This window comes from Bacillus sp. LQ16, assembly GCF_057784645.1.
Genome location: NZ_CM173491.1, coordinates 4,851,319 through 4,907,450, shown reverse-complemented (window position 1 = coordinate 4,907,450; position 56,132 = coordinate 4,851,319). Strand labels below are relative to the sequence as shown.

At 35.3% G+C, this 56,132-nt stretch carries 62 protein-coding genes and 2 other annotated features (1 of these 64 running past the window's edge); of the genes, 43 read left to right on the top strand and 19 right to left on the bottom strand.

Annotated elements, in window-relative coordinates; genetic code table 11:
* Window positions 1-111 precede the first annotated feature (111 nt).
* Complete coding sequence (locus AC3EMB_RS24995) at window positions 112-1,545, bottom strand: alanine/glycine:cation symporter family protein (RefSeq protein ID WP_000227591.1); 1,434 nt, start codon at window positions 1,543-1,545, stop codon at window positions 112-114.
* Between the two features lie 409 nt (window positions 1,546-1,954).
* On the opposite strand from AC3EMB_RS24995, the gene AC3EMB_RS24990 reads away from it, so the two are divergent.
* From AC3EMB_RS24990 to AC3EMB_RS24960, 7 genes are all read left to right on the top strand, one after another.
* Window positions 1,955-2,449, top strand: a complete 495-nt coding sequence (locus tag AC3EMB_RS24990; protein WP_001026075.1) for a cation:proton antiporter regulatory subunit — start codon at window positions 1,955-1,957, stop codon at window positions 2,447-2,449.
* 4 nt (window positions 2,450-2,453) lie between these two features.
* Complete coding sequence (locus tag AC3EMB_RS24985) at window positions 2,454-3,653, top strand: cation:proton antiporter (RefSeq protein ID WP_000380223.1); 1,200 nt, start codon at window positions 2,454-2,456, stop codon at window positions 3,651-3,653.
* Window positions 3,654-3,732: 79 nt separating this feature from the next.
* Window positions 3,733-4,326, top strand: coding sequence for an undecaprenyl phosphate transporter UptA (uptA, locus tag AC3EMB_RS24980; protein WP_000900214.1), 594 nt, complete (start codon window positions 3,733-3,735; stop codon window positions 4,324-4,326).
* 136 nt (window positions 4,327-4,462) lie between these two features.
* Window positions 4,463-4,897, top strand: coding sequence for a DUF3920 family protein (locus AC3EMB_RS24975; protein WP_000422799.1), 435 nt, complete (start codon window positions 4,463-4,465; stop codon window positions 4,895-4,897).
* 111 nt (window positions 4,898-5,008) lie between these two features.
* The gene (locus AC3EMB_RS24970; protein ID WP_000845486.1) at window positions 5,009-5,419 is read left to right on the top strand and encodes a MarR family winged helix-turn-helix transcriptional regulator; all 411 of its coding nucleotides are present in this window, start codon (window positions 5,009-5,011) and stop codon (window positions 5,417-5,419) included.
* A gap of 51 nt (window positions 5,420-5,470) precedes the next feature.
* A complete protein-coding gene (locus AC3EMB_RS24965; RefSeq protein WP_017657013.1) occupies window positions 5,471-6,169 on the top strand; it encodes a pirin family protein in 699 nt (232 codons plus the stop codon).
* Between the two features lie 157 nt (window positions 6,170-6,326).
* On the top strand, window positions 6,327-7,976 hold the full coding sequence (locus AC3EMB_RS24960) for a M4 family metallopeptidase (protein WP_488517325.1): 1,650 nt from the start codon (window positions 6,327-6,329) through the stop codon (window positions 7,974-7,976).
* Window positions 7,977-8,025: 49 nt separating this feature from the next.
* Here the strand turns inward: AC3EMB_RS24960 and AC3EMB_RS24955 are convergent, their stop codons facing one another.
* From AC3EMB_RS24955 to AC3EMB_RS24940, 4 genes are all read right to left on the bottom strand, one after another.
* The gene (locus AC3EMB_RS24955; protein WP_000076418.1) at window positions 8,026-8,343 is read right to left on the bottom strand and encodes a metal-sulfur cluster assembly factor; all 318 of its coding nucleotides are present in this window, start codon (window positions 8,341-8,343) and stop codon (window positions 8,026-8,028) included.
* Between the two features lie 120 nt (window positions 8,344-8,463).
* Entirely contained in the window at window positions 8,464-10,155 is a 1,692-nt protein-coding gene (locus AC3EMB_RS24950) for a methyl-accepting chemotaxis protein (RefSeq protein ID WP_001012193.1), read from the bottom strand.
* Between the two features lie 213 nt (window positions 10,156-10,368).
* Entirely contained in the window at window positions 10,369-12,063 is a 1,695-nt protein-coding gene (locus tag AC3EMB_RS24945; protein WP_377893140.1) for a methyl-accepting chemotaxis protein, read from the bottom strand.
* A gap of 414 nt (window positions 12,064-12,477) precedes the next feature.
* On the bottom strand, window positions 12,478-13,296 hold the full coding sequence (locus tag AC3EMB_RS24940; protein WP_488517324.1) for a class I SAM-dependent methyltransferase: 819 nt from the start codon (window positions 13,294-13,296) through the stop codon (window positions 12,478-12,480).
* 114 nt (window positions 13,297-13,410) lie between these two features.
* Window positions 13,411-13,681 (top strand) — a binding site (T-box leader).
* A 50-nt stretch (window positions 13,682-13,731) separates the two neighbouring features.
* Here AC3EMB_RS24940 and metG point away from each other — a divergent pair.
* A complete protein-coding gene (gene metG, locus AC3EMB_RS24935; protein WP_168410389.1) occupies window positions 13,732-15,366 on the top strand; it encodes a methionine--tRNA ligase in 1,635 nt (544 codons plus the stop codon).
* Window positions 15,367-15,407: 41 nt separating this feature from the next.
* Here metG and AC3EMB_RS24930 read toward each other — a convergent pair whose 3' ends face one another.
* The 6 genes from AC3EMB_RS24930 to AC3EMB_RS24905 form a co-directional block, all read right to left on the bottom strand.
* Window positions 15,408-15,662 (bottom strand): hypothetical protein, encoded by a 255-nt coding sequence (locus AC3EMB_RS24930; protein WP_000154123.1) that lies wholly within the window; start codon window positions 15,660-15,662, stop codon window positions 15,408-15,410.
* A 67-nt stretch (window positions 15,663-15,729) separates the two neighbouring features.
* Window positions 15,730-16,632 (bottom strand): EamA family transporter, encoded by a 903-nt coding sequence (locus tag AC3EMB_RS24925; RefSeq protein WP_000357148.1) that lies wholly within the window; start codon window positions 16,630-16,632, stop codon window positions 15,730-15,732.
* Window positions 16,633-16,773: 141 nt separating this feature from the next.
* Window positions 16,774-18,216, bottom strand: a complete 1,443-nt coding sequence (locus AC3EMB_RS24920) for a sensor histidine kinase (protein ID WP_088023116.1) — start codon at window positions 18,214-18,216, stop codon at window positions 16,774-16,776.
* On the bottom strand, window positions 18,194-18,859 hold the full coding sequence (locus tag AC3EMB_RS24915; protein ID WP_000148834.1) for a response regulator transcription factor: 666 nt from the start codon (window positions 18,857-18,859) through the stop codon (window positions 18,194-18,196). Before AC3EMB_RS24915 ends, AC3EMB_RS24920 begins: the two co-directional genes overlap by 23 nt.
* 364 nt (window positions 18,860-19,223) lie before the next feature.
* Entirely contained in the window at window positions 19,224-19,685 is a 462-nt protein-coding gene (locus AC3EMB_RS24910; protein WP_000735058.1) for a L,D-transpeptidase, read from the bottom strand.
* Window positions 19,686-19,715: 30 nt separating this feature from the next.
* The gene (locus tag AC3EMB_RS24905; RefSeq protein WP_000388762.1) at window positions 19,716-20,159 is read right to left on the bottom strand and encodes a DUF3978 family protein; all 444 of its coding nucleotides are present in this window, start codon (window positions 20,157-20,159) and stop codon (window positions 19,716-19,718) included.
* A 401-nt stretch (window positions 20,160-20,560) separates the two neighbouring features.
* On the opposite strand from AC3EMB_RS24905, the gene AC3EMB_RS24900 reads away from it, so the two are divergent.
* The 5 genes from AC3EMB_RS24900 to AC3EMB_RS24880 all read left to right on the top strand — a co-directional run bounded on the left by AC3EMB_RS24900 (window position 20,561) and on the right by AC3EMB_RS24880 (window position 23,657).
* Window positions 20,561-21,175 carry a DedA family protein gene (locus AC3EMB_RS24900; protein ID WP_000454754.1) on the top strand — a complete coding sequence of 205 codons (615 nt, stop codon included), beginning with the start codon at window positions 20,561-20,563 and terminating at the stop codon, window positions 21,173-21,175.
* A gap of 225 nt (window positions 21,176-21,400) precedes the next feature.
* The gene (locus AC3EMB_RS24895; protein WP_000776173.1) at window positions 21,401-21,622 is read left to right on the top strand and encodes a helix-turn-helix transcriptional regulator; all 222 of its coding nucleotides are present in this window, start codon (window positions 21,401-21,403) and stop codon (window positions 21,620-21,622) included.
* Complete coding sequence (locus AC3EMB_RS24890) at window positions 21,612-22,325, top strand: DUF3169 family protein (RefSeq protein ID WP_075719344.1); 714 nt, start codon at window positions 21,612-21,614, stop codon at window positions 22,323-22,325. Before AC3EMB_RS24895 ends, AC3EMB_RS24890 begins: the two co-directional genes overlap by 11 nt.
* 42 nt (window positions 22,326-22,367) lie before the next feature.
* Window positions 22,368-23,420, top strand: coding sequence for a zinc metalloprotease (locus AC3EMB_RS24885; protein ID WP_002083694.1), 1,053 nt, complete (start codon window positions 22,368-22,370; stop codon window positions 23,418-23,420).
* A 96-nt stretch (window positions 23,421-23,516) separates the two neighbouring features.
* Window positions 23,517-23,657 carry a DUF3985 family protein gene (locus AC3EMB_RS24880; protein WP_000404758.1) on the top strand — a complete coding sequence of 47 codons (141 nt, stop codon included), beginning with the start codon at window positions 23,517-23,519 and terminating at the stop codon, window positions 23,655-23,657.
* A 247-nt stretch (window positions 23,658-23,904) separates the two neighbouring features.
* On the opposite strand, the gene AC3EMB_RS24875 is transcribed toward AC3EMB_RS24880, so the two are convergent.
* Window positions 23,905-24,291, bottom strand: a complete 387-nt coding sequence (locus AC3EMB_RS24875; RefSeq protein WP_001077773.1) for a DUF3938 domain-containing protein — start codon at window positions 24,289-24,291, stop codon at window positions 23,905-23,907.
* A gap of 460 nt (window positions 24,292-24,751) precedes the next feature.
* Here AC3EMB_RS24875 and AC3EMB_RS24870 point away from each other — a divergent pair, with 460 nt between their 5' ends.
* Window positions 24,752-25,273: a GNAT family N-acetyltransferase gene (locus AC3EMB_RS24870; protein ID WP_089171946.1), complete on the top strand. Its 522-nt coding sequence runs from the start codon at window positions 24,752-24,754 to the stop codon at window positions 25,271-25,273.
* Between the two features lie 110 nt (window positions 25,274-25,383).
* Here the strand turns inward: AC3EMB_RS24870 and AC3EMB_RS24865 are convergent, their stop codons facing one another.
* Window positions 25,384-26,277, bottom strand: a complete 894-nt coding sequence (locus AC3EMB_RS24865; RefSeq protein ID WP_000530043.1) for a YitT family protein — start codon at window positions 26,275-26,277, stop codon at window positions 25,384-25,386.
* A 277-nt stretch (window positions 26,278-26,554) separates the two neighbouring features.
* Here AC3EMB_RS24865 and AC3EMB_RS24860 point away from each other — a divergent pair, with 277 nt between their 5' ends.
* The 3 genes from AC3EMB_RS24860 (at window position 26,555) to AC3EMB_RS24850 (ending at window position 28,595) form a co-directional block, all read left to right on the top strand.
* On the top strand, window positions 26,555-26,839 hold the full coding sequence (locus AC3EMB_RS24860; RefSeq protein ID WP_000394930.1) for a hypothetical protein: 285 nt from the start codon (window positions 26,555-26,557) through the stop codon (window positions 26,837-26,839).
* Between the two features lie 28 nt (window positions 26,840-26,867).
* Window positions 26,868-27,650, top strand: a complete 783-nt coding sequence (yidC, locus tag AC3EMB_RS24855) for a membrane protein insertase YidC (RefSeq protein WP_000920524.1) — start codon at window positions 26,868-26,870, stop codon at window positions 27,648-27,650.
* A 129-nt stretch (window positions 27,651-27,779) separates the two neighbouring features.
* Window positions 27,780-28,595: a hypothetical protein gene (locus tag AC3EMB_RS24850; RefSeq protein ID WP_088023100.1), complete on the top strand. Its 816-nt coding sequence runs from the start codon at window positions 27,780-27,782 to the stop codon at window positions 28,593-28,595.
* Window positions 28,596-28,676: 81 nt separating this feature from the next.
* On the opposite strand, the gene AC3EMB_RS24845 is transcribed toward AC3EMB_RS24850, so the two are convergent.
* Window positions 28,677-28,904: a hypothetical protein gene (locus AC3EMB_RS24845; RefSeq protein ID WP_098126729.1), complete on the bottom strand. Its 228-nt coding sequence runs from the start codon at window positions 28,902-28,904 to the stop codon at window positions 28,677-28,679.
* Window positions 28,905-29,070: 166 nt separating this feature from the next.
* Window positions 29,071-29,307, top strand: a binding site (T-box leader).
* Window positions 29,308-29,372: 65 nt separating this feature from the next.
* Here AC3EMB_RS24845 and AC3EMB_RS24840 point away from each other — a divergent pair.
* The 3 genes from AC3EMB_RS24840 (at window position 29,373) to AC3EMB_RS24830 (ending at window position 32,236) form a co-directional block, all read left to right on the top strand.
* Window positions 29,373-30,683 (top strand): APC family permease, encoded by a 1,311-nt coding sequence (locus AC3EMB_RS24840; protein WP_078401293.1) that lies wholly within the window; start codon window positions 29,373-29,375, stop codon window positions 30,681-30,683.
* Window positions 30,684-30,736: 53 nt separating this feature from the next.
* A complete protein-coding gene (locus AC3EMB_RS24835; protein ID WP_488517323.1) occupies window positions 30,737-31,975 on the top strand; it encodes an MFS transporter in 1,239 nt (412 codons plus the stop codon).
* Between the two features lie 78 nt (window positions 31,976-32,053).
* Window positions 32,054-32,236, top strand: a complete 183-nt coding sequence (locus AC3EMB_RS24830; RefSeq protein WP_488517322.1) for a hypothetical protein — start codon at window positions 32,054-32,056, stop codon at window positions 32,234-32,236.
* 27 nt (window positions 32,237-32,263) lie between these two features.
* Here the strand turns inward: AC3EMB_RS24830 and AC3EMB_RS24825 are convergent, their stop codons facing one another.
* Window positions 32,264-33,022, bottom strand: a complete 759-nt coding sequence (locus AC3EMB_RS24825) for a TrmB family transcriptional regulator (RefSeq protein ID WP_069356426.1) — start codon at window positions 33,020-33,022, stop codon at window positions 32,264-32,266.
* A 186-nt stretch (window positions 33,023-33,208) separates the two neighbouring features.
* On the opposite strand from AC3EMB_RS24825, the gene AC3EMB_RS24820 reads away from it, so the two are divergent.
* The 3 genes from AC3EMB_RS24820 to AC3EMB_RS24810 all read left to right on the top strand — a co-directional run bounded on the left by AC3EMB_RS24820 (window position 33,209) and on the right by AC3EMB_RS24810 (window position 35,883).
* Window positions 33,209-35,209, top strand: a complete 2,001-nt coding sequence (locus tag AC3EMB_RS24820; protein WP_071731081.1) for a methyl-accepting chemotaxis protein — start codon at window positions 33,209-33,211, stop codon at window positions 35,207-35,209.
* A gap of 77 nt (window positions 35,210-35,286) precedes the next feature.
* The gene (locus AC3EMB_RS24815) at window positions 35,287-35,589 is read left to right on the top strand and encodes an MTH1187 family thiamine-binding protein (RefSeq protein ID WP_420951728.1); all 303 of its coding nucleotides are present in this window, start codon (window positions 35,287-35,289) and stop codon (window positions 35,587-35,589) included.
* A gap of 48 nt (window positions 35,590-35,637) precedes the next feature.
* Window positions 35,638-35,883, top strand: a complete 246-nt coding sequence (locus tag AC3EMB_RS24810; RefSeq protein WP_001290593.1) for a YusU family protein — start codon at window positions 35,638-35,640, stop codon at window positions 35,881-35,883.
* 154 nt (window positions 35,884-36,037) lie between these two features.
* Here AC3EMB_RS24810 and AC3EMB_RS24805 read toward each other — a convergent pair whose 3' ends face one another.
* Entirely contained in the window at window positions 36,038-36,409 is a 372-nt protein-coding gene (locus tag AC3EMB_RS24805; RefSeq protein WP_000728342.1) for a DUF1433 domain-containing protein, read from the bottom strand.
* Between the two features lie 58 nt (window positions 36,410-36,467).
* Here AC3EMB_RS24805 and AC3EMB_RS24800 point away from each other — a divergent pair, with 58 nt between their 5' ends.
* The 3 genes from AC3EMB_RS24800 to AC3EMB_RS24790 all read left to right on the top strand — a co-directional run bounded on the left by AC3EMB_RS24800 (window position 36,468) and on the right by AC3EMB_RS24790 (window position 39,230).
* A complete protein-coding gene (locus tag AC3EMB_RS24800; RefSeq protein ID WP_053563420.1) occupies window positions 36,468-37,550 on the top strand; it encodes a cytoplasmic protein in 1,083 nt (360 codons plus the stop codon).
* Window positions 37,551-37,565: 15 nt separating this feature from the next.
* The gene (locus tag AC3EMB_RS24795) at window positions 37,566-37,865 is read left to right on the top strand and encodes a hypothetical protein (protein WP_053563421.1); all 300 of its coding nucleotides are present in this window, start codon (window positions 37,566-37,568) and stop codon (window positions 37,863-37,865) included.
* A 447-nt stretch (window positions 37,866-38,312) separates the two neighbouring features.
* Window positions 38,313-39,230: a proline dehydrogenase family protein gene (locus AC3EMB_RS24790; protein WP_000436780.1), complete on the top strand. Its 918-nt coding sequence runs from the start codon at window positions 38,313-38,315 to the stop codon at window positions 39,228-39,230.
* 22 nt (window positions 39,231-39,252) lie between these two features.
* Here AC3EMB_RS24790 and AC3EMB_RS24785 read toward each other — a convergent pair whose 3' ends face one another.
* Both AC3EMB_RS24785 and AC3EMB_RS24780 read right to left on the bottom strand, forming a co-directional pair.
* Window positions 39,253-40,092 (bottom strand): D-alanyl-D-alanine carboxypeptidase family protein, encoded by an 840-nt coding sequence (locus tag AC3EMB_RS24785; RefSeq protein ID WP_023523353.1) that lies wholly within the window; start codon window positions 40,090-40,092, stop codon window positions 39,253-39,255.
* Window positions 40,093-40,189: 97 nt separating this feature from the next.
* A complete protein-coding gene (locus tag AC3EMB_RS24780; RefSeq protein WP_001096344.1) occupies window positions 40,190-40,336 on the bottom strand; it encodes a YuzL family protein in 147 nt (48 codons plus the stop codon).
* Window positions 40,337-40,573: 237 nt separating this feature from the next.
* Here AC3EMB_RS24780 and AC3EMB_RS24775 point away from each other — a divergent pair, with 237 nt between their 5' ends.
* From AC3EMB_RS24775 to AC3EMB_RS24730, 10 genes are all read left to right on the top strand, one after another.
* Complete coding sequence (locus tag AC3EMB_RS24775) at window positions 40,574-42,955, top strand: 3-hydroxyacyl-CoA dehydrogenase/enoyl-CoA hydratase family protein (RefSeq protein ID WP_000486359.1); 2,382 nt, start codon at window positions 40,574-40,576, stop codon at window positions 42,953-42,955.
* A 21-nt stretch (window positions 42,956-42,976) separates the two neighbouring features.
* The gene (locus AC3EMB_RS24770) at window positions 42,977-44,149 is read left to right on the top strand and encodes an acetyl-CoA C-acetyltransferase (RefSeq protein ID WP_001206331.1); all 1,173 of its coding nucleotides are present in this window, start codon (window positions 42,977-42,979) and stop codon (window positions 44,147-44,149) included.
* 265 nt (window positions 44,150-44,414) lie between these two features.
* Window positions 44,415-46,199, top strand: coding sequence for an acyl-CoA dehydrogenase family protein (locus AC3EMB_RS24765; protein WP_000416293.1), 1,785 nt, complete (start codon window positions 44,415-44,417; stop codon window positions 46,197-46,199).
* Between the two features lie 139 nt (window positions 46,200-46,338).
* Window positions 46,339-47,061 (top strand): MBL fold metallo-hydrolase, encoded by a 723-nt coding sequence (locus AC3EMB_RS24760; protein WP_098976067.1) that lies wholly within the window; start codon window positions 46,339-46,341, stop codon window positions 47,059-47,061.
* Window positions 47,062-47,064: 3 nt separating this feature from the next.
* Window positions 47,065-47,613, top strand: a complete 549-nt coding sequence (locus AC3EMB_RS24755; protein WP_029443535.1) for a TetR/AcrR family transcriptional regulator — start codon at window positions 47,065-47,067, stop codon at window positions 47,611-47,613.
* A 465-nt stretch (window positions 47,614-48,078) separates the two neighbouring features.
* Window positions 48,079-48,792, top strand: coding sequence for a CPBP family intramembrane glutamic endopeptidase (locus AC3EMB_RS24750; RefSeq protein ID WP_001232991.1), 714 nt, complete (start codon window positions 48,079-48,081; stop codon window positions 48,790-48,792).
* Window positions 48,793-48,935: 143 nt separating this feature from the next.
* A complete protein-coding gene (locus tag AC3EMB_RS24745; protein ID WP_001180555.1) occupies window positions 48,936-49,121 on the top strand; it encodes a hypothetical protein in 186 nt (61 codons plus the stop codon).
* Window positions 49,122-49,134: 13 nt separating this feature from the next.
* Window positions 49,135-49,386, top strand: a complete 252-nt coding sequence (locus AC3EMB_RS24740; RefSeq protein WP_001002982.1) for a spore coat protein — start codon at window positions 49,135-49,137, stop codon at window positions 49,384-49,386.
* 242 nt (window positions 49,387-49,628) lie between these two features.
* The gene (locus tag AC3EMB_RS24735; RefSeq protein ID WP_000820649.1) at window positions 49,629-50,579 is read left to right on the top strand and encodes an L-lactate dehydrogenase; all 951 of its coding nucleotides are present in this window, start codon (window positions 49,629-49,631) and stop codon (window positions 50,577-50,579) included.
* Between the two features lie 22 nt (window positions 50,580-50,601).
* Window positions 50,602-51,615 (top strand): PTS sugar transporter subunit IIC, encoded by a 1,014-nt coding sequence (locus tag AC3EMB_RS24730; RefSeq protein ID WP_000666168.1) that lies wholly within the window; start codon window positions 50,602-50,604, stop codon window positions 51,613-51,615.
* A gap of 65 nt (window positions 51,616-51,680) precedes the next feature.
* On the opposite strand, the gene AC3EMB_RS24725 is transcribed toward AC3EMB_RS24730, so the two are convergent.
* Window positions 51,681-52,328, bottom strand: coding sequence for a phosphatase PAP2 family protein (locus AC3EMB_RS24725; protein ID WP_000713773.1), 648 nt, complete (start codon window positions 52,326-52,328; stop codon window positions 51,681-51,683).
* 144 nt (window positions 52,329-52,472) lie between these two features.
* On the opposite strand from AC3EMB_RS24725, the gene AC3EMB_RS24720 reads away from it, so the two are divergent.
* The 7 genes from AC3EMB_RS24720 to AC3EMB_RS24690 form a co-directional block, all read left to right on the top strand.
* Window positions 52,473-53,000, top strand: coding sequence for a hypothetical protein (locus tag AC3EMB_RS24720; protein WP_000826910.1), 528 nt, complete (start codon window positions 52,473-52,475; stop codon window positions 52,998-53,000).
* Window positions 53,001-53,056: 56 nt separating this feature from the next.
* Window positions 53,057-53,209: a tail length tape measure protein gene (locus tag AC3EMB_RS24715; RefSeq protein ID WP_088020178.1), complete on the top strand. Its 153-nt coding sequence runs from the start codon at window positions 53,057-53,059 to the stop codon at window positions 53,207-53,209.
* A gap of 350 nt (window positions 53,210-53,559) precedes the next feature.
* Window positions 53,560-54,408 carry a WXG100 family type VII secretion target gene (locus AC3EMB_RS24710; RefSeq protein WP_088020157.1) on the top strand — a complete coding sequence of 283 codons (849 nt, stop codon included), beginning with the start codon at window positions 53,560-53,562 and terminating at the stop codon, window positions 54,406-54,408.
* Window positions 54,409-54,423: 15 nt separating this feature from the next.
* Window positions 54,424-54,615, top strand: coding sequence for a hypothetical protein (locus AC3EMB_RS24705; protein ID WP_106823635.1), 192 nt, complete (start codon window positions 54,424-54,426; stop codon window positions 54,613-54,615).
* A 14-nt stretch (window positions 54,616-54,629) separates the two neighbouring features.
* The gene (locus AC3EMB_RS24700) at window positions 54,630-54,893 is read left to right on the top strand and encodes a DUF4176 domain-containing protein (protein ID WP_088020159.1); all 264 of its coding nucleotides are present in this window, start codon (window positions 54,630-54,632) and stop codon (window positions 54,891-54,893) included.
* Window positions 54,894-55,008: 115 nt separating this feature from the next.
* Window positions 55,009-55,398, top strand: a complete 390-nt coding sequence (locus AC3EMB_RS24695; RefSeq protein WP_145959734.1) for a hypothetical protein — start codon at window positions 55,009-55,011, stop codon at window positions 55,396-55,398.
* Between the two features lie 719 nt (window positions 55,399-56,117).
* On the top strand, window positions 56,118-56,132 hold the beginning of the coding sequence (locus AC3EMB_RS24690; protein WP_000218968.1) for an arsenate reductase family protein. It continues 351 nt past the right edge of the window; 15 of the gene's 366 nt are visible here — the first part of the coding sequence; it begins with the start codon at window positions 56,118-56,120; its stop codon lies off the right edge, out of view.

The window sequence follows — 56,132 nt, the reverse complement described above, 5'->3', positions numbered from 1 at the left end:
TTGAACAAATTATGAACTGTTGTAAATAAAAGGCCCTATTACGGTGAAGTAATAGGGCCTTTGTTTGAGATATGGCTCTTGTTCTAAACGAGCCGCTTCCGCTTTTATTTGTTAAACAGCCTTTTGTTTTTCTTCTACATCCTGTCCATCCCAGCACTCTGTATTCTTTAAGCCAGGGATAGAGTTTGCAACGAAGACAGGATCTTTGCCTTGTTTCTTTTGCTTCAAATAGTCTACTAATGCAGCGTAAGCAAATTTGCTAAGGAATGAGATGGCAATTAAGTTTGTGAATACCATTAGTCCCATGAATAAATCAGCTAAACTCCAAACTGTTTTAAGAGCAGCGATTGATCCGAAGAATACCATTCCGACAACTGCAACACGATAAATCATTAACCATGTTTTGCTTTCTTTAATGAATGCGATATTTGTTTCACCATAATAGTAGTTTCCTAGAAGTGAACTGAAAGCGAATAGGAAAATAATAATCGCTAAGAAAGTGCTTGCCCACGGTCCAATTTGTGAACTTAATGCGTTTTGTGTTAATTCGATGCCTTCTAAATTTGATCCTTTGTAAAGTCCAGAACATAATACGATAAATGCTGTTGATGTACATACTAAGAATGTATCTACGAAAACGCCTAATGCTTGAACAAGCCCTTGTTTTACAGGGTGAGATACATCAGATGTTGCGGCTGCATTAGGAGAACTACCCATTCCTGCTTCTGTAGCGAATAAGCCGCGCTGAATACCGAACTTGATTGCTGCTCCAATACCACCAGCGATGGCTTGGTCTAAACCGAATGCACCGTTAAAGATTTCCATGAAAATGCTTGGTAACATACTGAAGTTGTTAATAACGACAAAAATAGCCACGCCGATATAAACGATTGCCATTGGCGGAACAATCATTTCTGTAATACGTGAAATGCTCTTAATACCACCAAAAATAATAACTGCAACTAATAAGGCTAATAGAGCTCCTACGATCGTTCGCTCTAGTCCAAAAGCATTTTCAAACGCTATTGTTACTGTATTCGCTTGAACTGAATTGAAAATTAATCCGTACGCAACTGTAATAAGAAGTGAAAACCAGACGCCCATCCAGCGTTTGTTTAACCCTTTTTCCATGTAATATGCTGGTCCACCACGGAACCTACTTCCATCTTTTACTTTATAAATTTGCGCAAGTGTACATTCTACGAAACTAGTAGCTGCTCCGATAATCGCGATAAACCACATCCAAAATATTGCGCCAGGTCCACCCATTGAAATTGCTAATGCTACGCCAGCTAAGTTCCCAATACCGATACGTGCTGCTGCACTTAAGCAAAATGCTTGGAATGGGGAGATGCTATCTTTCTTTTTTTCTTTTCGATTAAACCCTTTACTAATTAAGCTGACCATCTCACTGAAATGAGTAATTTGGACAAATTTTAATTTAAAAGAGAAGTAAAGACCGAAGCCGATTAGCATTGCAATAAGAATATATGACCATAAAATATTATTCGTTACCTCAAGGAATCTGCTAAAGATATCAACCATATAATACACTTCCTTTTTTTCGTAATAAGAAAATTATATGCAAAAAATATACGAGAATCAATTTTTCTAAAAAATTATGTTACTTAAGTCATTTTTGTGTTATGATTATGTTACATCGTAATATTTTTAGAATTATTTACATTTTAAAAAACTAAATTTAAAGCGAGAAGGTGGGGATAATTTGAAAGAAGATTCTTTATTGAAAGTAAGCCTTGAGAGTTTGAAAATGAGAAGTAATATATTTTTTATCATTACATCTTTAAGTATCTTTTTAGGGTCCACTTATTATTACAATAAAAGATTTCCAAATCACAAATATCCTGAGTGGTTAGAATTTCTAAAGCTGATTGGATGAATAAAAGACAGAAAAACAGAAAATTAAAATAAATAAGTTATGGAGGAGCTAAAAATGAATATTAGAGAAAGTGAACTTCCGGGTATTGGTTATAAGTTTCAAATCGTTACGAAAGGTAACGAAAAGATGGTAATTGTTATTCATGATGATGGACGTAGAGAAATGTATCATTTTGATTCAGACCATGAAGAAAGCATCTCAAGTATTTCACTACGTGACTCAGAGGCAAGACAAATTGCAGCAATATTAGGTGGAATGGTATATAAGCCTAGGGCGTTAGAAAATGTTGAGATGGTTTTTGAAGGTTTAGCGATTGAGTGGTTCAAAGTGGAGAATACAGCTCCAGCAATCGGAAAAACAATTGGGGATCTTGAAATAAGAAAAACATATAGCGTAACGATAATCGCAGTTATGAAGAAGAACATGAAGAAGCTATTTAATCCAGGACCAGAAACAGTAATTGAAGAAGGAGATATGCTTGTAGTTTCAGGTGAGAGAGAAGAAATTAAAAAAATCATTAATGAATTACTTTCAAATAGGGGGGACTGATTAGATGGATACGTTAATTTTTGAAGTTGGTACAGCTTTAGTTTTAGTGGCAATTGCAGCAGTAATTGCTGGAAAATTTAAATTCTCAGTAATTCCTTTTCTAATCGTTCTTGGAATGTTAGTAGGACCGCATGCACCGACGATAGGTGTTATCGATCTCAAATTTATTGAAAGTGCAAGTGTAATTTCCTTCCTTGGACGGATTGGGGTTCTATTCCTTCTATTCTATCTAGGATTAGAATTTTCAATGAAAAAACTTATTAAATCTGGACGCTCTATTGCGATTGGCGGAACGATTTATATTTTAATTAACTTTTCACTTGGTTTGTTATATGGATTTATAATGGGATTCCCATTACTAGAAATCTTAATTATTGCGGGTATTATTACGATTTCTTCTAGCGCTATCGTTGCTAAAGTGTTAGTGGACTTAAGAAGAACTGGTAATAATGAAACCGAATTAATTTTAGGAATTATTATGTTTGAAGATATATTCCTTGCTGTATATTTATCAGTTGTTTCTGGTTTAGTACTTGGGGATCACGCTTCCTTCTTAGGTGCCCTTACTTCAATTGGAATTGCTTTAGGATATATGCTTCTATTCTTTATAGTAGCTAGAAAGGCTACGCCGTTATTAAATAAATTGCTCAACATTAGCTCAGATGAAATCTTTATTATTGTAGTATTTGCTTCGTTATTCTTCATTGCTGGTTTTTCAGAAACAATTCACGTTGCAGAAGCAATTGGAGCACTTCTTCTAGGATTAGTTTTCTCTGAGACAGAGCATAGTGACCGAATTGAACATCTTGTTGTTCCATTTAGAGACTTTTTCGGAGCTATTTTCTTCTTCAGCTTCGGGTTAAGTATTGATCCGTTCTCATTAGGCGGAGCGATATGGTTAACGTTAGGCGCTGTCCTTCTTACGATAATCGGTAACTTTGTAGCAGGAATGATCGCAGGAAGACAAGCTGGATTATCTCATAAAGCATCAACAAATATCGGATTAACAATCGTTTCAAGAGGAGAGTTCTCCATCATTATGGCTAATATCGGTATCGCTGGTGGTTTAATGTCAGTACTGAAACCATTCTCAGCACTATACGTGCTTATACTATCCATTTTAGGCCCACTTTTGACAAAAGAGTCGAAGAATGTATATAAATTCTTAAATAAAATCTTTAAGTGGGATACGAAGACTAACTAAATTAAAAAAAATAAAAGTACAAGATATTTCCTGCTTGTACTTTTATTTTTGTAATGAAAACAGTAAAGAGAGGTAAATGATGTTAGGAGAGTTGATTCATTCGGTTTTAGTTTTTTTAGAAGGACTTGGTTATTGGGGAATTATGCTTGGATTAATGCTAGAGGTTATTCCAAGTGAAATCGTATTGTCTTATGCAGGTTATTTAGTATCAACAGGAAGCATTACATTTTGGGGCGCTGTCGCGTTCGGTACAATTGGTGGTGTAATTGCACAACTATTCATTTATTGGATTGGTCGATATGGAGGAAGACCTGTTCTTGAGCGATATGGAAAATATATTTTAATTCAGAAGAAACATATTGATTATGCTGAAGATTGGTTTAATCGTTATGGAACTGGCGTTATCTTTACCGCACGTTTTATTCCGGTTGTGCGTCATGCTATTTCGATACCAGCGGGTATTGCGAAAATGTCACATGCTAAGTTTATTACGCTAACTACATTAGCTGTTATTCCGTGGTCCATTGTGTTTGTATATTTAGGTTTTAAATTAGGAACAGAGTGGGAAAGTATTAATAAAGTTGCGGGGCCATATGTGAAATACTTTGCACTTGCTGCTATTGTTTGTGCAATTGGTTATTTTGTATTAAAAAAAATGATGAAAAAAAAGTGATTACAGAAAAGGAATCTATGTCGACGTAGATTCTTTTTTATTGGCATTTTTTCAAGGATGAAAGAATACGTTTAATATTTACCATATTGTGGCATACATATAGAAAAAGGGTGCTTGGAAAGGGGAATAAAGAGAAATGGAACTCCAGTTTCAAAATGTATATCAACAGGTAGAGAATTGGTATGTGTTGGATTCGGAGCTTCCTTGGGATGTCAAAAAGTTGAGAGAGGATTTGTTTTCTCTTATTGAAGTATGTAAAACGCCCGTTATTTTTTGTGATACGTGTGATGCAAACGATGTGCTTCTATCATTAGGAGAAGAAGAAGAAGAGTTCCTCTTCCCAGTAGGTGGTTTTTATCATAAAGAAAAGCAATTAATTTTCGTTTGTATATGGGAAGAGTATGAGCAAGTTCTCAAAACGCTACTGCATGAATTCCGCCATGCGATGCAGCATAAGAGAGATATATTGTATGTGGGAAGTGAACGGTACGAAGAGCGGTGGATTGAAAAAGATGCGAGGAAGTTCGCGGAGAGGAAATTGGATGAATATAAGAGTAGAAAGTTAATGTAAAGCATAGTGGAGAAATAGCGCTGTGCTTTCTTTGAACTTATTAAAGATAAGTATTTGACTTTTATAAAGTTTAGTTCTAAACTAATGGTATGAAACAAGCGAGGTGATGAAATGAAAACAGAAGATAGACTAGGGCTACTATTATGGTTTCGTTTATCACGTTTTTATAATAAGAGTATTCGTGAGACGAATCAGCATTTGAAGAACTGGAATGTATCTGCCGCCCAGTTTGATGTGTTAGCTCAAGTTGGAGGACATGATCGTTTAACGCAGCAAGAACTTGGAAATAAGCTATTTGTTACGAAAGGAAATGTAACGCAGCTTTTAAATAAAATGGAGCAGCTTGAGTGGATTTCGCGTGAACAAGAGGGTACTACGAAATATATTTCTTTAACAGAAAAGGGAAGAGCTTTATATGAGGAAATCGTTCCACCTCAAGAAACGTTCCAAGCAGAGAAGTTTCATAATTTAAATATAGAGGAACAAAAGCAATTATTAACACTACTAAAAAAGTTACAGTAAGAAAAAATTTTAAAATAAATCTTGAATTCGAGATAGTATGAGGTGAAGGCTATGTTTAGAAAAGTTGATCATAAAAATATGGGCAGAGCAAATCATGGCTGGTTAAATACACATTTTCATTTTTCTTTTGCTAATTACTATAACCCAAATAACATGAACTTCGGAGCGTTACGTGTTATTAATGATGATCTAGTAGCGGCACAAACTGGTTTTGATATGCATCCGCACCGTGATATGGAGATTATTTCTTACGTTGTAGATGGTGCTTTAACACATGAAGACAGCATGGGAAATCGCGGAACGATTGAGCGTGGACATGTTCAATATATGAGTGCTGGCACGGGTGTATTTCATAGCGAGCATAATTTAGGCGATGAAACGCTGCGTTTATTACAAATTTGGATTTTACCAGACCGTGCGGATCATAAACCAAACTATGGTGAGTTTAAATTTGATTGGAGCAAGCGCGAAAATGAATGGTTCCATATGGTATCTTCAGTAGAAGGAAATGCACCAATTCAAATTCACCAAGATGCGAATTTATACTCCTTATCATTAGAGGCTGGAAAAGAAATTCATTTTCCAGTGAAAGAAGGCCGTCAATTGTACCTTGTACAAATTGAAGGAAGCAGTGTAATCAATGGTGAAAATCTTGTTATGCGTGATGCAGCAGAAGCGGTAGAAGAAGATATTCACATTCAAGCGAAAGAGCAATCACACTATTTAGCAATTGAATTGAAAAAACAATAAAATGCGTAAAAAAAAGAGGACATCCGATAGGATGTCCTCTTTTTTTGATTGGAATTGTCTGAAAAATGTTTCTCAAATTTTGGGTAGAGGTATCAGCTGTAAAAATCAGAATTGTATAAAAGTGTCAAAAATCTTTATGGGAATGGGGAATGTTATAGTGAAAAAGCAAGTCATTTCATCAGCATTAGCGTTAACTGTTATCGCCGGGGGATTTGGAGCGTTTGGGGCAACGACAACGAAAGCGGAAGAACAAAAAATTCAATATCATCAAGAATTTAAAACACCTGCATACATAGGTGAAGAATGGAAAGCACCGGAAGGGCTAGATAAAAAAGAGACGGTCTTTCAATACTTAGAGAGTAAGAAAGATATGTTTAAATTAGCAGGAAATATTGAAAAGCATTTTAATATCGTTGGGGAAGAAAAAGACGCTGAATCTGATACGACACATGTAAAGCTAGTTGAGAAACATAATAACATTCCTGTGTACGGTTCTGATCAAACTGTTACACTTGATAAAGAGAATAATGTAAAAGCATTCTTCGGACAAGTTATTCCGAATTTAGATGATAAAAATATTCCTGCAGCTGCGAGCATTACTGTGGAACAAGCAGAAACAATTGCTAAGGCAGATATTGAGAAAGAAATTGGTAAAGTAAAGAGTTATGACGGTGTGAAAAAAGATTTATTTGTATATGAAAAGGACGGTAATTACTACCTTGCATACTTAGTTAAGGCATCGATTTCAAAACCAGCTCCAGGATATTGGCATTATTTTGTTGATGCAACGAATGGAAATGTTATTGAGAAATATAACGCTGTAGATAACATTACTGGATTTGGTTACGGAGTATTAGGTGCTAGACAATCATTTGAAATTGCTCAAGATACGAAAACAGGACAATTCAACTTGTTTGATGGTAAACGAGGACAAGGTGTTCATACATTTGATGCAGAAAATATGGACGAGAACTGGTTTAATTTATTCTCACAATGGCTTGGATATACAGGAGAAGAAGTTGAAAGTAAATCTAAGTTCTTCGAAGATAAAGCTGCAGTTGATGCGCATGTAAATGCAGGAAAAGTATATGATTACTACAAAAAGACATTTAATCGTAACTCTTTCGATGATAAAGGTGCGAAGCTTATTTCTACTGTTCACGTAGGGGAGAGCTGGAATAACGCAGCTTGGAATGGTGTGCAAATGATGTATGGTGATGGCGATGGAAAAACATTCATTCCATTATCTGCTGGACTTGATGTTATCGGTCACGAATTAACGCATGCTGTAACTGAACATACAGCAAACCTTGTTTACAAAAATGAGTCAGGGGCGTTAAATGAATCGTTATCTGACATTATGGGTGTTATGGTTGAGAAGAAGAGCTGGGATTTAGGTGCTGACATTTATACACCTGATAAACCAGGCGATGCACTTCGTTCACTAAAAGATCCAGCATCTATTCCAAACCCATTAAAACCAAGTGAAGGTTACCCAGATCACTATAGTAAACGTTATACTGGAACAGCTGATAATGGCGGCGTTCATATTAACAGTAGTATTAATAATAAAGCTGCTTATTTAGTATCTGAAGGCGGAGATCATTACGGCGTGAAAGTAACTGGAGTGGGCCGTGAAGCGACAGAAAAAATTTACTACCGTGCGCTTACGAAATATTTAACTGCAAACTCTGACTTCAAAATGATGCGTCAAGCTGCACTTCAGTCAGCTGAAGATTTATATGGTAAAAACTCTAAAGCTGTACAAGCTGTAACGAAAGCTTATGATGCAGTAGGCGTAAAATAATAAGAGAAAAAAACCTGACTAGAGTGTCAGGTTTTTTTTCTTTATCCCGCTAGTCGCGAATGCCTAATGCGATTTTCGCCATACGTGACATACGTTCTTTCGACCACGGTGGATTCCAAACGACATTTACTTCTATTTCATTAACTTCAGGTACGTTCGTTGATAATACTTTTTTAACGTCTGATACGATTTGCCCAGCCATTGGACAACCGATAGAAGTCATAGTCATCGTAATGACAGCATTATTATTTTCATCTGCTGTAACATCATACACTAATCCAAGATTAACGATATCAACACCTAGTTCAGGGTCAATAACAGCTTCTAAATTGGCAAATAATTTATTTTCAAATGCTTCTTGTGACATAAGCAGCCCCTCCTACAATTTAATGATATCGATTCTCATTATAACGGAAATGAGTATAATGTGCAGGAAATGAGCTCAAAAAAATATCCCTCTTTGAAAGGGGGATATTTTTTTGAAAATCTATTCTGTTTTAAAATGAGATACGAGTTGATCTAACTCTTCAACTGTTTGTTTCATTTTTCCAGCAGTTACTGCCATTTCATTCATAACGATAACCTTTTTTTCAGCAGATTGTGCCGTTGCGGCAGTTTCGCTGGATACTTCAGTCGAGATAGAAGCGATGTTATTAAGTGAAGCGTTCATTTCTTCAGCACTTGCAGCCATCTCTTCAGCAGTTGCTGATATATCTTGCATTTGAGTAGATACTTTATTTACTTGTTCTACAATTGTTGAGAAAGAAGTACCAGCTTCACGAATAACATTAATGCCTTCAAATGCTTCAGAACGGCCTTGAGACATCATAGAGCTAGCAGTTTCTGTATCATTTTGAATTTGATGTAGTAATTGATTAATGTCTGTTGCAGCTGTTTTAGATTGTTCAGCAAGTTTTCGAACTTCGTCAGCTACGACAGCAAATCCTTTTCCTTGCTCGCCAGCACGAGCTGCCTCAATAGAAGCATTTAAAGCAAGTAAGTTTGTTTGCTCAGCAATATTAGAAATAGATTGTACAGCAGTATCAATATATTTCGTATGAGTGATTAGACGTTCAACCACTTCTGACGTAGCATTTACAGCTTCGTGTATCGTTGTCATTTGTGAAACAGATTTTTGGATAACGGTACTTCCATCGCTAGCATGTTCAGATGTGGCAACAGCAAGTTCCGCTACAGATGAAGCAGATTCAGCAATACGCTGAACACTTACTGCCATATCGTCCATTGCAGTTGAACTTTCTTCCATACTAGAAGTTTGTGATTGAATACTTGCATTTAAGTTAGACATCGAGCTTTGGACTCTTACTGTCGCCTCACGTGATGTATTCGTTTTTTCTAGCATATTTTCAGAAGCAGTTTGTACTTCCACTGATGTTTTTTGAACACGATTAATGATATGTTGTAGGTTTTCTAACATTTTATTAAATGATGTTGCGATAGCACCGATTTCATCGTTGCTATTTACTTGTAGACGTGCCGTTAAGTCACCTTCTTGAGAGGCTAATTCTTTTAGCTTCGTGTCAATTTGTTGAATTGGTTTCACAAGTTTACCAGAGAACCACCATGCAAGAATAATTGCAGCGACAATACAAATAACAAGTGATAAGAAAATAACATATTCGATTAAGAGTGCAGATTGGTCAATTTTTTCAATAGATTGTTCACGTAATTTAGCTTGTTCATTACTGTAATTGGTGAAGTCACCAATTACTTTATAGACAGTTCCGTTCTCTGAAGAAGCTACTTGTAAAGCTTCTTCCCATTTTTGTTCTTTTGCAAGAGTGAATACTTTTTCCTCAACGAACTTTCTCCAAGTAGACCCTAATTCCATTGTGCTTTTTACGGACGAAGAAGCATTTGGATTAGAAAGAAGTTTATCTTTTGAATCCTCAAGACGTTTACTCATTTCATTAAACTTGTCTAATTCGACTTGATCATGTTGTAGTAAATAACCTCTTAGAGCAGAGAGCTGTACTTGATAAGCGTCTCCACGCTCTTTTAATTCTGTTGCCAGTGGAGAAATTTCTTTTTGTAATGTTTCAGCTTTACGAGATTGGTCAATAGCAAAAAATAAAATAAATGCTAAGGCGATACCGAATAAAGCGCAAATCGTTCCCATCATGAACATAAGTTTTTTTCTGATACTTACAAAATTCATATGATAAAAAGCCTCCTTTGTGAAATCTTAGTATTAGAATTAATAAATGTAAAAAATTGAAAGAAAGCTTTACTCCAGTTGGAATAAAGCTTTCTTATTTCCTTTAGGAATTATAGCAGACGGAATGAGAGATAGAAAGAGATATTTTAAAGTGAAAAAAGAGAGACTGTAAAACTTGCTTTCCTATACCTTTGAGTTCGTGTCATTTTCACTTTAAGCGTTTGTTTTGAAATGAGAAACGAGAAATTCAAGTTCTTGTACGATTGTTTTCATTTCAGATGATTTGTTAGCCACGATACTCATTTTGTTTACTTGATCACCAGCCGAATGTGCTGTTTGTGATGTTTCTGCAGCAACTTCGTTTGAAATGGAAGCGATATTATTTAAAGCTGCATTCATTTCTTCAGAGCTTGCAGCCATCTCTTCAGCAGTTGCAGACATTTCTTGCATTTGCGTAGAGACTTTGTTAATGTGGTTAACAATTTCTGAGAATGAAGATCCGGCGGTACGAATAACCGTAATTCCTTCAGAAGCTTCTGCTTGGCCTTGTGTCATCATGTCATTTGCTATTTTTGTATCGGCTTGAATTTGATGCAGTAAATGGTTAATGTCAGTTGCGGCTAGTTGAGATTGTTCAGCAAGTTTTCTAACTTCATCGGCAACAACAGCGAATCCTTTGCCGTGTTCACCAGCACGAGCTGCTTCAATAGAAGCATTTAAAGCGAGTAAATTTGTTTGCTCGGCGATATTCGAAATAGATTGAAGTGCAGTATCTATATGATTTGTATGTGTAATGAGTCGTTCAACTACTTGTGATGTAGCATTAACAGCTTCGTTAATTGTATGCATTTGTGTAATAGATTTCTCAATGACTTTATTCCCATCATCTGCTTTTTCTGACGTTGTGACAGCTAAACTAGTAACAGAAGAGGCGGACTCAGCGATACGCTGAACACTCGTTGCCATGTCATCCATTGCGGTTGAACTTTCTTCAATGCTAGAAACTTGTGAACGAATATTGTGTTCAAGAGCATTCATAGTTTCTTGGGTCCTTGCCGTATTTTCCATAGAAGCGGTTGTTTCAATAAATACATTTTCGGAAGCTTCTTTTACACTTGTTGATGTTTGTTGAACTTGTTTTATTATATGCTGTAAGTTAGTGAGCATTTGATTAAAGGAATTTGCAATGTCACCAATTTCATCTTTACTCGTTACGTGTAATCTAGCCGTTAAATCTCCATCTTGAGAAGCTAATTCTTTTAACTTCTCATCAATTTGTCGAATTGGTTTAACGAGTTTACCAGAGAACCACCATGCTAATAAAATAGACGTTAATGTACATGTAATGAGTGAGAAGAAAATAATATATTGAATAAGTGATGAAGAAGACTCGACATCAGCAATTAATGCGTCACGTTTCTCATTTTCTTCATTTGTATATTTATTAAAACGACCTAAAAGATCATTTACATAATCTGTTTGTGCTAAAGCAATTCTAGATGCTTCGTCCCATTTTCCTTCACGCGCAAGAGGGAGTACCTCATTATCTATGACGCTACGCCATTTTCCTCCCATTAAAATGGCTTCTTTCATTCCTTCTGGGAGCTTTTTGTCACTTGTTACTTTCTCTCTAGTATCAGCTAATTTTTTCCCTTCTCGGTTGAACTTATCTAATCCTTTTTGATCATGTGATAGCAAATATTCTTGTAAACCAGCAACTTGTCCTTGGAACCAATCGCCACGTTCTTTTAAAATCGTCGCTCTTTTTGATACATCATTTTTTAACGTTTCGATTTCACTTGCTTGATTCATGGCGAATGAAAGAATAACAATAAGAGCAATGCTAAATAAAGAAGAAATGCTTAAGAGTGTGAACAGTAGTTTTTTTCGAATACTAACATATTTCATCGTTACCCCTACCCTCATTTAAACTGTTTATTATGATTTATAGATATTTAAAACGAAATTAATAAAAACATTATTATGAAGTTATTAATCTGTTCAATGAAAATTATAGCAGATAATGGAAGGAGTCAGATTGGTATTAGAAAAAGTTCTTAAAATGTATACATTTGCATATCATAAAATTCATAAATAAATATTAGAAATGCTATTGAAATTTGAAATGACATCATGTATACTTCTAATTAGTTGATAACGATTATCAGTATCAACTAAAAACATTACTCTTCGTTATGTTGGTCATACCCCTTTTTGACGACGTAAGTCAGAGACGAAATGTTGAAATATCTTGTGTCCTATTCTACAGAATTATGGTAATCTCCAACCTCAACTTATATGCGTGAGCATGCAAAAAGGATCCTATCCGTGAAGGGATCCTTTTTTGCATACTGTCGCAATTATTGTATATAGACCAGGGATACGTTCTTCGATTCCTTCTGGTGCAGTAGAAGGGAAGACCCATCTTTGATGAGATCCATGTTCTTCAACTAGTTTTTCAATTTTAAAACGTTCTTCCGCAAGTGTTGTAATGATTTCTCCTAGCGTCCAGCGACGGATGGTTGTTTTAGGTAGCGATTCTTTCTGTGCTTCTGTAAGAAGGATGCTATAAGCAACATCATCTTCAATTAATTCTTCATCGAAATAATTTCCACTTGCTCGAAATGATGGATGGTCTACTCCTAATAGCTTTGTGTATATTGGATGGTAATCGCGAAGGATAAGTATCCCACCTGGCTTTAGTAGTTGAGAAATTTTTTTGAAAAGTGGTTTTAAATCTAGAAAGTAATGAAGTACACCAAGCTCCAGTAATACGATATCAAATGATTTGGAGAGATTTACATCTAGTACATCAGAAACGATGTAATGAATAGAGACGTCTGCGGCGTCCGCAAGTTCATTTGCATATTTTGCATTACTTGCTGAAATATCAACAACTGTTACGTCAGAGCCTAAAAGGGCGAGAGCAACAGCTTTATTTCCTTTTGAGCCGAGTAAATTAATAATACATTTTCCTTTTGGAGATTGTATGTAAGGTAAATAATGTGCTACTTCGCGTGTGGGATCTTCCATGATTTTTTTCGCATAATCCTCCGGTGCCCCATGGCGATTCGTCCAAGCTTCATAAGCAGCTGTATTCCAGCTTTTTTCATTTATAGTGCTTAGTTGTTTTTGGTTCAATGTTATCACTCCTTTTGTGAACGTATAGGTATTCGGCGGGAGGATGGGATTTCCTTTTCGTTCTGAATAAAAGTTTGATTTTTCTGTGATTAAGTCGTACAATACGTGTTATACGTAAAAGCGTTGAAAAGGAAAAGTAGAATGAAAATATTCTTTCCAGAGAGCTTCGGTAGCTGAGAAGAAGCAAGAATATTCATTTGAACAATGGCCTTTGAGCTTCGTCCTGAACTTATCAAATGATAATAGTAGGCGGCGACGAGAGTTGGTACTCGTTATCAAAACCACAGTATAAGAGCATATAGCTCCGTACTTGTTAAGGCTAATTATGTGAGTAATTGGCGAAATAAGGTGGTACCGCGACTGTTTATACAGCCCCGCCCTTATCTTTTTTAAGATAAGGGCGGGGCTTTTTATATTTTAAAGGAGGAATGTAAGATGAGTATTTTTATTGGGGGCGCTTGGCCATATGCGAATGGCTCATTACATCTTGGACATATTGCGAGTTTATTACCTGGAGACATTTTAGCGCGTTATTACAGGGCAAAAGGTGAGAATGTGCTGTATGTTTCAGGGAGTGACTGCAATGGAACACCGATTGCAATTAGAGCAAAACAAGAAGGTGTGACAGCAAAAGAAATTGCTAATAAGTATCATGAAGAATTTCAGCGATGTTTTCGTGATCTCGGTTTTACGTATGATTGCTATACACGTACCGATAGCGAGCATCATCATGAAACTGTTCAAAAAGTTTTTTTACGTTTATTAGAAGAAGGCTATATTTATAAAAAAACAGTGGAACAAGCATATTGTGAAACGTGTACGCAGTTTTTACCGGATCGTTATGTAGAAGGAATATGTCCATATTGCCATGAAGCAGCAAGAGGAGATCAATGCGATGCTTGTTCTGCTATTTTAGATCCTCTTGATTTGTTAGAAAAGAAATGTAAGTTATGTGGTAGTACGCCATCTGTAGAGGAAACAGAGCATTTCTATTTTGCATTGCATACATTTCAGGAGCAAATTAAAAAAGTTGTAGAAATCGCAAAAGAAAAAGGAACATGGCGTGATAATGCAATTCAATTAACGGAAAGATATGTAAAGGAAGGGTTACAAGATAGGGCTGTATCAAGAGATTTACCAATCGGGGTATCAATTCCAGTGAAAGGGTATGAAGATAAAAAAATTTACGTATGGATTGAAGCAGTGGCAGGATATTATTCAGCGAGTAAACATTGGGCTGAAGAAACAGGAAAAGATGATCAAGAGTTTTGGAATAGCGATGCGCAAACATATTATGTACACGGCAAGGATAATATTCCATTTCACTCCGTCATTTGGCCAGCGGTATTACTTGGAATAGGGGAAGAAGCAATCCCACGTCATATCGTTTCGAATGAATATTTAACAGTTGAAAAAAGAAAATTATCTACAAGTAAAAACTGGGCAGTATGGGTGCCTGACATATTAGAACGCTATGATCCAGATTCTATCCGTTACTTCTTAACAGTAAATGCACCAGAAAATCGTGACACTGATTTTTCATGGCGTGAATTTATTTACAGTCATAATAGTGAATTGTTAGGAGCATATGGAAACTTTGTGAACCGCACATTAAAGTTTATTGAAAAATATTATGATGGCACTGTACCAAAGGGGACTATTGATATAGAGCTGAAAGATAAAGTAGAAGGATTATATAAAAATGTAGGAGAGGCGATTGAGCAAACTAAATTTAAGGTGGCGTTAGAGACAATATTTGATGCAATACGTTTTGCAAATAAATATTTTGATGAAAAGCAGCCTTGGAAACAAAGAGAAGATGATCCAGTTTCGTGTGAAGAAACGATTTATAACTGTGTGTATCTTATCGCTAATTTTGCAAATCTCCTTGAACCGTTTTTACCATTTTCAAGTGAAAGAGTTAGAAGCACATTGTCGATTATTAAACGAAATTGGGAACCGCAAAATACGTTGCCAAGTAGAATTGATAGCGTGCAGCCACTATTTGAGCGAATCGATGTAAAACAAATTGAGCATGAGGTAGGGAAGCTATATGGAGCGGTAAAGTGAAATATAGAAAAAGACCTTTCAAGTAAATGAAAGGTCTTTTGTTATGCAGTATGATTCTCTTTCTTATCTTTCAAAAAGAAAAGTACGGCAAGGATTACAAGAATAATAGCTGCAATATCATACGTTATTTTAAATGTAGTATTAAAGTTTAAGTACTCTACGAAAGGAGTTTTCACTGCTCCTGCATATATACAAACGGGAATGAGAAGTAAATCGTAAAATTTCTTTTCTTTCATATATCTTATTAGGAAGAAGATACACATAATAGCAAAAAATATGATGCTTAAAATAGTCATTTATACCTCCAGATAAATTTACTTATTTTAATTGCAGTTATATCTTTTATATAAATTCTGTATTTTTTCAAGCGCTATGCACGCGATTGTGTTTCCTTTCTTTTCTAGCCGTAAGCAGCTGAGGAGTGAAAATCCCAACCAATATAAAAATAATACCAATCCACTGCATGAATGTTACGACTTCATGTACAAGTGTAATAGAAGCGATAATAGCAGTTGGTAATTCAGCTGCACCTAATATTGTACCGAGTCCTGTTCCAACCTTTGGTACACCGATTGAAAAACAAATGACAGGTACAACAACGCCGAATAATCCGAGGAAGAAAGCATATTTCCATAGACCGGCTTGCAGGGCACCATCTGTTAAAAAGGTTGGTGGGAAGAATAGACATACGATAAGAGTCGCACTTGTTGTCATGAGAAAGCTTTTCGTATAAGGCGGAACATCTGTAGCAACGCGTCCGCTTGCAAAAACATAGAATGAAAAAGAGACTGCAGCTAATAGTCCAAAGATAATCCCTTTCGTAGAAAAACTTTGTCCGAGGCCTTCAAATACACCACCTGCAAACAATGTACCAGCAAATAAAATAAGGATAGATATGATCTTATCGCGGCTTGGAAATGTTCGATTTGCAATTGCTTCGATAATGACACCAATCCAAGTGAACTGAAAGAGTAGGACGACAGCGATAGATGCGGGTAGTTCTTCTACAGAAATAGCGTAGAAAATTCCAGTCATACTCATTGTTGTTCCGACGGTTAGTAATGAAAAGAATTGTTTTTTTGTTACTTTATGACGTGAAAAGAAAAGAACGAGTAGAAATAGTCCAATCCATCCGAAGACATATTGTCCCCCTAATAGTTGATGTGCTGAAAATCCATTTATGAATCCGAGTTTGAAAATAGTTGAAAGTATGCCGTAGCTGCAAGCACCGAATAAAACGAGCAATGAATATTTAAACTTATCCATGAAAAATCCTCCTTTTAAGTAATAAAAAACGCCCGCTATCCAAATAAGGATAACGGGCGAACGAAACAGAGTAAGACACTCTACAAAATTCCGCCACTCACACATGAAGTATGAGTTTGGGGTATGTAATTATAGTGAATGTTACATTGCTTTTGGGAATACAATGGAGCATTTTACACCTTGAGCTGTGTTTTGTATCCCGTAAGGAAACTGATGTTTATCTAATATTTGTTTCACGATATATAATCCAAGACCACTACCTTGTACTAAACCGTGTTTATCAGGGTTTGCGCGATAGAAAGGCTCAAATAAATGAGCAAGTTTATCTTCATCAATTTGTGAACCTGTATTCAATACTTCTAATGCGTAACCGTTTGGTTTTTCATAAAGCTTTATATATACGTGCTGATGGTCAATTGTATAATGAATTGCATTTGAAATAATGTTAAAAATAGCAGTTTGAATAAATTTAGGATCAGCTAAAATTTGTACGTCGTGTTTAATATTAGATTGTACATTTAATTGTTTTACAGATACAAAGTAATCTACTTTCTTTATAACATCCTCAATAATATTAGATAAAGAAATGACTTCTAAATTCGGTTTAAATTGAGGGTTTTGTATTTTGGATAATTCCGACATTTTTTCCGTTAATATGTTAATGTCTTGCATCATCTCGTAGGAACGTTTCAAATACTTATCTCTATCTTTATAAGCTCCAATTCCGTGAATCATGCCATCTAGTTGTCCCATAACGGCTGCGATGGGTGTTTTTAGTTCATGGGATACCATAGACATAAATTCTTTACGAGATTGTTCTAATTGTTGTTCCTTCTTGAGCTCATTTCTTAAATCTTGATTGCTTTCATGTAAATTCTTCACAATATTTGGTACTTGTGAAGCGGCTACTGACAAATTAAAATCTGTTTGATCTGTATTTTTGCTAAGTAGCTTTTTATCTGAGAAATCAAGATTCATAATATCTTTTAAAGCATCGCTCATATATTGAAAAGGTTTAGCAATTAGTTTTGCGTACATTAAAGATCCGAGTAGAGATAATGCAAGCATTGTCGCGCCAACCTGTGGAGCTAACTGCTGCAACGCATCTGCTAACTTTGGATTATCATTTGTATCATTTGTTTTACTTGCTGCATTTTGTGTATGTAAGGCATCATTATTAGCGGCTTTCTTTTCTGCTTCTGTAAGCTGATTAGAAGTGCTATTTTTCCCCGAAAGGTTTTGTGTATGTTCTTTTGCTTTTGCAGTTTGGCTAGGCTGCAAAAGGTGATTGATAGCTGCAGAAAGAGATTTATAATCTACAATAGAAGATTGGAAATTAGAAATGTTCCCTTCTGACACAGCTTTATTTTGATTCGTTTTACTTTGATCGTTTTGCTTATCTGAATCCGCCTGTTCTGTAGTCGGCGTTCCATTTTCTTTCGCAAAACGTTCTTTATCGTAGTTTGAAGCTAGAAAGTAAATAATTTGATAAAGACAAAGTGATAAAAGAATACAAAATAATAAGGTTTTGATGAAAATATTTTTGGTGATGTTGTCTTTACTACGATTCGATTTTGTAGCCAATACCTTTCACCGTTTTAATATAAGTAATTCCTAATTTTTTTCTTAAGTTTTTAATATGTGTATCTATAACTCTTACATCACCATAATGTTCATAGCCCCATACCTTATTCAACAAATCACTTCTTGATAATACTTTTCCTCGATTTTGCAGTAAAGTATAAATAATTTCAAATTCTTTTGTTGTCAATTCAATTTGATTACCATGAACATAAGCTGCATATGCTGTAGAGTTTAACATCAATTCATGGAATTGTAGTATAGTAGCAGCTTCTGCTTCCTTCGTTGCTGCCCTTCTTAATACAGCCTCTACACGCTTAATAAATACAGTGTAATGGAACGGTTTCGTAATATAGTCATCAATACCTAACTCAAATCCTTTAATTTCACTTTCTTCATTATGTAAGCCTGTTAACATAATGATTGGTACATCAGATTGTCCTCGCATAATTTTACAAATACTATAGCCATCTATATCTGGTAACATTACATCGAGGAGGACAAGATCATATGAATTTTTTTGGAAAAGAAGAATACCTTCTGTTCCAGCACCAACTACATCAACGGTAAAGTTTTGTGCCATTAGAAATTCACGAATAAGTTCTTGTATATCTGGGTTGTCTTCAATCACCAGTATATGCGTCATAGTAACACCTCCTAAATAACGCTTTTTACTGCAATATTCGAATTCATCATTTTTCGAGTGACTCAGATTGTTTATACATATAATAAGCCCCCGCTATAAAATAATCATGAAGGTAGCAAGGGGAATAGTTTAGTGTTACTGAATAGTTCAGAATTACAGTAGTTCTATTATAGTATGTATTATAAAATTTATAAAACATTATAACTGTATAATTTTAATATCTACGTTTATCAATGTTTAGATATTGGCTAATCAAATCTATTCCTATTATATATGTAAATACAGTTGTTTTGCTACTGTAAATGAATAAATAAAATAAGCCAAGACATAAAATTCTTGGCTACACATAAATCTTGTTTTTAGGCTATTTGACAGTGACAGTAGCTTGCTGCTGAACGCGCTCAAATAACCAGTGTATATCATTATTATACATACGAATACAACCAAGTGTTGTCCATTTGCCGATTGCTTGATTATTGTTAGTTCCGTGAATCGCATAAGTTGTTCCGTAAGTTCCTGCCATATTTAATCCAAGCCAACGGTCACCAAGTGGATTACGTGGATCCCCGCCTTTAATTTTGCCTGTATAATAAGGGCGGTTTTTAATTTTATTTACGATTTGAAAAGTGCCTTTAGGTGTAGGCGTTGCAGCTTTTCCAGTAGCGACAGTAAAACTTTTTATAAATTTTCCATCCTGATAATAATCCATTTTATTTAACTGAGTGTCTACAATTAATTGATCTTTCGTTGTAGCGGCCTCTGCGCTAGCGAATGGAAGAGTTAAAAATCCTAATGATAATAGTGCGCTTAATAATAATTTTTTCATTGTTATTCTCCTTTTACTATCGTAATAGTCTTACATACAATGAAGTTGTAATCCTCGTAATGCTTTATTTACATTTTCATCTAATGTTTCAAAGAATGTAGTGATTTTGCTGTTGTGTTTGTTGTTTTTATCAATAAGTAATCTTTCGTTTAATAAAAGCTCACCACGTAGTCCAAAACTTTGAACTTGAATATTTAGCTCATCTTCATTTTCAGAAATAATTGGTAAGAAATAGTGAAAAGCTTTCGTTGGAATGATGTAGCTTTTGCCAATCATGCTTTCTTGGTTTGAGTTAGTCCATTTTTTCGTGACAATTTTAATATTCTTTTTTGAAACGATAAAAGATAGTGTTGTAGATTTTGTTAAACTTACGTCAAATTCACTTGTTTCACATATGTGTAAATTAAAAACGGTTTCATTTTGATGAGATTCAACATTTGTATTAATAAAATCGTGCATTTTATATGCTTCCATTTCGTATTCACCCTTTTTTCAATTTCGAAAAACGACTTATATTTATTCAAATTAATGCTTAGTCATATATTAGTTAAATTTTTCAACAAATTCCGATATAATCTTACAATACGTATATGAAGCTAATATGAAGTTAGCATGAGTTTGTGGTGGTTTTTTATTGAGAACAAAATAAGAAAGGTTTTCCAGTGTTAAAAAATGGATAAAATTTGCATATTATTAATGCGTCTTTTTGTTATTTCGACTTAAAAAATGCTTTTAGCTACTTAATAAAGAACGGAAATCATTAGTGTGACCCTTACAAAAATGTAATAAAAATGTAAGCTATTGTGATAGTTATTTCGACAATTTTTTTATACAATAATAGTAAGAAGTTGTACGTGATTGAAAGGAGAGATGACATGGAATGGATTCATGAATTATTTCAGCAATACGGGTACTATGTTGTACTTGTAGGTTTGCTGTTAGAATATATTGCACTTCCGTTTCCGGGAGAGCCAACGTTAGCATATGCGGGATTTTTAGCACATAAGGGTGATTTAAGTTTACCGATTTTAATTATTCTATCCTTTATTGGGACAAGTGTAGGAATGACGATTCAATACTTTTTAGGAAATAAATTAGGTATGCCTTTCATTCAAAAGTATGGGAAATACGTATTTTTAACACAAAGAAAAATTGACTTAACGAGAATGTGGTTTGATAAGTATGGGTACTTCCTGATTTTTATTGGTTTCTTTATTCCTGGTGTACGTCATTTCACAGGATACTTTGCAGGAATTATTAATTTACCATTCCGTCGTTTTGCCATTACAATTTATTCAGGCGCTCTATTTTGGGTATCATTCTTCTTAATCGGTGGTTACTGGTTAGGTGGAAACTTACATGATATCTTTGGAGTGCTAGAAGGTCATATCGGTAAAATCATTTTTGGAGTTATTGTGATTGTAGCAGTTACGTTAGGTATTCGTTTCCGTAAGCAGTTAAAACGAGTATTACTACAAAACGCAAGTTAATATGAAATCCATTCTATGTCAGAATTTAGGAAGTCAGTGCAAAAGCACTGACTTTTTTATTTTTAAGACTATGTTTAATGCACATTTTACATTCTTTATAGGAATTTGATACAGGATAAGAAATAAGTATCTTGTCAATTATTATAGTCGTAATGACAATTATAATTGACAAGTATAAGGATATTATTTACAATTTTAATTAAATAAATGAAAAAGAGGGAAGACATGAAGCTTCAAAATCGAGTGAGGGAATTGCGAGCAAAGCATCGTTTATCACAAGGGGATTTAGGAAAAGTGATTGGATCATCACGGCAAACGATTAGTTTAATTGAGCGCGGGGATTATGCACCATCTATCGTATTGTCGTTAAAAATCGCACAAATTTTCAATGTACCGGTGGAGGAAATATTTACGTTAGTAGAGGGGGAAGAGGACGATGAAGAGTAAGAGTAAGCGAAAAAAACAATTTGATTCTGTGGGGAAAATAGCATTAAGTATGATAGGAGGCTTTTTAACGTCTTATATAGCTTTAAATTTACTCTCGGATGAACCGAGAAAATTATCATCCAATACATTTATAGGTATATGTACTATTTTTGGAATTTTAATGATGTACTATACTTGGAAGAATACACGTATGTTAGCAGAGGCACGCGATGAAGAAGAGAGCGTACAAGGCAGAAAATTAGGCATTATAAGTATATATTTACGTGTAGGTGATATAGTTACGCAGGCATGGTTTGTATATGCAGTTATTACATGTAGACGTGCACTGTTGCAGGATACAAATGTTTCATTTGCGGTGTGGAATTTAGTAGCTTCTATTGTTTGTTTAACTACTGTAGTAACTATCGGACTCATAACAAAAAATCGTTATAATAAGCTATATCCTGAACAAGGTGTAACGTATATGGAATCTATGAAAATGTGGACGAAAAACGCAGATGAAGGATTAAAGCACATTGTGCATGAGGCTGGATATAAAGCATATGAATTTACGAATACAATATTGGCATATGTATGGTGGGCTGCCGTTATATATACAGCTGCTAGTGATATCGATTTTGTATTAATTGGCTTAATCTCATTTATTTGGATATTGCATCTCGGGAAGTTCATGTACGAAATGCAGAGAAAAATGATTTATTAAGGGGAGAAAAAGGTGGATATTTTAAGAAGGCCAGCTGGCTCAATGACAGTGGCGCTAATTCTGTCCATTTTATACGGAGTAATCCGAACTGGGAAATTAGAAGTAATTTTGAACCTATGGGCAATAGTTGGAATTTCATTGTTAGTGTTAGCCATTCATGAGCTAGGACATGTAGTATTTGGTGTAATAGGTGGTTTAACATTTAAATTTATGACAGTAGGACCCATTACTATTCAAAAAGAAAAGGGAAAATTACGTATTCGAGAAAATAAATTATGGGCGTACTTTGGAGGCGTTGCAACACTAGTACCACCTTCTATAGAGACACCGAATCTTTCGAAAAAGTGGGCGTGGCTCACTTTAGGTGGACCGATTACGAGTTTACTATTTGGTATTACTTCCGGTTACATATACATGGTGAGTTATTATCAATATCTTTTATATTTTTCCTTTTTCCATTTTGCAATCTTTGCGGTTACAATTGTGCCAATAAAAGGAATGCTTATGAGTGATGGGATGCAATTTCTTATTTTAATTAAAGATGATGAAAGAGCTAGAAATCACTTATATGAGATTCAAATATCGAGTGAGTTATTTAGTTATAAAAGACCGAAAGATTGGGATGAAAGATTAGTAGAATTGAGTGAGGAGAAAATAAAAGAGAATAAAGGGATAAGAGAGATAATGAGTAGACTTATGCTCGTCTTTTTTGCTCGTGCAGATCAAGAGGGAATGGAAAGAGCGATACCGTATATAGAACGAATTGTTCAACTACCTGTAACGAAAGAAAATAAGTTTTTCGTTAGTAGTTTTCATAGTTGGTACCTTTTATATAAAGCTCTTTATCAGATGGATAGTCTTTCGTTGCAAGAAGCAAAGGAACATGCAAAGGCTATTACAAAAATGGACCTAAGTGGATATTACCGTACACAAGGAATTATTAAATATGTAGAGGGCAATATGGAAGCGTCCCGTACTTATATGAAGAAAGCTGATCAAGAATTAAAGAGCGCCGAGAAGAGTGAAATGGGATATTTACAATTAGAAAGAGAATGGTTTAAGCAGCTAAAAGAGAGGGTATCTTACGATGGGTGAGGTATCCTCTTTTTTATATGTCGTCTTATGCCGTTCCATAAACAGCCTAGGGCGAGTAAAATGAGATAAGAAGAGCAAAGCTTGGAGGAAGTAAATATGGAAATCTTATCAATTATTTTGATAGTCTTGCTCATTTATGTTGTTTTTAAAGTGGCATATGTAGCATTAAAGATACTCGCGATCCTATTAATTATCTTTTTAATCGTAGAGTTCGGCAGTAAGTTGCTTGGGGGATAGGGTATGTTGTGCGTTTTGAGTGTCGAAGAATGTCGGTAAATCGATATCTTGTGTCGAAGCGTCGATATAATGAAAAAATCGTTGATATAAGTGGAGAAACGATCGATATATTTGAAAAATCGTTGATATATTTTAGTGAATACGAAGTGGGGTATATGGAAAAGAAGTTGCCGTGAGGGTAACTTCTTTTTATCGTGATGCGGGGTATGCAAACCAACATAAAAAAGCTGGAAGAGTATCTTCCAGCTTAAGAGTTACTTTCGATTTGGCGACCGCTATCTTCTTCATTGTCTTGTAATAGGTTGAATACGTCTGCTAAGCAGAATGCAATGAACCAAGTCCATAGACCGTGGAAGAAAGCTGAGCTTAATTGAAGTGGTAATGTATAGTTTGTCATTGAGTAGGAAATACATCCACCAACGATTCCGATCATTGTTAATAACATTGTTTTTTGAGCATTTTCTTCTGGATTGAAGAGGAAGTAAATGTATCCGCCTAAAATTGAAGCGCTTACAAGTGTTTCGATTCCATTAAAAATGATATTCTCTCCAAGCTGTGTGTTTGTCCAGAAGCAGATTGTTCCGCCGATAATAGCAAACAGGACAGCTATTGTATATCGTATATATTGATTCATATGTTCATCTCCTTATGTAATAAGATGATTTGGAAGTCAAAAAGGTAGGTATAGTATATTGAAGTGAGTTTTAATTGTACGTATCTTTTTATAAAAAGATCATTGAAGAGTAACTAAGATGATCGGTTGTTTAAACCGTTACGTGTATGGTGTCTGAAATATACCCGACTGCTCGTTTCTTTTTGCTTGTAAAATAAGAGAAACTTCCAAGTCTATATACTCTTTTTTTGTGAGTCTGCTTTCATTATAACACATTTAGAGACATAATAATAGAATTATCTGATTTTGTAATAAGTGTAAAAAATAAAAAGCGCAAGGAAATACCATTAACAGTGCAGTTTAGTGGAAGAAGGATTTTAATTTATTATGATGAAATATGTAATCAAGGTGAGATCTAAGAAGGAGGCTTAAATACTATAAAAAATGTTTTATAGTATGAATGTAAGGGAGGAGAGCTAACTTGGAGTTCACAACAGAAAGATTAATAATTAGACCTTTTAAGAGTACTGATTTACAGGATGTATTTGTTATTTATAGTAGTGATGATACATGTAAGTTCCTATTACATAATAAGTGGACTCATGAAGACATGCAGAAAAGATTTAATAAGAAGTTAGCAAATAATGTACTTACTAAAGAATCAATATTAAGTTTGGCAGTTATATACAAAACTAAAGTAGTTGGTGATTTATCCGTATGGTACACAAATATGAAAGACACTGTTGAGATTGGTTATAGTTTTTCAAATGAAGTAGCTGGGAGAGGTTTGGCGACAGAAGCAGTAAGTAGTTTGGTATTGAAATTATTTAATGAATTTAATGTACATCGTATACAGGCTAATCTTGATGCACGTAATACAGCTTCACAAAAATTGTGTGAACGAATAGGCATGAGAAAGGAAGCCCATTTCATACAAGATTTTTGGAATAAAGATGAATGGACAGATAGTATTGTATATGGGATGCTATCCTCCGATTTGTAGTAATAAACTTAGTGATTTTATTATGCTAAAAGGTACGTGAGTTGAATAACAAAGGGCATAACATATTATATATGACTAATATGTTATGCCCTTTAATTTATTAACCTTTTTTATATGCGTTTGAAACGGCCGACAATTTCAACTGTTTCAGTAATGTTCATAAATGCTTTGTTATCCACTTGACGGATAATACGTTTCATTTCGCCTAACTCATAGCGAGTCACGACAGTGTAAATCATTTTTTTCTTATGGTTTGTATAGCCGCCGACAGCGTCTACCATTGTCACCCCGCGTATGCCGTGATGTAGTAGTGCGCTTTTTATTTCCTCACCTTTTTCTGTAACTGTCATTATCGTTAATTTAATATGTTTCGTATGCACAGCATCGATAACTTTGCTGACTACAAACCGGCTAATTAACGTATAAAGTGTAATATCCCATCCGAAAATAAAACCTGCTGCAACAAGTAAGACTAAGTTGAATACAAAGATGATTGCTCCAATTGAAATATCTCGATGTTTCGCTACAATCAATCCAACAACATCAAAGCCACCTGTTGAAGAAGCAAATCGGAATATGATTCCGGAAGCTGCTCCGCAGATTACACCACCGAATACAGAAGATAGTAAAATATCGTCTGAAACCTGGTGTACAGGGATAATGTTCATCGCTAACGATGATACAGCTACAAAGTAAGCTGTTAAAAAGGTTGTCTTCTTGCCTAAGTAAAAGTGACTTAAAATAAGAAGAGGAATGTTTAGTAAAAAGATAAGTGCACCGATATTGTAGTGCATTAAATAACCGATAATCATCCCTACACCAGCGAATCCACCGCTAATCATGTTATGCGGGATAAAAAACATATTCATAGAAATTGCATACAAAATAGAAGCTATAAAAATAACAACCAACTGTATCATAAATTCTAAGTGAAATGTTTTAGCTGCTGGGAAGGATAAAAAGGCGGTGTCGGGAACGTAATCGGCGTCTCCTAGTTGACCCATAGTATGTTTCATCTCCATATTCATTTTTGATTACAAGAAGAGAATAAAGGTTTTTTCAAAAACTGGCAATAGTTTTATTATAATGCAAAAATTTTATAAATTTCTAATAAATCAAGCCTATTCATTGATGTGTGTGAATATACTAAAGAAAGCGAATACAACGTTTCTAAATTATTATTTTCTTGAGAAAATATGCAAAATACTTTTTTTGAAAATAAAAGGAAATAGAGAATGTTTGCCTAATGTGCTAAAATGACCTTATTAAGGATGTGAAGCGATGGAATTTTTATTGCAGGATGCAATTCTATATATATCGTTTGTAACGACGGCACTTTGTTTATTAGAAGTTTTCTTCCTTGCTAATGTTTCTCGCTTTGTGCGTCAACAAGCATCAAGCGGTAGACAAAGAGCTTTTGCGTTAGTTGATACATGTGAAGATAGTGCGGGAAATGTACCGCTATTTTCTATTTTTTATAAATATGGAATGATTCGTTCTGTACGCAGACAAGAATCAAGTGAAGAGAATGACGAGGTCGGTCCGTATACACCAATGTTTCGCTAAATAATTACGAAACATTGGAGGAATGAACATGTTAAAATCATACCGAGCTGTGCTCGTTAGTTTATCATTATTATTTGTTTTTGTTTTATCTGGTTGCAGTAATGCAGCCCCAATTGATGCACATAGTACTGGGATTTGGGATCATTATTTTGTATATCCAATCTCGTTTATGATTCAATTTGTTGCTCATCATATACCTGGAGCTAGCTTTGGGATTGCTATCATTATTATGACGCTCGTTATTCGTTCAGCAATGATTCCATTAGCTGTTTCGCAATATCGCAGCCAAGCGAAAATGAAGAAAATGCAACCTGAATTGCAGAAGCTAAAGAAAAAGTACGGTGATGTAAGCAAAGACCTTGAAAAACAAAAGCAGTATCAAAAAGAAATGTCAGAACTAATGAAATCAGGCGGTTGGAATCCACTTGCTGGTTGCTGGCCATTATTAATACAAATGCCGATTTTCTCTGCTTTGTATTATGCGATTAGCAGAACAGAAGAGATTCGCACATCTTCGTTTTTATGGGTGAACCTAGGACATGCAGATCCATATCATATATTACCAATTATTGCAGCGTTAACGACATTTATTCAGATGAAAGTTTTCCAATCGAATATTACACCTGGAGAACAAGTACAGATGCTAAAGATGCAGCAAATTATGATGCCGGCAATGATTCTATTTATGGGGTTTGCGGCGCCATCAGGACTTGTGTTGTACTGGATAACAGGTAACTTATTTACAATGACACAAACAATTGTATTAAGAAAAATAATGGAACGTGAAGAGTTACAATTACAAAAAGCATAGAGAAACACCGCTCATTACGAGCGGTGTTTTTTTGTTAAGTCGTTAAGGAAATGTTAAGAAACCGACATTACTATAGGCATTGTATACGAAAGTGTACATGCATTAGAAATATGAAGGAGGAAATTTCCTATGAAGAAGAAAACAGTTGGGTATTTAGCGATTGCAGGTGCTTTATCATTCGGAATCATTGGAGGAGTCGGTATTCCGGCATTCGCGGCAACGAATACTCCAGCAGTGGATCAGCCTGCAAAAACGGCGAAAAAGGATTTGGATGACGCTACAAAACAAAAAGTAAAAACAATTATGGACGATACAAAGAAACAGTTAGAGGAACTAGGTGTAAAGCTTCCAGAGAAAGAGAAGCGTAAAGACATGTTTGCAGGATTAGATGAACAGGCGAAAGAAAAAGCGAAGTCCATTTTAGAGCAAGAGAAATCCGGAAAACTAACACGTGAACAAGCAAAAGAGGAATTAACAAAGCTAGGCGTGAAAATGCCGGAGAAAGGTAAGCATGGAGACATGTTTGCAGGATTAGATGAACAGGCGAAAGAAAAAGCGAAGTCCATTTTAGAGCAAGAGAAATCTGGAAAATTAACACGTGAACAAGCGCAAGAGGAATTATCAAAGTTAGGTGTGAAAATGCCAGAGAAAGGTAAGCGTAAAGATATGCTTGCTAATTTAGATGAACAGACGAAAGAAAAAGTGAAGTCAATTTTTGAGCAAGAAAAATCCGGAAAATTAACGCATGAGCAAGCAAAAGAAGAATTAACGAAGTTAGGCGTGAAACTCCCAGAGAAAAAGAAGCATGAAGACATCTTTGCAGGATTAGATGAAGCAACAAAAGAAAAAGCAAAAGCGATTTTAGACAATGAAAAGAAACAATTAGAGGCATTGAATGTTGATTTACCGCACCATAAGTTTTTTATGAAAAAAGAAGATAAATAATTGAATGAAGTCGTATCTTTCGTGTGGGCAACAGGAAGGTACGTGCAAGGGCCGATTTCTATAAGTAGAAATCGGTCCCTTTTAATGAGGCATTGAAATTCTTTTTATTGTTAGTATGTATCCGAAGACGCAGTAGAAGATTGCAAAACCGATAAACACTTCCGTATATTGATATTTACCCAATAAGTAGAAGGAAACAGCTGGTATAATAGCTACAGCTAAAATGCTATAACCAGGATACTTGTTTCGATACATGATAGCGAATAGAACAGAGAGAAATGTAGCGATGATACAAAAGACAGCAATCATTATTAGTACACCTCCTAAAAGAATTATACCATTTTTAGGGAATTAGAGAAGTTTTGTATGTTCTGTTATAATATAAGAAGAGAAATATTTCCTATGTTATATAAAAAAATATATTGATTTTTTCTAACAATTCAATATAATGAACAATAACTACAAAATTCGACATCAAGAAGTGATGATGAGGACATGATCAATTTTTTACGATTCTCAGAGAGGGAAGCCTTTGGCTGTGAGCTTCCTAATACGGAAAAATGGATTACCACCTCTGAACTGCAGCAGTGAACGAGCATCTAGTAATTGCTTGCCGGCAAAAACCGTTATTTAGACTTGAGAAATTGGTGAAGTGTGTTACTTTGCGAATTGAAACAAGGGTGGAACCACGAATACAACACTCGTCCCTTTTTTAGGGAGGAGTGTTTTTTTATTTCATTTTTGCATCACACTAGGATTGGAAGGAGGATACGCAGCATGCATCATGATGAGAAGAACAAAATTGGTTTAACAGTAGCACTTTCTATCGTAGTAGGAACGATTATTGGATCTGGTGTGTTTATGAAACCAGGGAGCGTATTAGATTACTCGGGGAGTTCTAATATGGCCATTCTTGCTTGGGTAATTGGTGGTCTGTTGACGTTAGCGAGTGGTTTAACAGTAGCTGAAATTGGAGCGCAAATCCCGAAAAATGGTGGGTTGTATACGTATTTAGAGGAGATTTACGGAAGTTTTTGGGGATATTTATCAGGTTGGATGCAAACAATTGTTTATGGACCTGCTATTATCGGAACATTAGGTTTATACTTTAGTTCTTTAATGATTAATTTTTTCTATTTAGATAAAGTATGGAATTTACCAATTGCAATTGGAACAGTTGTGTTCCTTGGCGTTGTAAATAGTATGGGAACAAAATACGGAGGTATCGTCCAAACAATCACGACAATCGGGAAGATGATTCCGATCATATTAATTGTCGTGCTAGGTTTTTGGAAAGGGAATAGCGATATCTTTAACGTAGTTGTGCCGATATCGGAAAATCAAAGTATCGGTATGGCAATTTTAGCAACGTTATTTGCTTATGACGGCTGGATTTTACTTGCTTCGATTGGCGGAGAAATGAAGAATCCAACAAAGTTATTACCGAAAGCAATGACAGTGGGGATTTTAATCGTAACTGCTGCTTACGTATTAATTAACTTGGCGTTATTAAATGTATTACCAGCAGCGAAAATTGTAGACCTTGGAGAAAATGCGACAGCGACAGCTGCGGGTATGTTACTTGGAGAATATGGCGGGAAAATTATTAGTATCGGTATTATCGTTTCTATTTTCGGCTGTTTAAATGGAAAGATTTTAACATTCCCACGTATTCCAATGTCTATGGCGGAACGTGGACAACTTCCATTTTCTAAGTTTATTGCAAAGGAAAGTCCGAGATTTAAAACACCAGCAAATGCGATTACTGTTGAAATCATTTTAGGAATTATTTTAATGATTATTAGTGATCCAAATAAGCTATCTGAGATTTCCGTATTCATTATTTATATTTTCTACGTAATGACGTTTATTGGTGTCTTCATTTTAAGAAAACGTAATAAGAATAAAGAGCGTGCATATAGTGTACCGTTATTCCCAATCGTACCAATCGTAGCGATTTTAGGTTCGTTCTTTGTAATCGGTAGTGCGATTATTAACGATCCGGTAAGTTGTTTCTTATCAATTGGAATTGTCTTTACTGGACTGCCGGTGTATTGGTACTTAAATAAGAAGAAAGAAACAGAATGATGGAAGGGTAGGCGTATAATACGCCTACCTTTTTTACTGTAAAAAAATTATACTTGCGTCCACTTTCTATTTTGGTTACTATAGTCGTAGTAACCAAAATAGAAAGCGTGGGGAAAGACTTGAATTTTCGTGTTTATATTTTAGCTATCGCGGCTTTCGTAGTCGGAACGGTTGAGTTAATTATAGGAGGAACGCTCGATTTAGTTGCCAATGATTTAGGAGTATCTATTAGCGCAGCTGGTCAGCTTATCACAATATTTTCGGTAGTATTTGCTTTGTCAGGTCCAGTTTTATTAGCTGTGACAGGGGAGTTTGAAAGAAAAACATTGTATGTTGGAGCATTATCGATTTTCTTAATCGGAAATATTATTTCCGCATTTAGTGTGAATTACGGAATGCTAATGTTCTCAAGGGTTATTTGTGCGGCGAGTGGTTCATTAATTATTGCACTATCTGTAACACTTGCGTCTAGTGTAGTAGAACCGCATTTTCGTGCGCGTGCAATTGGAATCATTTTTATGGGAATTAGTGGATCACTTGTACTTGGAGTACCGCTTGGTCTTGTACTCGGAAATGCATACGGATGGCGTGCACCATTTGTATTAATTTCTGTATTAACAGTTATGGCAATTGCTTGTATTTCATTGTTCTTAACGAAAGTACCACCGACATCGGTATTATCAATAAAAGAACAACTTGCTACTTTAAAAGATAAAAAAATTGTAAGTGCACAGTTAACATCATTTTTGTTTTTAACGGGTCATTTAACATTGTATGCATATTTAACACCGTTTTTAAAAGATGTTATGCATGTTGAAGCAAACTGGATTAGTGTGTTTTACTTTATTTTTGGAATCGCAGCAGTAATTGGCGGCGGATTCGGTGGATGGCTTGCTGATAAATGGGGATCGAAGAAAAGTATTATCTCGATTATTATCGTATTTGCATGTGCAATCTTCATGTTGCCATTAATGACATTCTCATTCCCGCTCTTCATCATTATGATGGGACTTTGGAGTATGCTGAGCTGGGCGATTTCACCAGCACAGCAAAATTATTTAATTGAAATTGCACCGGAATCAGCTGGTATTCAGCAAGGTTTAAATAACTCTGCGCTTCATTTAGGAATTGCACTTGGTTCAACAGTAGGTGGAGTTGTTATTGAAAAATCATCTGTTATATATAATGCTTGGGTAGGCGGTGGCTTTATTATATTAGCACTGCTTTGCGCTATTTTCTCGATTACGAGAGGACGCTCTACTCAGTTCGTGAAAGAAGAATCTATCGTTTGATAGGTTCTTTTTTATTTGTAAAAAATTGCAGGTTTTAGTAGGTAAATGGAGAAAAGGGTATATAGCGAGGTGAGGTATATGTATTCGAATTTTTCAATTATTGGTCTTCTAATTTCAATGCTCCCTTTGTTTCTTATTATTCTTGCACTTAGATGGATTCGTTTCATCTATCAAAATTCAGAGAAACAGGTAGAGCAAAATGAGAAAATCATTGAGCTGTTGATGGAGATAAAGGAACATAATAAAAAGGAGTCTAAGTGAAAAACTAGACTCCTTTTTATTATTTAATTAGTATCTTAATTTCATTAACAAACTCTTAATTTCCTCATCTTTCATAAAGAGATCGTGGTGCTTCTGGGTAATCTTTGCAAGTGCAACGTCGTGATAGAAAAATTCTGTAAAGAACTTTACGAAAGGTTGTGACATTGTTTTCATCGCTTGCCATGACTCTTGTTCTACGCCAGCAAATAAAATTTCACGATCGTCAACGATGAGTAGTAAGTAGCGCTCTAATGCATTAGGCTCTTCAGCTGGGATTAGAAAATGCATGTTTTCTAAGTCTGTTTCTACTTCTCCAACAATAAGGGATTCAATTTGAACACCTTGTTTTGCTTTTTGTTCTAGTAAAGGGAGATATTCTAAAAGAGTATCATTCCAAGCTGAAATACGGATTGATTCTTTTGCACTTTCAATGAGTTCTTTACTTTGAACTCGAATAGAAGATTGCATTTTTAAGCTCCACACACGGTCATCTGTAAATGATTTTTTTGATATGTTTGTTTCCAGCTCTTTAATATTTGATTGGAATTCTGTCGTTAATTTTTCAATTGCTAGTTTTAGTGGTAATGCTGTATACAATTTTTTCTTTTCTGAAACAGAATCCATTACCATTCCTTTATCGATTAGGCGTGCTAGTACTTCATATATTTTTGCTTTTGGAACACCTGAATGCTTCACAATTGTTGTAGCATCTAATGGTTCATTGCTTGATACGACAACTTCATAAGCTTGGCTTTCATATTGTGAGAAACCGAATTTTTGTAACATAGTTCCCTCCGAACGAATGAGATTATATTTTAAGGATAATGAACTATTTGTTTTTGCACAAGTGGTAGTCCGTTTTCTAATTGTATTAAGGTGAGAATTAATTTCAATTTTTTAATTTTATCTATTATACTTAATATAATGATTAATAAGATTTTAATTTAATACGAAGGGGATGCTTGGGGGAAAATGTTAAGAAGTTTACGTTTAAAAATTGCGGTAGTGTTTTCAGTACTTATTTCTATGATGTTCGTAATATTGGGTACAGCTGTGTATCAATTACAGAAAGAAAAGGAAGTGCGTTCCTTAGACGAGTATTCTCAAAATGCGATGGATCTTGTGACAGAGCAACTTACGACATTTGTTCAAAGAACGGATGAAGATATGGGGTATTACGCGAACAGTGAGATGATTCGTAATATGCTTCAAGGTGGGGTTACTCCGGAAGAGGAAGCGTTTTTAACGAAAGAGTTTGCGGAGTATAAAAAGAATCATCCTGGTATTTTAGATTTATATATTGGTACGAAAGATAAAAAAACATTAAGTGCCAATCTTGCTGAAGGTGGGCAAGTGCCAGAAGGATACGATCCAACGACAAGACCATGGTATAAAGATTCAGAGGCTGATGTAAAAAAGGTCCATTGGGGACAACCTTCTTATGAAATTGCAACAGGCAAGTTAAGTGTAGGTGTTTCTAAAGCAATTACAGCTCAAGATGGGTCTGTATTAGGCGTTGTTGCGATGGATGTATCGCTTGGGACGATTCAGAAGTTGCTTCACAATATTCAATACAATAATGACGGAGAAATGTTTATTATAAATGATAAAAATATGGCTCTTGTTTATCCAGAAAAGATAGGGAAAGATGTTTCTAAAGAGCCACTTATAAAGAGTTTAAATAAAGAGGTAACCAAATATGCGGTCACTACAATAAAAGGTGAAGATGTAGTTGTTTATAGTCAATCATTTGATACGATGAAATGGACGATAGGAATCTTTTATCCGAAAGAAACGATCGATGGGCTATTAAATAGTACGAGAAATACAGTTATTATAATGGCATGTATTAGTTTATTAGTTGGAATCGTAGCTTCCTACTTGTTCTCAAGAAGATTAGCAAGACCACTGCAACTATTAAAGAATCACGTGCAAAAAGTAGCAGAAGGCGATTTAACGCTGCGAATGAAAGTGACAAGTAAAGATGAAGTTGGAGAGTTGACGAAGCACTTTAATGATATGGTTGAACAAATGAATGAAATGGTAAGTAAAATTAAAAACAGCGTATCAACGGTGCAACAATCAACGAATAGTTTACATTATTTAACGAACGAAACAGTAGCGGCTAGTAGAGAAGTTTCAGGAGCGATGGATGATGTGAGCGGAGGAGCTTCTACTCTTGCGAATAGTGTGGATGAAGTTTCAGCTCAGCTCGAGAATATGGCGGAGTCAGTGGAACAAATGAATAGCTCCGTTGGTGAAATAAAAGGAGTGGCTGGCAAAGCGGAAGAGGCATCTAAGCAAGGATTAAATACAATGAGGAATTTAATCCGTACGAGGGGACAATCATCTTCGATTGTTGTTCATACAGAAGAAGCATCGGATAAGTTAGAACAAAGAGTTGGATCGATTCAAAATGTTGTTGAGCTTATAAAAGGCATTTCGGATCAAACAAATTTACTTGCTTTAAATGCTTCGATTGAAGCTGCCCGTGCAGGTGAGCAAGGTAAGGGATTTGCGGTTGTTGCTGAAGAGGTTCGGAAATTAGCGGAACAATCAAAAGAGGCAACTGGAGAAATCACAACGATGATTGGTGATGTGCAAGTAGAAGTAAAAAGAGTTGTAGAAGTTGTAAGTAAATTGAAAGACATTGCAGATGTGCAAAATAAAGTGACGACAGAGGCAGAAATGGAGTTCCGCACAATTATGTCAGTTGTAAATACGATTAGTACTTCAGTTGAAAAAATTGTAGAAGAGGTACATAACATAGGTTACGAGCAAGGAGAAATTACAGCGGTAATGCACACAATTGCTGGTACGAGTCAAGAAAGTGCAGCTGTTTCCGAAGAGGTACATGCTGCAACGGAATCACAGGTGAATCATTTAGAAAAGGTAGCTCACACGATGGAAAGTTTGACAGAACATATGAGAGATTTAGAAAGATTAGTCGAGCAGTTTAAAGTGGAAGAGTAACATATTAGTAAAATGATGAGGATTTCGGTAAAATAGACAATGGATATATAAGAAACGATTATAGGAGGAAGACTACTATGGCAATTGTTGATGTATCGATTATTCCAGTAGGAACAGGTAATCCAAGTGTTAGTGAATATGTAGCAGAAGTACAAAAGGTGCTAGAGAAAAATACGGATCGCGTGAAGTATCAATTAACACCGATGAATACAATTATTGAAGGAGATCTTCCTGTCATTCTAGAAGTAATTCAACAAATGCATGAAGTGCCTTATACGAAAGGTGCACAGCGTGTTGCAACAACAATTCGTATTGATGATCGTCGTGATAAAGTAAGCACAATGGAGAAGAAATTAAACTCTGTTCGATCAAAATTATAAGAAAAAGCAGCGATCTTCGCTGCTTTTTTCATATAGGAGGTAAATAAGATGAGTGAAAAGTTTAATGAACAATTTGACGGGTTGTTAGAGAAATACACGGAATTATTACTTGGAGAGAGCAATGAAGAGAGAAAAGAGCAGGTGCAGAAGTGGGCACTTTATTCTTACATAGCGAAGACGATGCCAGCTTTAGTGAAGCATTGGAATGAGACATATCCAGATGCGAAAGAAGAGATGGTGCAGTTAATTACGGATATTAAAAGGCTGAATGAAGAGAAGCGAAATGAAGGATAAAAAGAATAAAATGCACAACTTTTTCTCAATACAATATTGAGAAAAAGTTGTGCATTTTTTGATCGATTCCTCATTATAAAATGAAATGCATTCTTCAATTGTTTAATCAGCTATTTCGTATGTTCTTGGAAGATTGCTGATTTGAATTCATGCTCTATCTTTTTTCTTCTTTTTCTATTTCAGATACAGATTTTTCAGGATCTTTTATAAGTTTTCCCAATTCTCCAGAACGTGTAAGCTGTTCCTCAAAATCTTTTGTAGTACTGACGCTAGCTATAAACCATAATTTGTCATCTTGGTTTATATATCCATTTATATGCGGAATGCCCATAGGGGTTATTTCCCTTTTTGTAAATGTAATAGATTTCACATCCTTTACATTATAACGAATGTACTTTTCCACTCGTGCTTCTTGTTTCTTCCAAAACAGCTCTTCTTGTTTTTTCTTCTCTACATATTTCATCGCAATATATCCTCCTGCTATAATACAAATAATGGTTAATGTGATTACCAATTTCTTTTTCATTTGGAATCTCCTTGCATTAAAATATAATTAAAATATATCATGGAACGAGTGGTGAAAGATGACTGAATTTCAAAAAAATCCTATTGCGACAGATCAAGATTATTTTGAATTAGCAGATCAAGTTTATGGTGACGTTTTGCAAAAGGGTACTGAAATAAAAGGTAGTGAAGGGAAAAAATGGGTAGTAATTGAATCCATCGATACCAATCAATCCGAAGCAAAAAATGGCCTGCAAGCTATTGCTGTTGTACCTGCCAAGGATTATGACCCAGATAAAACGCAATATGATAATATTATTTATTCTTTTCGTGGAACGGAATTTGGAAAGTTTGATGGCGATTTATCTACGGATACTTTCCAAATCACAATGGGAATGAAAGATAACTGGGGAGCTGTTGGCGGAGATATTCAAAAACTCCCGACTTCTTTTGATAGTTCGTTAGAATTTGTAGACAGGGTTAACAAAACCTATAAACCAATCTCTGTTCACACGACTGGACATAGCAAAGGAGCTGCAGAAGCTGATTTTGTTGCTGCTGAACGAAACTTTTATGCGACAACGTATGCTGCCCCTAATATTTACCGCTTGTTAAGTGATGAAGCAAAAAAACGTGTAGATGAAGGTGTAATGGATCATAAGGCTGTTGATTATACACATGAAAAAGATGCTGTAGGGAATTTTGAACAATTTGGTGCAAATCCGATTGGTAAACAATATATCGTAAAAAGTAATGGAACTTCTCATGGTGTATTAGGTCTTTTACTTATGGCAGAACATCCTATGGATACGTTTCAAGGGATGTTCCATTCCGATGGAAGCCCGATGTTAGTATCCGAACCTCATGGCGTTATTCGTCAAGCGAAAAATACAGAAATTCATCTGAAAGTTGAGGATATTCAAGCAATTACAACGGATTTAAAACGTGAAATAGATCATATTAACGAACAAATTGTAGAAGCCAGTTCAAAGATTATACAAGTATTACAGCAATCACCAGCTAGTGTAGATGGAAATTTAATTCCTACAATTACGTATGCTGTAAATCAATTTCAAAGAAACTATATGGAATCGCTACGTTCCACATCAGATTTTATTTATCAAAAGGCAAATGAATTTGAACGAGTGGATAATGAAAGGTAAATAGGGGGAAGTAATATGAAAAACTATGATGTTATTCAACATTCTTTAGATGTACAAGGGGCAACTAATCAATTAGCTAGGTGTTTATCAGATTTAGAAAATCATAAAGTTAAACTATACTCTATCAAAACATTATTAGCTCATAATTGGAAAGGGAATACAGCAAATGAAATTGAAAGAAGATTAAATGAAACTGAAGACAAATTAATATATGTACTTAATCAATTTCAAAATATAGAAGGGGATTTAGAAAGGTATAGAAGAAGTGTAGACAGTTTTGCCAATCAGTTTATGATGATGGGGCCAAAATACTAACCAATATCCTCTATATGCAAAATATAAAATGAATCTTAATCTTAATCTACATAGAAGTTTGGTTTTAATGTAAAGGGTATATTTAATTGTAAGAGCTAGTCATTAAACTATTTTTAAGGAGATATTCAAATTCACGATGATTGGTGAATTTGAAGTGTATATTGTTTTTCACATTAATATCCTTATATAATTTACATGGAATATTAAGGGTTTTATAGGCATGTCGAATATTTTCGGTATGCCTATTTTTGCCCTAGTAAACCCGTTTTTTCTAAATGTCGAAAAATATTCCCTTCATATTTACATGCGAGAATATAGGTTTTTAAATGTTTTTATAGTATTTTATAAATTATCTAAATAATTATTTGTATCCAATAATTTTAAACAATGATATAATTTTGAAGAGGGGTAAAAAACAGATAAATTACAGTCATAGGGGTGAATTACATGGAACAATTAATGCGAAATTCGTTTCTTTTCTTATCTAAAAATAAAGCGCTAACAAAACTGGCTAAAAAGTACGGTTTACGCTTTGGTGCAGGTCGCTTCGTCGCAGGGGAGACGATTGAATTAGCGACAGCTGCCATTCAGGCATTAAATAAGCAAGGACTTTGTGTAACAATCGATTATTTAGGTGAATTCGTTGATAATGAAGCGGAAGCAAATGAAATGGCTAACCAATCGATTGAAGCGATCCGTGCAATTGGAAGAGAAGGTCTTGATTCGCAGCTTTCTTTAAAGATGACTTCTATGGGATTAGATATCTCTGATGAAATCGTAATGAACAATATGCGCCGTATTTTAGAAGCGGCAAAAGAAAATGGTGTGTTCGTTACCATTGATATGGAAGACTATACACGCTGCGGGAAAACAATTGATATCTTTAAACAATTAAAATCTGAATACGATAATATTGGTACTGTTATTCAAGCTTACCTATATCGTACAGAAAAAGATATTGAAGATTTAAATGCTTATAATCCTAATTTACGTCTTGTAAAAGGTGCTTATAAAGAACCTGAAGAAGTGGCGTTCCCGGACAAGAAAGATGTAGATGACAATTATAAAAAAATTATTAAAATGCACTTATTAAATGGGAATTATACTGCAATTGCTTCACATGACGAAGCGATTATTGAATATACAAAAAAACTTGCCGAAGAACACAACATTCCAAGGGATCAATTTGAATTCCAAATGTTATATGGTATTCGTAATGAGCGTCAACTTGAGCTAGTAAAAGAAGGTTACAAAATGCGTGTTTACGTACCTTATGGAAACGACTGGTACGGCTACTTCATGCGTCGTCTAGCAGAGCGTCCAGCAAACGTTGCGTTCGTATTAAAAGGTATGGTTAAAAAATAACCAAGGAGAAAATACTCCTTGGTTATTTTAATTGCTGAAATGCGTAATGCGCCATTTTTTTCGTATCAGGATATAGTTGCGCGCGAGTAGAAGATAATACGACGTTAATGACGCGTTTACCGTCTTTTTCATCCACTGTTACGACTGTATATTTGCCGAGTGCTGATAGACCGCTTTTACTTCCAATCGCATATGGATCGTCATATAGTTCTTCTCGTCCATAGTTTGCGATGTTTGGAGAGCGTTCTGAAGTATGTAGAGTTGTACGTGTTGAATTCATATATTCTAAAACAACTGGATACTTTAATGCTTCTTTCGTAATAATAGCAATGTCATATGGTGATACTTTATTCCCAATTGCATCAGCACCACTTGCGTTCTTGAAAGTTGCATGCTTTGTACCAAGTTCCTTTGCTCTAGCATTCATCATTTTCACAAATTCATTTTTTGATCCTGCGATATGTTCTGCAATTGATTCAGCTATTGGATCTGCACTAATGATAAGCATAAGTTTTAATGCCTCATCACGCTTTAATTTTTCTCCAGCACGAAGTTTAATTTTCTTGCTTTGACTTTCTGTTTTAATTGCATTTTCTGTAACCGTAATTTCTTCATCTTCTTTTACATTCTCTAGTAAAAGAAGGGTTGTCATCATTTTGGCTATACTAGCCGGATAAGAACGTTCGTCTTCGCGTTTCCCATATAAAATTTCACCTGTGTTTGCATCGATTGTAACCCCATATTGCCCAGTAATGTTAGGTTGATCAGCTCTTACAGCTTGTTGCCTTTGTGCATAAGAGAAGAAAATCATCCCTGTAAATAGTGTAGCAATCATTACAATCATAACTATTGTTCGTTTCATCATCGTTCCCTCTTTTGTTTTCCATATGTACAAATAAATTGGGCAGAAAAAGCAGCCATTAATCATTATGCCACGTTCTCTGCCCAAAAATATAGCGTTATTTTTCGCCCATATTATGCTTCTTATATTGTTGGTTATTACCTTGGCGTCCTTTTTCAACACCGTGATTATGTGGACCTGCGTTTCCAGTTACACTAGCTGCACTAATTCCAGCCTTTGAAGGGTTCTTCTTAAGTTTTGCCATATATATTCCTCCAGTTTCGTCAGATTATAAAAAGGAAAAGTGCATTTAAACAAAGAAAATACACATGTATAGCATAGCCAAATGAAAGAAAAATATTTATTTCAGAAAATTTTATCAATAAATATATTGCGAAAATTTAAACAGTATCATATATTTATTAGTAGAGGCTCACTCATTGATTGCGACTTATGTCGAAAAATTGAATGAGCATTCATTCAAGAATAGGGGGAGAATTGGATGTTCCAAATTAAAAAGGCTGCTGTTCTAGGTTCAGGCGTAATGGGTTCGGGAATTGCGGCACACTTAGCTAATATTGGTATTCCGACATTATTGCTTGATATTGTACCACCTGCGCTTACGAAAGAAGAGGAAGCGAAGGGACTTACATTAGAACATAAAAGTGTGAGAAATCGTTTTAGTAATACGGCTGTACAGAAACTATTGAAGCAAAAACCAGCTCCTCTGACAGTGAAAGGAAATCTAGCACTGATTGAAGCAGGTAACTTAGAAGATGATCTTGAGCTTCTTGCTGATGTAGATTGGATTATTGAAGTAGTAGTTGAAAACTTAGATATTAAAAAGAAATTATTTGAAAAAGTAGACGCTGTTCGTAAACCAGGTTCTATTGTAAGCTCGAATACGTCAGGTATTTCAGTTGAAAAAATGGCAGAAGGTCGTTCAGACGACTTCCAGAAACACTTCTTAGGCACACACTTTTTTAACCCACCACGATATTTAAAACTTCTAGAGGTAATACCGACGAAAGAAACAGATCCACAAGTATTAAGCTTCATGAAACTATTTGGAGAAGACGTTCTTGGAAAAGGCGTTGTTATCGCAAAAGACACACCAAACTTTATTGGAAACCGCATCGGTACGTACGGTTTATTAGTAACTCTTCAAGAGATGATAAAACGCGGCTACAGCATTGGGGAAGTTGATTCTGTAACAGGTCCATTAATTGGTCGTCCGAAGAGTGCAACGTTCCGTACATTAGATGTTGTCGGTTTAGATACATTCGTACACGTTGCAAATAACGTATATGAAAACGTACAAGAAGAAGAGCGTGATGTATTTAAAGTACCAGCTTTCATGCATGACATGCTTGATAAAAAATGGCTTGGAAGCAAAACAGGTCAAGGCTTCTTCTTAAAACAAGGAAAAGAAATTTTAGAACTAAATCCTGAAACGATGGAATATGAAGCGCGTAAAAAATTAAAAGCTGCATCCGTAGAGTTAAGTAAACAAGAAAAAGGATTAGCGAATAAATTGAAAGCGCTTGTATACGCAAAAGACCGCGCAGGAGAGTTATTATGGAACATCATTACACCAACTCTTTTATACTCTGCAAAACTTCATAAAGAAATTGCTGACGATATCGTTGCAATTGACCAAGCGATGAAGTGGGGCTTCGGCTGGGAGCAAGGACCGTTTGAAGTTTGGGATGCAATCGGCGTTGAAAAATCTGTTCAAAAGATGGAAGAAAACGGCGTAGTCGTTCCTACTTGGGTGAAAGAAATGTTAGAGAAAGGTTTCACTACTTTCTATAAACATGATAACGGCGATAGCTACTATTACGATAATGGCGAATATAAGCTAATCGAGCGTAATAAAAAAGCAATTTCTCTTAAGCAATTAAAAGCGAAAAATGGTGTATTAAAGAAAAATAGCGGAGCGAGCTTAATTGATTTAGGCGACGGCATCCTTTGCTTAGAGTTCCATTCGAAGAGCAATGCAATCGGTATGGATATTACGCAAATGATTAACTACGCTGTTGATGAAGTAGAAAAGAATTATAAAGGTCTTGTTATCGGTAACCAATCGAAGAACTTCTGTGTTGGTGCGAACCTAGCAATGATCTTAATGGAAGCACAAGACGACAATTACTTTGAAATTGAGTTGGTTGTGAAAAACTTCCAAGATGCAATGACGAAAATTAAGTACTCTTCTAAGCCAGTTGTAGCAGCACCATACGGTATGACGCTTGGCGGAGGTACAGAAGTTTGCTTACCAGCAGCTAGCATTCAAGCTTCTAGTGAAACGTATATGGGCTTAGTAGAAGTTGGTGTTGGCTTAATCCCTGGCGGAGGCGGTAATAAAGAGCTATACATTAAACACTTAAATAAAATGCCAAACGGTGTAGAGTTTGATCTGCAAAAAGTTGCGAATAAAGTGTTCGAATCTGTAGCGATGGCGAAAGTTTCTACATCAGCACAAGAAGCTGTATCGAACAACTTCTTAGGCGATAAAGACGGTATTAGTGTGAATGGTGATCACTTACTATATGATGCGAAACAGAAAGCACTTGCTTTATATGAAGCTGGCTATAAAGCACCGATTCGTAAAAAGATACCAGTTGTTGGTGAAACAGGATATGCAACTCTTGTACTTGGTGCAGAAGCAATGCATTTATCAGGTTACATTTCTGAACATGATCTTCACATTGCGAAGAAACTTGCATATGTCATTGCGGGCGGAAAAGTGCCGTACGGAACAGAAGTTGATGAGCAGTATTTATTAGATGTAGAACGTGAAGCATTTATTAGCTTAGTAAGTGAGATGAAATCACAAGCAAGAATGCAGCACATGCTTGTAAAAGGAAAGCCATTACGTAACTAATAACGAGGGGAGATATCGTTCATGAGAGAAGCTGTCATTGTTGCGGGAGCAAGAACACCAATTGGAAAAGCAAAGAGGGGTTCATTAAAAACAGTTCGTCCTGACGATCTAGGGGCGTTAGTAGTAAAGGAAACGTTAAAGCGTGCAAATTATGAAGGACCAATCGATGATTTAATTTTCGGTTGTGCGATGCCAGAAGCAGAACAAGGTTTAAATATGGCTCGTAATATCGGCGGACTAGCAGGACTTTCTTACGATGTTCCAGCTATTACAATTAACCGTTACTGTTCTTCTGGTTTACAAAGTATCGCTTACGGAGCAGAGCGCATTATGCTTGGTCACTCTGAAGCTGTATTATCAGGCGGAGCGGAATCAATGAGTTTAGTTCCAATGATGGGACACGTTGTTCGTCCGAATAGTCGCCTTGTAGAAGCGGCTCCGGAATATTATATGGGTATGGGACATACAGCAGAGCAAGTTGCTGTGAAATATGGAATTTCTCGTGAAGAGCAAGATGCATTTGCAGTAAGAAGTCATCAACGTGCTGCCAAAGCATTAGCGGCAGGAAACTTTGCTGATGAAACAGTATCTGTAGATGTGACGTTACGCTCGGTTGGCTCAAACAATAAACTGCAAGAAGAAACAATCATTTTCGCACAAGATGAAGGTGTAAGAGCAGAGACGACGCTAGACATTTTAGGTAAATTACGTCCAGCATTTAACGTTCGCGGTTCTGTAACAGCTGGTAACTCTTCACAAATGAGTGACGGTGCAGCATCTGTACTATTAATGGATCGTGAAAAAGCAGTGAGCGATGGCATGAAGCCACTTGCGAAATTCCGTTCATTTGCAGTAGCTGGCGTACCACCAGAAGTAATGGGAATCGGCCCAATCGCTGCAATTCCAAAAGCGTTAAAACTAGCTGGCTTAGAGCTATCTGATATTGGCTTATTCGAACTAAATGAAGCATTCGCTTCTCAATCGATCCAAGTTATTCGTGAACTTGGTTTAGATGAAGAAAAAGTAAACGTAAACGGTGGTGCAATCGCACTTGGACATCCACTTGGCTGTACAGGAGCAAAACTAACACTATCTCTTATTCACGAAATGAAACGCCGCAACGAACAATTCGGTATCGTAACAATGTGTATTGGCGGCGGAATGGGAGCAGCGGGAGTATTTGAATTACTATAAAAAGTGGAAGCGGCTCGTTCAGAATGTGAGGAGGATGGAGCTTCAGACGTAGAGGCGCTCTTTGCCTCGTAGGAAGAAGCGAAGCCACCGACTGTTCTAGCCGCTGGAACTGGATTATAAAAAAAAGTGGAAGCGGCTCGTTCAGAACGAGACGACGCTAAAGCAAAGAATGGAAGCAACAAAGGTTTATAAAAAATAAACGGGAGAGCCAGCTTCTTTCAAAAAGAGAGAAGCTGCTCATGAAAATATGAAGGAGGAAATTTTCATGGAAAAAACAGTAGGAAATGCGGTTAAAGGCGGTAGCTTTTTAGTTGATGAGATTACGATTGATCAAGTGTTTACGCCAGAAGATTTTTCATCTGAGCATAAAATGATTGCAAAAACGACAGAGGACTTTATCGTAAATGAAGTTCTTCCAGAGCTTGAATATTTAGAGCAACATGAATTTGATCGTTCAGTTCGTCTTTTAAAAGAAGCTGGGGAGCTTGGTTTATTAGGCGCTGACGTACCAGAAGAGTACGGTGGGATTGGTCTTGATAAAGTAAGCTCAGCGTTAATCGCAGAGAAATTCTCTCGCGCTGGCGGCTTTGCAATCACTCACGGTGCTCACGTAGGTATCGGATCTTTACCAATCGTATTATTCGGTAACGAAGAGCAAAAGAAAAAGTATTTACCATTACTTGCAACTGGTGAAAAATTAGCTGCATACGCATTAACTGAGCCAGGTTCAGGATCTGACGCATTAGGCGCAAAAACAACTGCACGTTTAAATGCAGAAGGTACACATTATGTATTAAACGGTGAAAAACAGTGGATTACAAACTCTGCATTCGCTGACGTATTCGTTGTATATGCAAAAATTGATGGAGAGCATTTCTCAGCATTTATCGTAGAGAAAGAATACGCTGGTGTATCTACAAGCCCTGAAGAGAAGAAAATGGGTATTAAATGTTCTTCAACTCGTACGTTAATTTTAGAAGATGCGTTAGTACCGAAAGAAAACCTACTTGGTGAAATCGGTAAAGGTCATATTATCGCATTCAACATTTTAAATATCGGTCGTTATAAATTAGGTGTTGGTACAGTTGGATCTGCAAAACGTGCAGTAGAAATTTCAGCACAATATGCAAACCAACGTCAACAGTTCAAGCAACCAATCGCTCGCTTCCCATTAATTCAAGAGAAACTTGCGAATATGGCAGCAAAAACATATGCAGCTGAAAGTTCTGTATATCGTACAGTAGGTTTATTCGAAAGCCGCATGAGCACATTATCTGAAGAAGAAGTAAAAGACGGTAAAGCAGTAGCAGCTTCTATCGCTGAATATGCAATCGAGTGCTCTTTAAACAAAGTATTCGGTTCTGAAGTATTAGACTATACAGTAGATGAAGGTGTTCAAATTCACGGTGGTTACGGATTTATGGCAGAATACGAGATTGAAAGAATGTACCGCGATTCTCGTATTAACCGTATTTTCGAAGGAACGAACGAAATTAACCGCCTAATCGTACCAGGTACGTTCTTACGTAAAGCGATGAAAGGTGAATTACCACTTCTTCAAAAAGCACAAAAATTACAAGAAGAGTTAATGATGATGATGCCAGAAGAAGTAGGCGATGAGCCATTAGCACTTCAAAAGTATTTAGTAACTAATGCGAAGAAAATAGGCTTAATGGTAGCTGGATTAGCTGCTCAAAAATACGGTAAAGCATTAGATAAAGAGCAAGAAATTCTTGTGAATATCGCTGACATCGTAAGCAACCTATACGCAATGGAATCAGCTGTTCTTCGTACAGAAAAAGCAATCAAAACAACTGGTCTTGAAAAGAATAAACAAAAAGTGTTATACACTGAAGTATTCTGCCAAGAAGCATTTAACGAAATCGAAGCAGACGCGAAAGAAACACTTATCGCAGTTGAAAACGGCGACATGCTGCGCATGATGTTATCATCATTACGTAAATTAACTCGCCACACACCACTTAACGTAATTCCGAAGAAACGTGAAATCGCTGCGAAAATTTTAGAAGATGAGCGTTACACAGTTTAATATCTTTAAAGAACAGTAGTCGTTTATACGGCTACTGTTCTTTTTTTTTGAAAAAAAGAAATTTTTAGTGACATAAAACTAATACCATTAGTATAATAAAACTAATGGTATTAGTTTTCGTGAAAAGGGAGATGGGACTATGAGGGTGATACATGAAAAAACGTTATATCAATTGTCATTTTTGCCAAGAGCGTTTCCTGTAAATTGTTACTTTGTAGAGGAAGATGATGGTTTAACTTTAATTGACGCGGCTTTGCCATATAGCGCAAAAGGTATTTTACAGGCGGCTGAGAAAATAGGAAAACCAATTACTAAGATTGTATTAACACATGCGCATGATGATCACATCGGTGCATTAGATGCATTAAAGGAAGTACTTCCTCATGTTCCAGTCCATATTTCTAAGCGGGACGCAAAGCTGTTAGAAGGAGATACGACGTTACAAAAGGATGAACCGAATATACCGATAAAAGGCGGTGTACCTAAAAAAGTAAAAACGGTACCTGATGTTTTATTAGAAGATGGCGACCGAGTTGGATCGCTTCTTGCGATTATGACACCGGGACATACACCAGGATCCATGTCGTTTCTTGATATACGAAATAAAGCTCTTATTGTTGGGGATGCATTTCAAACAAGAGGAGGTATGGCTGTTTCGGGACAAATGAAATTTTGGTTTCCGTTTCCAGCGATGGCAACGTGGAGCAAAGAAATATCATTACAAAGTGCACAGAAGCTAAGTGAATATGAACCTTCCTTGCTTGCGGCAGGGCACGGAAAAATGATAAAAAATCCAGGGGCCGTCATAGAGCTTTCTATTAAGGAAGCGAAGCGGAATATAGAAAGTAAGAGAGAGGGGTAATTTATGTCACCGAGAATCGGACTTACATTACAGAAAATTGTAGAAACAGCTGCAGAAATTGCAGATACAAATGGAATACAAGAAGTAACGTTAGCTTCATTAGCGCAAAGGTTAGGGATACGTTCGCCCTCACTATATAATCATGTAAAAGGGTTACAAGATGTACGGAAACATCTTGGTATTTACGGAATACAACAGTTGCATAACAAACTGGAAGAAGCGGCCGAGGATAAACAGATGGATGAAGCAATTCATGCATTAGGAGAAGCATATGTAGCATTTGTCCGAAAACATCCTGGACTATATGAAGCAACTTTTTTACGAGATGAAGAAGTAAGAAAAGCAGGTGACGGAATTGTAAAGCTTTGTCTTCAGGTTTTACAACAGTATGGCTTAGAAGGAGAGAATGCACTTCATGCGACACGTGGATTTAGAAGTATTTGTCATGGGTTTGCGTCAATTGAACAGCAAGGTGGATTTGGTTTGCCGTTAGATTTAGATACAAGTTTACATGTATTATTGGAAACGTTTATTAAAGGATTACGTGAATAAGAAACGAGGCAAACAAAAACCTTAGAAGTGATTCTAAGGTTTTTTAGTGCATATGATTCGAAAAGAGCGGTAGGCTTTTTCTCATTACATGATATTATTTAGCAGGTTTGAAAAATGTGTATATAGCTACGGAAAGGCAAACGAAAATAAAAGCAATAGGATCTTGATATGGACTAGGCTCAGAGCCCTTCTGGATTTCTGTAAGGAAGTCATGTGTTTTCATGTTCATTGCTCCTTTAACTAATAAATTTTATATGATGCGAGGGTTATGGTGGATAGATAAGAAATTTTTGGAATTTCATCTAATAATTATTCTATAGTAATCTAATTCCAAAAACTATATAATACAAAGCTTTCGTGATATGTAAAATTGCATATTATTCTTTTTGAAAAAATTGTTATATTATCTATATATTTTTATTAAAGGTTTTTTGTTAAGGTAATGAAAACAAATGGAGGAATAGTATGAGAAAAACAGTATTAGACGCGTATAATGCAGAAAGAGAAGTAGATAACATAACATATAAAAATCTAGTTGTAACGATTGCAAGCATTCTAGGGTTCTCACTCTTAGGGGGATTATTCCTTGCTTTAGCCCTTGGAATTTTTGGAGAAGAGGTATTACGTGCTAATTTAGAGGGATATTATTTACTTCTATTTGATGCAGCTGTTGTTACTATTGTTTTATTTGCGTATAAACCAGTGCTTCATTTTATTAAGAACATATGGGATGTATCTATTTTAAAAAATGGGAAAACCTACTTGTATTTATTAATAGGTTTTATCATCATTGCATTAACTCAGTATGTAATGTTAGAGTTGTTTAGCTTTGAAAGTGCAGAGCAGCAAAGAGATCAATTAGGGAGCTTAGGACTTCAAAATAGTCTACAAAGTATTATATATGTGTTAAGTGTTGCTATAATTACACCAATTAAAGAAGAAATTTTATATAGAGGTATTTTGTATCGATTTTTTGAAAAGAAATATAGTTTTCTAGTTGGTATTATTATTTCTTCCTTTATCTTTGGGATTCTTCATGGTGGTTTTCCGGTTACGGCAATGATTATGGGGATTGTATTTGCTATGTTATATAAGAAAACACAATCTATTTTACCTAGCATCATTTTACATATTGTATGGAACCTACTTGTGAGTATAAGTATGATTGTTTCTTTATAAAATTGAATGAATATTTAGCATAAAAGATGAATGGCCTAGCTATTCATCTTTTATTTTGTTTATATGTGGGAAAAGTTGATGAATACAATCCAAAAAGAACCAAATACTAATGATGAATGAACAAAGAAAGGCGGGTATGTTATATGCAAAACTTAACAGAGCTTGAAGTAGAAAACTTACGTCATTTAATTGGTGGACATGCAACGATTATTAACAAGTTGGAGCAGTATGCACAGACGTGTACAGATCCACAACTGAAACAAATGCTACAAAAAGATGCGCAAGATGCACGAAATACGAAACAGCAATTAATGACTTTCCTAGGATAGGAGGAAGAGAAAGATGAATGAAAAAGATATGGTAAATGATTATTTAGCAGGATTAAATGCAAGTTTAACAAGCTATGCAAATTATATTGCTCAGTCTGATAATGAACAGTTACATCAAACGTTAATTCAAATTCGTAATCAAGACGAGGCGCGCCAACGTAATATGTATGAGTACGCAAAGCAAAAGAGTTATTACAAACCGGCAGCACCTGCTAATCCGATGATTGTACAGCAATTAAAAAGTCAATTAAGTGCGGAACAATAGGGAAAAGAAAACGAGCGAATCTATTCGTTCGTTTTCTTTTTGTATATGTCAATAAATACATAATAAATATTTTTCCAGTTGTAACAAATATGACGAAAATGGAATATAACAATTCACAAAAAGGACAAAAACTTTGCTCAATATTTCACAAAGTATCCATGGTTTCTATCGTGAGAACCTCTATAATTAGGAGTGTAAAGAACAAAAGAAATAGATTATATGATCACTTAGGAGAGATTGCTATGAAAAGACATACAAGAAAAATTGCAATTATCGGTACTGGATTAGTTGGATCAAGTTGTGCGTATTCTATTGTGAATCAAGGTATTTGCGAAGAGCTATTATTAATTGATATAAATCATGAACGTGCAGTTGGGGAAGCAATGGATTTATCACATTGCATTAACTTTACAAATACAAGAACAAAAGTATATGCAGGAAGCTATGAAGACTGCAAAGATATGGACATTGTTATTATTACAGCAGGGCCAGCACCAAAACCTGGACAAAGTCGCTTAGATACTTTAGGAGCGAGTGCGAAGATTATGGAAAGTGTTGTTGGTGGTGTAATGGCAAGTGGATTTGATGGTATTTTCTTACTTGCATCGAACCCAGTTGATATTATTACATATCAAGTGTGGAAATTATCTGGATTACCTAGAAATCGCGTAATCGGTACTGGTACATCACTAGATTCTTCTCGCTTAAGAACAATTTTATCTGAAATGCTACATGTAGACCCTCGTAGTATTCATGGGTATTCATTAGGAGAACATGGTGATTCTCAAATGGTTGCTTGGTCTCATGTAACTGTTGGTGGAAAGCCAATTCTGCAAATTTTAGAAGAACAAAAAGAACGATTTGGTGAAATAGATTTAGATGAAATCGTTGAGAAGACTGCAAAAGCCGGCTGGGAAATTTATAAACGTAAAGGAACTACTTATTACGGAATCGGAAATTCTCTAGCATATATTGCAAGCTCAATCTTTAATGATGATCACCGTGTCATTGCTGTATCAGCCATTTTAGATGGTGAGTACGGTGAATATGATATTTGTACAGGAGTACCCGCTATTATTACTAGAGACGGTATAAGAGAAGTTGTAGAACTCAATTTAACAGAGGATGAAGAATCTCGATTCGCAAAATCAAACGATATTTTACGTGATTATATGAAAACAATTGGTTACTAACTTATAGGAGAAGGTGAAACAAATGAAGGAATATATAATGTCTCGTGTATTTAAAGCATCTGCTGGTATCGCACAAGGTATTTTCGTATCCCTCGGAATTGGTTTACTAATCGAAAATATAGGAAGAATTGTTGATATACCATTACTTATTACAATCGGAGTTGTTGCAAAATCACTAATGGCACCAGCGATTGGTGCCGGCATTGCTTTTATGCTCGGTGCAAACGGTCTTGTAATCTTCTCGGCGATGGTAGCCGGAGCGATTGGTGCCGGATCCATTTCAATTACTGAAGCTGGTCTAATTATTAAAACAGGTGAGCCAATCGGTGCATTATTAACAGCAACTTTAGCTGTATATATTGGTAAACGTTTAAGCGGAAAAACTGCTTTAGATATGATGCTCGTTCCATTTGCGGCCATATTAGGTTCTGGTTTAGTTGGTATTTGGTTATCTCATAATATTACTCCTGTTTTAAATGCAGTTGGAGCGTTCATTAAAGATAGCTCAGCTGGTAGCCCGTTTATCGCTTCTATCGTCATTGCAGTAGTTTGGGGACTATTACTTATCTCTCCAGCTTCATCAGCTGCGTTAGCGATCGCACTTAGCTTAGACGGTGTTGCAGGTGGTGCAGCTCTTGCCGGATGCGTTGCTCAGTTTATCGGATTCTCTGTCATCTCAGCAAAAGAAAACAATTTAGGTGGCATATTAGCTCAAGCTCTTTGTACTCCGAAAGTACAGTTGCCAAATATCACTAAAAATCCAATGATTCTCGTCCCAACTGTCGTCGCCAGTGCTATAGTCGGTCCGGTATCCGCATTAATTTTCCAACTGGAAGCAGGAAAAGAAATTGCAGGTCTTGGATTAAGTTCTCTTATCGCACCAATTAATTTAATTTCCAGCGAAGGATGGGAAGTTCTCCCGGCGATGGTAATTACTTATATCGTCATTCCAGTAGCTGTTTCTTATATACTTTACATTGCTCTTAAAAAAGCAGGTCGTATTCATTCTGGTGATATGACTGTACCGCAATCTTAAATTGAACATCTCCTTAATAATAGATAAAAGCAGACTGAGAAGCCACAGTCTGCTTTTTTTTCATGTTACATTCTATGATTTTGTTTTACTGGAACTCTTATTGATTCTTTGGCCAATAAGAGTTGAACGCCGAAGTATAGTATGCTTGCGAGTGTCATTCCAGAAACGGCATCTACAAAGGCATGTTGCTTCGTAAATAGCGTTGATAAAATAATAAGTGTACCGAAGAAAGTAAGGATGTAATATTCAAAAGCATGTTGCTCTCTACGCTTAAAGGCAGCTAACATAATTACAAATGTAGTAAGAACGTGAATGCTAGGGAAACAGTTTACCGGTTGATCGATACTATAAATATAGCGAACTAGTTCAGAAAATACATCTGTTCCAACGACAGTCGGACGCGGTACAGTTGTTTGCCAAAAATAATAAATAGAAAAACAAGCAAGCTTTCCAAAAATAACACTACTTAAAGTGACATAATATTGCTTTCGGTCAGCGAAGCAGTAATAAATAAGTGCGCCGTATAAGTATGGAAACCAAAGTAAATAAGGAATAATAAATGCTTTTACAAATGGAATCCAATCATCTACTACAGTTGTAACGTCTACTGCGTGAACAGTCGATTTATTTAATACGTCGTAAAGGGGACTTACGAGTACGAGTAGAAGTATATAACTTAACGGAAGAAAAGATGAAAGTTTAAATTTCTTCATGTTGATCTCCTATGTTTAGTAATGTAAGTAAATTCAATTGATTATAATATAGAAACGTGAATTGGGCTATCGATTTTACTTACATTTTCTTGAATTAACCTTACGTTTTTGTCACTTGACTAAAAAGAAGGGTGAGGGTGCTAAATGAAGCGTTTATCATATTTTTTAGTTTTTATATTGTTATGCCTAGTAGGTGCTGGGTGTGCAAAGAATAACGAAGGAGAAAAATTAGAATATAACGGAAGAGCACTCGTAATTGGAGTTGTTGGAGAAAAGCCGAAAGATACGTTTAGGAATGTAAAGTTTGAAAGTATAAAGTTAGAAGAAATGCAGGAGAAATCAGCAAAAGTTGATGGTTTTTTCGTTATGAAAGAATACTTTAAAGAGGCATCAAAGGAGCAGTATACGGACTTATTTTTATCGTTAAAGAAGCCGGTATTTTTTATTGGTTTGCAAGATAGACCGTATTTAATTTTTACTAACAAGGATTTAGATTATGATAATACCCCGAAGGATAAAACGATGACGTATACGCAAGGGTTTGTAAATATGGGGAACCCTGAAGGTCAATATTGGGGTATGGGATTATATAATGATACTGTTTCCGATCGAAATATTCATAATATGTATATAGTCGTATTTCAAACCATTTCGGATTACTTAAGTCGATGATGAAGGAGCCTGTAAAAAAGGCTTCTTATTTTTTATACAGAAGCAAATATAACAATATGATTGATAAGCTCACGAAAGCTGTACAACGTATGCGAGATGCATTCGCGGCTGTAATGAGGCTGATTTATAATTTTATATCAGCAATTGCAGATTTGATTATAAAATTTAATGAAGTGCATCAAGTATTAGCTCGTTTTATCAAGGGATGATAATGTTAGTTCTACATCACTCTCCCTTACGATTGGTATTGGTTTGTGAGCGAGTATAAAAGCAGCTTTAGCTTTATTATGATAGGTAGAGACAGGAACGAGGATTCTCCTTTATTTCGCATGCGGGAATCGGTTATATAGTGGTTCAAATGATTCCGTTGTTTATAAAATTGCTAAAGATATGTAGATTGCTTTTTTATGTGCTGGAATTCCCTAACTATCATGGAATACAATCATTAAAAATTCTAAATAATATAATTTTTATCTTGATTTTTTTGGGAAAAACAGTAATTATATGAATGTGTAATTCTAATGTTAAATCAGAAGCCATAGAAATAAGGGGGGTATAAATGGGAGAGATCAAGGTTACTCCAGAAGAATTAAGAAATAGGGCAAAAAATTTTAAATACGCCAGTGCTGAAGCAACTGATCGTCATAATAGGATTCTTTCAGAATTGTTGAATCTTCAAATGAGATGGATAGGAGCTTCAAGTTTATCTTTTTATAATGATTTGCCTACTTTAACCAAAGCTTATGAATCTTTTAATAGTCATTTAAAAAATATTGAAGAAGAATTAGTGCGTATTGCCCTTAAATTTGAAACAACAGATAATAATGGAGTTAATATGACTAGTGGTGCTACCGGATTAAGTGGTACAGGGTTAAGTGCTGCCGGGTTAAGTGCTGCTGGATTAGGTGCTGGATTAGGAATTAATAATAAAGTTAATTTACAATCAATAACTGATTTGTTAAGTACCAAGTCTAAAGAAGGCTATTTATATAATGAAAGAAGTGGCCCGTTATATGCTAAAGCTATAGGTGGTGAATTGAAAGCTGGAGCAATTATTGGAGGCAGTGCCTCATATAACACTGTAAAAGTAGGTATTGAAGGTTCAGTAAATATTGATGGAAGAGATTTAAAAGGAGAAGCAAGTTTAAGCATGGCAAACGCGGAAGTTGCTGCTAAAATAGATAAAAATGGATTTGAACTTGGGGCGGAGGCCTCTTTAGCAAAATATGAAGCGGGTATAGATATACCTATACCATTTACAGATCATGATTTACATCTTGGTGGTTCAGCCTCACTTGGACAAGCCGGTGGTTCACTAAAGGTAAGTTCAAGTGGATTTAAAGTGAATTTCCCTTGGGGGCCTGGAGCTAGTCCTGTGGGTACAGGTGTTGAAGTAGAGATAAAGTAAAAAGGAGTATCTTGTATGACTTTAGAAAGTTTGAAGAAATTTTTAACAATTCTTTTTGTTATTTGTTTTTTGGGTACTATTATTTTTACAATGTTTGATGCTACATATAATTTAAAAGAAAAAATAATTTTTTCATTGATATATTTAATTACAGTTCCTATTAGTTTTTTAATTTTATATAAAATAGGTAAATTTTTCATTAAGTAAAGAGGTGAATTAAAATGGAGAAGATAGAGAAAGATACATTACTTCCGATTGGTTCAGTTGTGAAATTTAAAACATGGGAACAACCATTGATGATATATGGTAGAAAACAAGAAGATTCAAAAACTAAGAAAACTTGGGATTATGTAGCTTGTTATTATCCTATCGGAAATATTTCCACCGAATATAATATGTTTTTTAATCATGAACATATATCAGAAGTTATTTTTACTGGATATGTAAATGAAGATGAAATGAAGTTGCGTGAAGATTTGAAATAGCATTATTGATTTTAAAACTATAATAATTATAATATATTCACTAGGGTATATTATAGTTATTATAGTTTTTTGAATGTAAATAGGGGGATATTTATTGTGAGGATAAGGGGGAATGATGTTGAAAACTATTAAAAATATATTATTATTTGTTCTATGTTTGGTGGTTCTTAGTGGTTGTTTTACAAGAGAGGGAACGATTGTTGGTGGTAAGGTTCATGGAGGTTCAAATAGTATAGATGGAAAGTATAAAAGTTTCACAGGTTTTGCAACTCAAGATATGGATGTAAAAAAAGGTGAAAGCTGGACATTTACCTTTGATGATAAAACTAAGCAAGGAACCATAAAGGCTTATGTTTTGGATTCAAAGGATAATACAATACTGGAAGTTAATAGTGGAAACAGTAAAAATAATATTAAAGTGTCTAAAGATGATACATATAAAGTTAAAATTATAACAGAAGAACATGGTGGAGAATTTGAAATATCATGGAAAAAAGAAAAGTAGTTAAGTTAATGAGTATTGGGCTATTATTATGTTCTTAGGATTCGAATACCTTCCAAAGAGATGGGGAAAAAGGAAAGTTTCAGAAAAGTTTCTGCAAGCAAAATTTGCTGATGAAGGAAAAGGGATTTTGATTATTACTTATGCAATAGATTTATATGTAATATCTATTCCTTTAAAAGTAAAGAAATATAATTCACTTTAATTTGTATTGAATATAGAAGTGATTATGCTATGAAAGTCATGTTTATTCATGGCTTTTCTTTGTAGTAATTTCTTAATCATCATGGAATTCTCTCACTATTACGGCCAAAATCGTTAGTTCCTTTTATCTGTACGCCTTTGTCATGTGAATTGTTTCCAGGTTTTGTGACTATAGGAAGAAACCGATGCAGCTCAAAGGTTAACAAAGAAAAATGGAGAATTAATCAAACGTTTGTTTAAGCTGTATGTTCGGTAGAAAGAAACTCATGTAGTTCAAAGGTCAACAAAGAAAAATGAAGAATTAATCAAACGCTTGTTTAAGATATATGTTTGGTGCAGAATTTAAAAAATTTTATATATTTATTTTTTTCTTAACAAATGGCGGAAAAATAAGAAAAATTCGCAGGATTATTAAAAATTATCACGAAATAAGTAAAAGTTTAGCGAATAATGGTTTGAAATAATAAAACGTTTTCTATATGATAAAGGTAAAGGTTAGTAAAAAAGTAGGTGAATTTATGACAGTAACATTT

Bases quoted from the DNA above. Each gene is read 5' to 3' on its own strand.
- AC3EMB_RS24995 (WP_000227591.1), bottom strand. From the start codon at position 1,545: ATGGTTGATATCTTTAGCAGATTCCTTGAGGTAACGAATAATATTTTA.
- AC3EMB_RS24990 (WP_001026075.1), top strand. From the start codon at position 1,955: ATGAATATTAGAGAAAGTGAACTTCCGGGTATTGGTTATAAGTTTCAA.
- AC3EMB_RS24985 (WP_000380223.1), top strand. From the start codon at position 2,454: ATGGATACGTTAATTTTTGAAGTTGGTACAGCTTTAGTTTTAGTGGCA.
- uptA (WP_000900214.1), top strand. From the start codon at position 3,733: ATGTTAGGAGAGTTGATTCATTCGGTTTTAGTTTTTTTAGAAGGACTT.
- AC3EMB_RS24975 (WP_000422799.1), top strand. From the start codon at position 4,463: ATGGAACTCCAGTTTCAAAATGTATATCAACAGGTAGAGAATTGGTAT.
- AC3EMB_RS24970 (WP_000845486.1), top strand. From the start codon at position 5,009: ATGAAAACAGAAGATAGACTAGGGCTACTATTATGGTTTCGTTTATCA.
- AC3EMB_RS24965 (WP_017657013.1), top strand. From the start codon at position 5,471: ATGTTTAGAAAAGTTGATCATAAAAATATGGGCAGAGCAAATCATGGC.
- AC3EMB_RS24955 (WP_000076418.1), bottom strand. From the start codon at position 8,343: ATGTCACAAGAAGCATTTGAAAATAAATTATTTGCCAATTTAGAAGCT.
- AC3EMB_RS24950 (WP_001012193.1), bottom strand. From the start codon at position 10,155: ATGAATTTTGTAAGTATCAGAAAAAAACTTATGTTCATGATGGGAACG.
- AC3EMB_RS24945 (WP_377893140.1), bottom strand. From the start codon at position 12,063: ATGAAATATGTTAGTATTCGAAAAAAACTACTGTTCACACTCTTAAGC.
- metG (WP_168410389.1), top strand. From the start codon at position 13,732: ATGAGTATTTTTATTGGGGGCGCTTGGCCATATGCGAATGGCTCATTA.
- AC3EMB_RS24930 (WP_000154123.1), bottom strand. From the start codon at position 15,662: ATGACTATTTTAAGCATCATATTTTTTGCTATTATGTGTATCTTCTTC.
- AC3EMB_RS24925 (WP_000357148.1), bottom strand. From the start codon at position 16,632: ATGGATAAGTTTAAATATTCATTGCTCGTTTTATTCGGTGCTTGCAGC.
- AC3EMB_RS24915 (WP_000148834.1), bottom strand. From the start codon at position 18,859: ATGACGCATATACTGGTGATTGAAGACAACCCAGATATACAAGAACTT.
- AC3EMB_RS24910 (WP_000735058.1), bottom strand. From the start codon at position 19,685: ATGAAAAAATTATTATTAAGCGCACTATTATCATTAGGATTTTTAACT.
- AC3EMB_RS24905 (WP_000388762.1), bottom strand. From the start codon at position 20,159: ATGGAAGCATATAAAATGCACGATTTTATTAATACAAATGTTGAATCT.
- AC3EMB_RS24900 (WP_000454754.1), top strand. From the start codon at position 20,561: ATGGAATGGATTCATGAATTATTTCAGCAATACGGGTACTATGTTGTA.
- AC3EMB_RS24895 (WP_000776173.1), top strand. From the start codon at position 21,401: ATGAAGCTTCAAAATCGAGTGAGGGAATTGCGAGCAAAGCATCGTTTA.
- AC3EMB_RS24890 (WP_075719344.1), top strand. From the start codon at position 21,612: ATGAAGAGTAAGAGTAAGCGAAAAAAACAATTTGATTCTGTGGGGAAA.
- AC3EMB_RS24885 (WP_002083694.1), top strand. From the start codon at position 22,368: ATGACAGTGGCGCTAATTCTGTCCATTTTATACGGAGTAATCCGAACT.
- AC3EMB_RS24880 (WP_000404758.1), top strand. From the start codon at position 23,517: ATGGAAATCTTATCAATTATTTTGATAGTCTTGCTCATTTATGTTGTT.
- AC3EMB_RS24875 (WP_001077773.1), bottom strand. From the start codon at position 24,291: ATGAATCAATATATACGATATACAATAGCTGTCCTGTTTGCTATTATC.
- AC3EMB_RS24865 (WP_000530043.1), bottom strand. From the start codon at position 26,277: ATGGGTCAACTAGGAGACGCCGATTACGTTCCCGACACCGCCTTTTTA.
- AC3EMB_RS24860 (WP_000394930.1), top strand. From the start codon at position 26,555: ATGGAATTTTTATTGCAGGATGCAATTCTATATATATCGTTTGTAACG.
- yidC (WP_000920524.1), top strand. From the start codon at position 26,868: ATGTTAAAATCATACCGAGCTGTGCTCGTTAGTTTATCATTATTATTT.
- AC3EMB_RS24850 (WP_088023100.1), top strand. From the start codon at position 27,780: ATGAAGAAGAAAACAGTTGGGTATTTAGCGATTGCAGGTGCTTTATCA.
- AC3EMB_RS24845 (WP_098126729.1), bottom strand. From the start codon at position 28,904: ATGATTGCTGTCTTTTGTATCATCGCTACATTTCTCTCTGTTCTATTC.
- AC3EMB_RS24840 (WP_078401293.1), top strand. From the start codon at position 29,373: ATGCATCATGATGAGAAGAACAAAATTGGTTTAACAGTAGCACTTTCT.
- AC3EMB_RS24830 (WP_488517322.1), top strand. From the start codon at position 32,054: ATGTATTCGAATTTTTCAATTATTGGTCTTCTAATTTCAATGCTCCCT.
- AC3EMB_RS24825 (WP_069356426.1), bottom strand. From the start codon at position 33,022: ATGTTACAAAAATTCGGTTTCTCACAATATGAAAGCCAAGCTTATGAA.
- AC3EMB_RS24820 (WP_071731081.1), top strand. From the start codon at position 33,209: ATGTTAAGAAGTTTACGTTTAAAAATTGCGGTAGTGTTTTCAGTACTT.
- AC3EMB_RS24815 (WP_420951728.1), top strand. From the start codon at position 35,287: ATGGCAATTGTTGATGTATCGATTATTCCAGTAGGAACAGGTAATCCA.
- AC3EMB_RS24810 (WP_001290593.1), top strand. From the start codon at position 35,638: ATGAGTGAAAAGTTTAATGAACAATTTGACGGGTTGTTAGAGAAATAC.
- AC3EMB_RS24805 (WP_000728342.1), bottom strand. From the start codon at position 36,409: ATGAAAAAGAAATTGGTAATCACATTAACCATTATTTGTATTATAGCA.
- AC3EMB_RS24800 (WP_053563420.1), top strand. From the start codon at position 36,468: ATGACTGAATTTCAAAAAAATCCTATTGCGACAGATCAAGATTATTTT.
- AC3EMB_RS24795 (WP_053563421.1), top strand. From the start codon at position 37,566: ATGAAAAACTATGATGTTATTCAACATTCTTTAGATGTACAAGGGGCA.
- AC3EMB_RS24790 (WP_000436780.1), top strand. From the start codon at position 38,313: ATGGAACAATTAATGCGAAATTCGTTTCTTTTCTTATCTAAAAATAAA.
- AC3EMB_RS24785 (WP_023523353.1), bottom strand. From the start codon at position 40,092: ATGAAACGAACAATAGTTATGATTGTAATGATTGCTACACTATTTACA.
- AC3EMB_RS24780 (WP_001096344.1), bottom strand. From the start codon at position 40,336: ATGGCAAAACTTAAGAAGAACCCTTCAAAGGCTGGAATTAGTGCAGCT.
- AC3EMB_RS24775 (WP_000486359.1), top strand. From the start codon at position 40,574: ATGTTCCAAATTAAAAAGGCTGCTGTTCTAGGTTCAGGCGTAATGGGT.
- AC3EMB_RS24770 (WP_001206331.1), top strand. From the start codon at position 42,977: ATGAGAGAAGCTGTCATTGTTGCGGGAGCAAGAACACCAATTGGAAAA.
- AC3EMB_RS24765 (WP_000416293.1), top strand. From the start codon at position 44,415: ATGGAAAAAACAGTAGGAAATGCGGTTAAAGGCGGTAGCTTTTTAGTT.
- AC3EMB_RS24760 (WP_098976067.1), top strand. From the start codon at position 46,339: ATGAGGGTGATACATGAAAAAACGTTATATCAATTGTCATTTTTGCCA.
- AC3EMB_RS24755 (WP_029443535.1), top strand. From the start codon at position 47,065: ATGTCACCGAGAATCGGACTTACATTACAGAAAATTGTAGAAACAGCT.
- AC3EMB_RS24750 (WP_001232991.1), top strand. From the start codon at position 48,079: ATGAGAAAAACAGTATTAGACGCGTATAATGCAGAAAGAGAAGTAGAT.
- AC3EMB_RS24745 (WP_001180555.1), top strand. From the start codon at position 48,936: ATGCAAAACTTAACAGAGCTTGAAGTAGAAAACTTACGTCATTTAATT.
- AC3EMB_RS24740 (WP_001002982.1), top strand. From the start codon at position 49,135: ATGAATGAAAAAGATATGGTAAATGATTATTTAGCAGGATTAAATGCA.
- AC3EMB_RS24735 (WP_000820649.1), top strand. From the start codon at position 49,629: ATGAAAAGACATACAAGAAAAATTGCAATTATCGGTACTGGATTAGTT.
- AC3EMB_RS24730 (WP_000666168.1), top strand. From the start codon at position 50,602: ATGAAGGAATATATAATGTCTCGTGTATTTAAAGCATCTGCTGGTATC.
- AC3EMB_RS24725 (WP_000713773.1), bottom strand. From the start codon at position 52,328: ATGAAGAAATTTAAACTTTCATCTTTTCTTCCGTTAAGTTATATACTT.
- AC3EMB_RS24720 (WP_000826910.1), top strand. From the start codon at position 52,473: ATGAAGCGTTTATCATATTTTTTAGTTTTTATATTGTTATGCCTAGTA.
- AC3EMB_RS24715 (WP_088020178.1), top strand. From the start codon at position 53,057: ATGATTGATAAGCTCACGAAAGCTGTACAACGTATGCGAGATGCATTC.
- AC3EMB_RS24710 (WP_088020157.1), top strand. From the start codon at position 53,560: ATGGGAGAGATCAAGGTTACTCCAGAAGAATTAAGAAATAGGGCAAAA.
- AC3EMB_RS24705 (WP_106823635.1), top strand. From the start codon at position 54,424: ATGACTTTAGAAAGTTTGAAGAAATTTTTAACAATTCTTTTTGTTATT.
- AC3EMB_RS24700 (WP_088020159.1), top strand. From the start codon at position 54,630: ATGGAGAAGATAGAGAAAGATACATTACTTCCGATTGGTTCAGTTGTG.
- AC3EMB_RS24695 (WP_145959734.1), top strand. From the start codon at position 55,009: ATGTTGAAAACTATTAAAAATATATTATTATTTGTTCTATGTTTGGTG.